At 61.1% G+C, this 56,305-nt stretch carries 57 protein-coding genes, 2 tRNA genes and 1 pseudogene (2 of these 60 only partly in view); 32 read left to right on the top strand and 28 right to left on the bottom strand.

Translation table 11 applies throughout. The features are described from left to right. The 4 genes from TK06_RS14755 to TK06_RS14770 form a co-directional block, all read right to left on the bottom strand. Positions 1-632, bottom strand: partial view of a collagen-like triple helix repeat-containing protein gene (locus tag TK06_RS14755; RefSeq protein ID WP_063322680.1) — the 5' portion only. The gene continues 127 nt to the left of window position 1, outside the view; the window shows 632 of its 759 coding nt (coding positions 1-632); it begins with the start codon at positions 630-632; the stop codon falls past the left edge of the window. Next, positions 625-897 (bottom strand): DUF1145 domain-containing protein, encoded by a 273-nt coding sequence (locus tag TK06_RS14760; protein WP_063322681.1) that lies wholly within the window; start codon positions 895-897, stop codon positions 625-627. Before TK06_RS14760 ends, TK06_RS14755 begins: the two co-directional genes overlap by 8 nt. A gap of 138 nt (positions 898-1,035) precedes the next feature. Continuing rightward, positions 1,036-1,761, bottom strand: coding sequence for an OmpA family protein (locus tag TK06_RS14765; RefSeq protein WP_063322682.1), 726 nt, complete (start codon positions 1,759-1,761; stop codon positions 1,036-1,038). A 90-nt stretch (positions 1,762-1,851) separates the two neighbouring features. Next, the gene (locus TK06_RS14770; RefSeq protein ID WP_063322683.1) at positions 1,852-2,547 is read right to left on the bottom strand and encodes an OmpA family protein; all 696 of its coding nucleotides are present in this window, start codon (positions 2,545-2,547) and stop codon (positions 1,852-1,854) included. Between the two features lie 191 nt (positions 2,548-2,738). Here TK06_RS14770 and TK06_RS14775 point away from each other — a divergent pair, with 191 nt between their 5' ends. From TK06_RS14775 to TK06_RS14790, 4 genes are all read left to right on the top strand, one after another. Then, positions 2,739-3,236 carry a DUF6231 family protein gene (locus TK06_RS14775; RefSeq protein WP_063322684.1) on the top strand — a complete coding sequence of 166 codons (498 nt, stop codon included), beginning with the start codon at positions 2,739-2,741 and terminating at the stop codon, positions 3,234-3,236. Positions 3,237-3,238: 2 nt separating this feature from the next. Further along, complete coding sequence (locus tag TK06_RS14780; protein WP_063325155.1) at positions 3,239-3,727, top strand: YchJ family protein; 489 nt, start codon at positions 3,239-3,241, stop codon at positions 3,725-3,727. A 70-nt stretch (positions 3,728-3,797) separates the two neighbouring features. Beyond that, a complete protein-coding gene (locus TK06_RS14785) occupies positions 3,798-4,283 on the top strand; it encodes an LEA type 2 family protein (protein ID WP_063322685.1) in 486 nt (161 codons plus the stop codon). Between the two features lie 5 nt (positions 4,284-4,288). Further along, positions 4,289-4,492, top strand: a complete 204-nt coding sequence (locus TK06_RS14790) for an SEC-C metal-binding domain-containing protein (protein ID WP_003198420.1) — start codon at positions 4,289-4,291, stop codon at positions 4,490-4,492. Positions 4,493-4,782: 290 nt separating this feature from the next. Here TK06_RS14790 and TK06_RS14795 read toward each other — a convergent pair whose 3' ends face one another. Beyond that, positions 4,783-5,340, bottom strand: a complete 558-nt coding sequence (locus TK06_RS14795) for a cysteine hydrolase family protein (RefSeq protein WP_063322686.1) — start codon at positions 5,338-5,340, stop codon at positions 4,783-4,785. Between the two features lie 205 nt (positions 5,341-5,545). On the opposite strand from TK06_RS14795, the gene TK06_RS14800 reads away from it, so the two are divergent. The 11 genes and pseudogenes from TK06_RS14800 (at position 5,546) to pdeM (ending at position 20,423) form a co-directional block, all read left to right on the top strand. After that, the gene (locus TK06_RS14800; RefSeq protein WP_063322687.1) at positions 5,546-7,996 is read left to right on the top strand and encodes a penicillin acylase family protein; all 2,451 of its coding nucleotides are present in this window, start codon (positions 5,546-5,548) and stop codon (positions 7,994-7,996) included. A gap of 320 nt (positions 7,997-8,316) precedes the next feature. Further along, on the top strand, positions 8,317-9,585 hold the full coding sequence (locus tag TK06_RS14805; RefSeq protein WP_063321205.1) for an IS110 family transposase: 1,269 nt from the start codon (positions 8,317-8,319) through the stop codon (positions 9,583-9,585). Between the two features lie 194 nt (positions 9,586-9,779). Further along, a pseudogene (locus TK06_RS14810) lies at positions 9,780-10,812 on the top strand (ligase-associated DNA damage response exonuclease). Next, positions 10,809-12,497, top strand: coding sequence for an ATP-dependent DNA ligase (locus TK06_RS14815; RefSeq protein ID WP_063322688.1), 1,689 nt, complete (start codon positions 10,809-10,811; stop codon positions 12,495-12,497). Before TK06_RS14810 ends, TK06_RS14815 begins: the two are co-directional and overlap by 4 nt. Before the next feature lie 362 nt (positions 12,498-12,859). Next, a complete protein-coding gene (locus TK06_RS14820; protein WP_063322689.1) occupies positions 12,860-13,642 on the top strand; it encodes a transporter substrate-binding domain-containing protein in 783 nt (260 codons plus the stop codon). A gap of 58 nt (positions 13,643-13,700) precedes the next feature. After that, complete coding sequence (locus TK06_RS14825; protein ID WP_063322690.1) at positions 13,701-14,429, top strand: ABC transporter permease; 729 nt, start codon at positions 13,701-13,703, stop codon at positions 14,427-14,429. After that, positions 14,426-15,136, top strand: coding sequence for an ABC transporter permease (locus TK06_RS14830; protein WP_063322691.1), 711 nt, complete (start codon positions 14,426-14,428; stop codon positions 15,134-15,136). The genes TK06_RS14825 and TK06_RS14830 overlap by 4 nt, the downstream gene beginning before the upstream one ends. A 27-nt stretch (positions 15,137-15,163) precedes the next feature. Then, a complete protein-coding gene (locus TK06_RS14835) occupies positions 15,164-16,282 on the top strand; it encodes a succinylglutamate desuccinylase/aspartoacylase family protein (protein ID WP_063322692.1) in 1,119 nt (372 codons plus the stop codon). A 13-nt stretch (positions 16,283-16,295) separates the two neighbouring features. After that, entirely contained in the window at positions 16,296-17,060 is a 765-nt protein-coding gene (locus tag TK06_RS14840; RefSeq protein WP_003198401.1) for an ABC transporter ATP-binding protein, read from the top strand. 220 nt (positions 17,061-17,280) lie between these two features. Further along, positions 17,281-19,767, top strand: a complete 2,487-nt coding sequence (locus TK06_RS14845; protein WP_063322693.1) for a ligase-associated DNA damage response DEXH box helicase — start codon at positions 17,281-17,283, stop codon at positions 19,765-19,767. Beyond that, on the top strand, positions 19,767-20,423 hold the full coding sequence (gene pdeM / locus TK06_RS14850; RefSeq protein ID WP_063322694.1) for a ligase-associated DNA damage response endonuclease PdeM: 657 nt from the start codon (positions 19,767-19,769) through the stop codon (positions 20,421-20,423). Before TK06_RS14845 ends, pdeM begins: the two co-directional genes overlap by 1 nt. 36 nt (positions 20,424-20,459) lie before the next feature. On the opposite strand, the gene TK06_RS14855 is transcribed toward pdeM, so the two are convergent. Together TK06_RS14855 and dcd are read right to left on the bottom strand one after the other, a co-directional pair. Beyond that, positions 20,460-20,666, bottom strand: a complete 207-nt coding sequence (locus TK06_RS14855) for a hypothetical protein (RefSeq protein ID WP_003184748.1) — start codon at positions 20,664-20,666, stop codon at positions 20,460-20,462. Between the two features lie 102 nt (positions 20,667-20,768). Continuing rightward, positions 20,769-21,335 carry a dCTP deaminase gene (gene dcd / locus TK06_RS14860; RefSeq protein ID WP_003184751.1) on the bottom strand — a complete coding sequence of 189 codons (567 nt, stop codon included), beginning with the start codon at positions 21,333-21,335 and terminating at the stop codon, positions 20,769-20,771. A 354-nt stretch (positions 21,336-21,689) separates the two neighbouring features. Between dcd and TK06_RS14865 the strand changes: the two genes are divergently transcribed. Then, a complete protein-coding gene (locus tag TK06_RS14865; protein WP_002554837.1) occupies positions 21,690-21,899 on the top strand; it encodes a cold-shock protein in 210 nt (69 codons plus the stop codon). Positions 21,900-22,094: 195 nt separating this feature from the next. On the opposite strand, the gene TK06_RS14870 is transcribed toward TK06_RS14865, so the two are convergent. Beyond that, on the bottom strand, positions 22,095-23,102 hold the full coding sequence (locus tag TK06_RS14870) for a DUF481 domain-containing protein (protein WP_063322695.1): 1,008 nt from the start codon (positions 23,100-23,102) through the stop codon (positions 22,095-22,097). A 157-nt stretch (positions 23,103-23,259) separates the two neighbouring features. On the opposite strand from TK06_RS14870, the gene TK06_RS14875 reads away from it, so the two are divergent. From TK06_RS14875 to TK06_RS14890, 4 genes are all read left to right on the top strand, one after another. Continuing rightward, positions 23,260-23,613 (top strand): MGMT family protein, encoded by a 354-nt coding sequence (locus TK06_RS14875; RefSeq protein ID WP_063322696.1) that lies wholly within the window; start codon positions 23,260-23,262, stop codon positions 23,611-23,613. A gap of 44 nt (positions 23,614-23,657) precedes the next feature. Further along, entirely contained in the window at positions 23,658-25,217 is a 1,560-nt protein-coding gene (locus TK06_RS14880; RefSeq protein WP_063322697.1) for an AmpG family muropeptide MFS transporter, read from the top strand. Between the two features lie 129 nt (positions 25,218-25,346). Next, complete coding sequence (locus tag TK06_RS14885; protein WP_063322698.1) at positions 25,347-27,062, top strand: proline--tRNA ligase; 1,716 nt, start codon at positions 25,347-25,349, stop codon at positions 27,060-27,062. A gap of 17 nt (positions 27,063-27,079) precedes the next feature. After that, positions 27,080-28,033 (top strand): hypothetical protein, encoded by a 954-nt coding sequence (locus TK06_RS14890; RefSeq protein WP_063322699.1) that lies wholly within the window; start codon positions 27,080-27,082, stop codon positions 28,031-28,033. Positions 28,034-28,247: 214 nt separating this feature from the next. On the opposite strand, the gene dinB is transcribed toward TK06_RS14890, so the two are convergent. Next, the gene (dinB, locus tag TK06_RS14895; RefSeq protein ID WP_063322700.1) at positions 28,248-29,309 is read right to left on the bottom strand and encodes a DNA polymerase IV; all 1,062 of its coding nucleotides are present in this window, start codon (positions 29,307-29,309) and stop codon (positions 28,248-28,250) included. 285 nt (positions 29,310-29,594) lie between these two features. Between dinB and TK06_RS14900 the strand changes: the two genes are divergently transcribed. From TK06_RS14900 to TK06_RS14915, 4 genes are all read left to right on the top strand, one after another. Beyond that, a tRNA-Met gene (locus TK06_RS14900) sits at positions 29,595-29,671 on the top strand. 220 nt (positions 29,672-29,891) lie between these two features. After that, positions 29,892-29,968, top strand: a tRNA-Met gene (locus tag TK06_RS14905). 153 nt (positions 29,969-30,121) lie between these two features. Then, positions 30,122-32,764: a bifunctional lysylphosphatidylglycerol flippase/synthetase MprF gene (gene mprF / locus TK06_RS14910; RefSeq protein WP_063322701.1), complete on the top strand. Its 2,643-nt coding sequence runs from the start codon at positions 30,122-30,124 to the stop codon at positions 32,762-32,764. Continuing rightward, positions 32,764-34,053 (top strand): virulence factor family protein, encoded by a 1,290-nt coding sequence (locus TK06_RS14915; RefSeq protein WP_063322702.1) that lies wholly within the window; start codon positions 32,764-32,766, stop codon positions 34,051-34,053. The genes mprF and TK06_RS14915 overlap by 1 nt, the downstream gene beginning before the upstream one ends. Before the next feature lie 360 nt (positions 34,054-34,413). Here the strand turns inward: TK06_RS14915 and TK06_RS14920 are convergent, their stop codons facing one another. Then, complete coding sequence (locus tag TK06_RS14920) at positions 34,414-36,255, bottom strand: potassium transporter Kup (protein WP_409077396.1); 1,842 nt, start codon at positions 36,253-36,255, stop codon at positions 34,414-34,416. A gap of 333 nt (positions 36,256-36,588) precedes the next feature. On the opposite strand from TK06_RS14920, the gene rimO reads away from it, so the two are divergent. From rimO to tsaA, 5 genes are all read left to right on the top strand, one after another. Then, positions 36,589-37,929: a 30S ribosomal protein S12 methylthiotransferase RimO gene (gene rimO, locus TK06_RS14925; protein ID WP_063322704.1), complete on the top strand. Its 1,341-nt coding sequence runs from the start codon at positions 36,589-36,591 to the stop codon at positions 37,927-37,929. A 263-nt stretch (positions 37,930-38,192) separates the two neighbouring features. Then, positions 38,193-38,666 (top strand): GNAT family N-acetyltransferase, encoded by a 474-nt coding sequence (locus TK06_RS14930; protein ID WP_063322705.1) that lies wholly within the window; start codon positions 38,193-38,195, stop codon positions 38,664-38,666. A gap of 83 nt (positions 38,667-38,749) precedes the next feature. Further along, positions 38,750-39,460: an rRNA pseudouridine synthase gene (locus TK06_RS14935; protein ID WP_063322706.1), complete on the top strand. Its 711-nt coding sequence runs from the start codon at positions 38,750-38,752 to the stop codon at positions 39,458-39,460. A 57-nt stretch (positions 39,461-39,517) separates the two neighbouring features. After that, positions 39,518-39,979, top strand: a complete 462-nt coding sequence (locus TK06_RS14940; protein ID WP_063322707.1) for a DUF1456 family protein — start codon at positions 39,518-39,520, stop codon at positions 39,977-39,979. Positions 39,980-40,184: 205 nt separating this feature from the next. Beyond that, a complete protein-coding gene (gene tsaA, locus TK06_RS14945) occupies positions 40,185-40,883 on the top strand; it encodes a tRNA (N6-threonylcarbamoyladenosine(37)-N6)-methyltransferase TrmO (RefSeq protein WP_063322708.1) in 699 nt (232 codons plus the stop codon). Between the two features lie 108 nt (positions 40,884-40,991). Here the strand turns inward: tsaA and fpr are convergent, their stop codons facing one another. Continuing rightward, positions 40,992-41,771, bottom strand: a complete 780-nt coding sequence (fpr, locus tag TK06_RS14950; RefSeq protein ID WP_003198368.1) for a ferredoxin-NADP reductase — start codon at positions 41,769-41,771, stop codon at positions 40,992-40,994. A 121-nt stretch (positions 41,772-41,892) separates the two neighbouring features. On the opposite strand from fpr, the gene TK06_RS14955 reads away from it, so the two are divergent. Then, a complete protein-coding gene (locus TK06_RS14955) occupies positions 41,893-42,819 on the top strand; it encodes a LysR family transcriptional regulator (RefSeq protein WP_063322709.1) in 927 nt (308 codons plus the stop codon). Between the two features lie 4 nt (positions 42,820-42,823). On the opposite strand, the gene TK06_RS14960 is transcribed toward TK06_RS14955, so the two are convergent. The 3 genes from TK06_RS14960 to TK06_RS14970 form a co-directional block, all read right to left on the bottom strand. Continuing rightward, entirely contained in the window at positions 42,824-43,186 is a 363-nt protein-coding gene (locus TK06_RS14960; protein WP_063322710.1) for a diacylglycerol kinase, read from the bottom strand. Positions 43,187-43,258: 72 nt separating this feature from the next. Further along, positions 43,259-43,912 (bottom strand): response regulator transcription factor ErdR, encoded by a 654-nt coding sequence (erdR, locus tag TK06_RS14965; RefSeq protein ID WP_003198362.1) that lies wholly within the window; start codon positions 43,910-43,912, stop codon positions 43,259-43,261. 213 nt (positions 43,913-44,125) lie between these two features. Next, on the bottom strand, positions 44,126-44,872 hold the full coding sequence (locus tag TK06_RS14970; protein ID WP_063325156.1) for a tRNA-uridine aminocarboxypropyltransferase: 747 nt from the start codon (positions 44,870-44,872) through the stop codon (positions 44,126-44,128). 184 nt (positions 44,873-45,056) lie between these two features. Between TK06_RS14970 and TK06_RS14975 the strand changes: the two genes are divergently transcribed. Then, positions 45,057-45,479 (top strand): quorum-sensing-regulated virulence factor family protein, encoded by a 423-nt coding sequence (locus tag TK06_RS14975; RefSeq protein ID WP_003198359.1) that lies wholly within the window; start codon positions 45,057-45,059, stop codon positions 45,477-45,479. Here the strand turns inward: TK06_RS14975 and TK06_RS14980 are convergent, their stop codons facing one another. Next, a complete protein-coding gene (locus TK06_RS14980; RefSeq protein ID WP_063322711.1) occupies positions 45,480-45,674 on the bottom strand; it encodes a hypothetical protein in 195 nt (64 codons plus the stop codon). Positions 45,675-46,140: 466 nt separating this feature from the next. On the opposite strand from TK06_RS14980, the gene TK06_RS14985 reads away from it, so the two are divergent. Further along, positions 46,141-47,259 carry a TIGR00730 family Rossman fold protein gene (locus tag TK06_RS14985; RefSeq protein WP_063322712.1) on the top strand — a complete coding sequence of 373 codons (1,119 nt, stop codon included), beginning with the start codon at positions 46,141-46,143 and terminating at the stop codon, positions 47,257-47,259. Between the two features lie 46 nt (positions 47,260-47,305). Here the strand turns inward: TK06_RS14985 and recX are convergent, their stop codons facing one another. From recX to TK06_RS15050, 13 genes are all read right to left on the bottom strand, one after another. Continuing rightward, on the bottom strand, positions 47,306-47,773 hold the full coding sequence (gene recX / locus TK06_RS14990; protein ID WP_003198353.1) for a recombination regulator RecX: 468 nt from the start codon (positions 47,771-47,773) through the stop codon (positions 47,306-47,308). Positions 47,774-47,781: 8 nt separating this feature from the next. Then, entirely contained in the window at positions 47,782-48,834 is a 1,053-nt protein-coding gene (gene recA / locus TK06_RS14995) for a recombinase RecA (RefSeq protein WP_003198351.1), read from the bottom strand. Positions 48,835-48,917: 83 nt separating this feature from the next. After that, positions 48,918-49,418 carry a CinA family protein gene (locus TK06_RS15000; RefSeq protein ID WP_063322713.1) on the bottom strand — a complete coding sequence of 167 codons (501 nt, stop codon included), beginning with the start codon at positions 49,416-49,418 and terminating at the stop codon, positions 48,918-48,920. A 71-nt stretch (positions 49,419-49,489) separates the two neighbouring features. After that, positions 49,490-50,026 (bottom strand): lysis system i-spanin subunit Rz, encoded by a 537-nt coding sequence (locus tag TK06_RS15005; protein WP_063322714.1) that lies wholly within the window; start codon positions 50,024-50,026, stop codon positions 49,490-49,492. Continuing rightward, complete coding sequence (locus tag TK06_RS15010; protein WP_063322715.1) at positions 50,008-50,571, bottom strand: glycoside hydrolase family 19 protein; 564 nt, start codon at positions 50,569-50,571, stop codon at positions 50,008-50,010. Before TK06_RS15010 ends, TK06_RS15005 begins: the two co-directional genes overlap by 19 nt. 253 nt (positions 50,572-50,824) lie before the next feature. Continuing rightward, positions 50,825-51,385: a tail fiber assembly protein gene (locus TK06_RS15015; protein WP_063322716.1), complete on the bottom strand. Its 561-nt coding sequence runs from the start codon at positions 51,383-51,385 to the stop codon at positions 50,825-50,827. A gap of 7 nt (positions 51,386-51,392) precedes the next feature. Beyond that, positions 51,393-52,487, bottom strand: a complete 1,095-nt coding sequence (locus tag TK06_RS15020; RefSeq protein ID WP_063322717.1) for a hypothetical protein — start codon at positions 52,485-52,487, stop codon at positions 51,393-51,395. A 28-nt stretch (positions 52,488-52,515) separates the two neighbouring features. Continuing rightward, on the bottom strand, positions 52,516-53,025 hold the full coding sequence (locus TK06_RS15025; RefSeq protein ID WP_063322718.1) for a hypothetical protein: 510 nt from the start codon (positions 53,023-53,025) through the stop codon (positions 52,516-52,518). Next, on the bottom strand, positions 53,022-54,185 hold the full coding sequence (locus tag TK06_RS15030; protein WP_063322719.1) for a hypothetical protein: 1,164 nt from the start codon (positions 54,183-54,185) through the stop codon (positions 53,022-53,024). Before TK06_RS15030 ends, TK06_RS15025 begins: the two co-directional genes overlap by 4 nt. A gap of 11 nt (positions 54,186-54,196) precedes the next feature. After that, positions 54,197-54,796 carry a YmfQ family protein gene (locus TK06_RS15035; RefSeq protein ID WP_063322720.1) on the bottom strand — a complete coding sequence of 200 codons (600 nt, stop codon included), beginning with the start codon at positions 54,794-54,796 and terminating at the stop codon, positions 54,197-54,199. After that, positions 54,784-55,824 (bottom strand): baseplate J/gp47 family protein, encoded by a 1,041-nt coding sequence (locus TK06_RS15040; RefSeq protein ID WP_063322721.1) that lies wholly within the window; start codon positions 55,822-55,824, stop codon positions 54,784-54,786. Before TK06_RS15040 ends, TK06_RS15035 begins: the two co-directional genes overlap by 13 nt. Next, on the bottom strand, positions 55,814-56,212 hold the full coding sequence (locus tag TK06_RS15045; protein ID WP_063322722.1) for a phage GP46 family protein: 399 nt from the start codon (positions 56,210-56,212) through the stop codon (positions 55,814-55,816). The genes TK06_RS15040 and TK06_RS15045 overlap by 11 nt, the downstream gene beginning before the upstream one ends. Next, a protein-coding gene (locus TK06_RS15050; protein WP_063322723.1) for a phage baseplate assembly protein V crosses the window boundary here: on the bottom strand, positions 56,212-56,305 show its 3' end. It continues 416 nt past the right edge of the window; the window shows 94 of its 510 coding nt (coding positions 417-510); the start codon falls outside the window, past its right edge; its stop codon occupies positions 56,212-56,214. The genes TK06_RS15045 and TK06_RS15050 overlap by 1 nt, the downstream gene beginning before the upstream one ends.

The following is a 56,305-nucleotide window of genomic DNA, read 5'->3' on the forward strand; positions in this document are numbered from 1 at the left end:
CCGGGTTTGCCGCCGTGTCCCGCCGCGCCACCGGCCCCGCCGTCCACCGTCACTTTGATCTGCTCGGCAGGATAGGCGCGAGGCAGCTCAAGGCGTACCTGCGCACCGGCCGCACCCGGCTGGCCATCGCTGCCATTGCTGCCGTCGGCCCCGCGACCGGCCGAACCCCAGGTGCAACCCGGCGCCTGGCCATTGGCACCGTCAAGACCGACGAAACCCGGCGCACCGGTACCACCGCGGGCATCCACCGACAACAGCGGCGCATTCAAGGCATTGAAACGCAGGTTGAGATCGCGCCCCGACCGCGCGGCCTTGGTGTAGGTACCCGGTGCGCCGCGTGAAGTGATCTGGCTGCCCTCGGCCAGCTCAGCCCGGGCCACTTTCATTTCCAATGCCTGCTGCGCCGGCACGATGGCGATCCGTGCTTCACGCCCCAGGTGCAATTGGTCGATGGTCAGTTCAGTGACATTGGAAGGCACCAGCAGCGTGCCGTAGTCGGCCACGTCCAGTCGCTCGAGGACCAGGGTGCTGGTGGTGTTTGGCAGGCGCATCAACGAATGGCTTTCTACCTGGACCACCTGGGCCGAAGCCCACGGGCATACGAGTGCGGCGAGCAGACACAATTTACGCATGGGAAGCCTCTGGCGCGGTCGGGAGGGTTTGCAAATGGAAGATACCGAACAGCAGCACTCTGAGGCGATCACGACCAGGCGCGGGGCGGCCACGGAAACTGGCCCGGAACAACAGCAGTTCCAGCAAATGGAGCACCAGCAAAAACGCGCCGGCGACATTGACCAGCAGATGCAGCGGATGGACGAACGGCACGACCAGATTGACCAGCACCACCAGCCAGAACAGCAGGGTCAGCAAGCGCCCCAGCCCCCAAAACACCTTCATACGCCCCCCTGATCGGGAATTATTCTTTGCGCGCACAGTAACGGCTTGCGCGCAGGATAAGCCAGAGGGCCAGGCAAATTTAATCTGACCCGAGCCCCGGATCGCCTTCCCGACGACCCGGCAGCCCTGGTCCGAGCTTCAACGCTGGATATGCAGCTCAACCCGACGGTTCTGTGCCCGCCCTTCGTCAGTCTCATTGTCAGCCACCGGCTCGCTTTCGCCCTTGCCTTCGCTGGTGAGTTTGTCGGGGGCCAGCCCCTGAGTCAGTAAATACTCCACGACGCTGCTGGCTCGACGTTCGGACAGCCCTTGGTTATAGGCATCAGTGCCGACACTGTCGGTGTGACCCACCACCCGGATGCTGGCGACATTGGCATGGCTGAGTTTGCCCATCAGCCCATCGAGTTGGCTTCGAGCGTCGGCCGTGAGGTCGGATTTGTCGAAATCGAACAGTACCTTGCCGGCGTCGTTGAGGGTGATGACCTCGCTCGCCGGCGCTTGCGGTTCGACCGGCGGGGCGCTGGCCGGGTATTGCGGCAGCGGGCAACCGTGATGCTCGACGGGGGTATTGGCCGGCGTATCGGGACAACGGTCGCGGCGGTCGAACACCCCGTCGTCGTCTTCATCGCCATCCTGGGCGTAGCAGATCAGACCACCGCCCAGCAATCCCAGTGCGGCGCCACCGGCGGCCCAGCCACTGCTTTCAATGGCCCCCAACCCGCCGCCAACCAAGCCGCCGATCAGGCTACAGATTGGCCAGGTGCGTTGATTGAGAGGTGCGCTGCCATCGCTGTGAGTGGCGCAACCGGACAACAGACTGCTCGCCAGCAGTACCGGCAAGGCGGCCCTGATTAGAACGTTCATGGTGAAGGCTCCTGTGTCACCGGCCCATACCGGTCACACAGGAGTAAAGACCCGCATCCGCAACTCTACAAGCCGCGAATCGCAAGGGTTTCAGCGGCTTATCTTGATTTCCGTGCGACGGTTCATCGCGCGGCCGTCGGCGGTCTTGTTATCGGCCACCGGCTGGCTCTCACCGGCGCCGGACACCGAGACGAAACTGGCACGCGGTACGCCGTTTTCGACCAGGTATTGCACCACCGAGTTGGCCCGTTTCTCCGACAACCGTTGGTTATAGGCATCGCTGCCGACACTGTCCGTATGGCCGGTGACCCGCAGTTGCGCGGTGGACGTTTCCTGTTTCAGTCGGGTGGCGACCGTGCTCAGCACATCCTTGTCGGCTGGGGTCAGCGTGGCTTTGTTGAACTCAAAGTGCACGTCGCGGATCACGATGGTTTCTTCCTTGACCACTGGAGGCTCTTCAGCCATTGGCGGTGGTGCAGGTGGTGGGCAACCGTCGGCATCGACCTGCACACCCTTCGGTGTGCCCGGGCACTTGTCGCGGCTGTCCGGCACGCCATCGCCATCTTCGTCGCCGTCGCCGTGCACCCAGCAATAAGCTGCCGCCATGCCGCCAACGTACAGCGCGCCGCCGCCAGCCCAGGAAGTGCTTTCTATGGCGCCTAATCCCGCACCGATCGCACCGCCGACGGCCGCACAGGTCGGCCAGTCGGTTTTCTGCAAACCTGCGCAACCAGTCAACACACTGGTTAGCAGAACCAGGGGTAACGCTGTCCGAACTATGCTCATCGGGTTTCTCCTTGAGGGATCGGCTTGTCGCCGATTCAGGGGAGTAAAGACCCGTCTTCGAATCTGCGCCAGCCTGAGCAATCGCGGGTTTTCGCCCCGTGTTTACGAAGATTCCGCACGTTCAGGGACAAACCGCTCTAGGCCACGATGTCCGGGCAGGCTATCGTGGTGGTTCTGACTGAGGAGCTTCGATGACTGTTGCCATTTCTGCGCGTACGCCCCAACAAGCCCTGGCGGCCGTGCTTGACCGCTATGCCCCGCAAAAACTGCTATTGATCGGTGCCAGCGGCTTTCCCGCGCTTGAAGCATTCCAGCAGGCCCATCCCGGCACCGAAGTGGTCCACGCCGGCCCCGGCGCGCTGCCGGCGGACGTGGCGGCGCGGCGTTTTGACCTGGCCCTGGCGCTCGATTGCCTGGAGCATTTGCCCAAGCGCGAAGGTCTGAACCTGTTGGGTGGCATCCGCAATCTCAATGCCAGTCGCATTGCCGTGCTGGCAGATCTCAACGCCTGCGGCTGGCAAGAGACGGACTTTTTTTCACTGGCCCTGCAAGCCAGCGAGCGATTCCAGCGCGAAGATCAGGTGCTGACCCTGTTTACCTACGATCTGCTTGAATACAAACAAGTCCCCGATTGGCTCAACTCGCGCTTTTGGGCCAACCCGGAAAATTTTGGAAAATATTGGTGGTAACCGTGAACACAAGCCCACACACGCCCATCTGCCCCTGCGGCAGTGGCAATCCACTGGACGCCTGCTGCGGCCATTACCACGACGGTCACCCGGCGCCCTGCGCCGAAGCCTTGATGCGCTCGCGCTATAGCGCCTATGTATTGGGCCTGGTGGATTATCTGGTCGCCACCACCCTGCCCGCCCAGCAGCCAGGCCTCGATCGCCAGTCGATCAGCGAGTGGAGCGCCAACAGCACCTGGTTGGGGCTGGAGGTGGAAAGCAGCGAAGTGCTAGGTGGTCAACCGGAACATGCCTTTGTCACGTTCACGGCACGCTGGCACGACGGCCAGGGCGAGCATAGCCACCGTGAGCAATCCTCGTTCGTGCAGAACGACGGGCGCTGGTATTTCATCGATCCGACCGTGCCGGTCAAGACAGGGCGCAACGACAGCTGTCCGTGTGGCAGCGGGCACAAATTCAAGAAGTGCTGCGCCGGCTACTTCAATCGCTGAATTTAGGAAACGTCCGACGCTCGTCCATCGGCCCATAGGGCTAGACTGGGGATAAACCAGAGGCACGGACATGACCCCTCCATCATTCTTGCTGCGCATCACCTGCCTGCTGCTGTTCGTTGGATTCGGCGGCTGTGCATCCTGGCGAGGTGAAGAAGCTCCGGAACCACAGGTACATCTGGTCAAGGTAGAGGTGGTGCGGGCCCGGCTGGTGGAACAGAGGTTCACGCTGCACTTTCGCGTCGACAACCCCGGCGACAGCGACCTCACCGTTCGCGGCCTGACCTACCGCATCCACCTGGGCGACCTGTTGCTGACCGAAGGCGAGCATGAGCACTGGTTCACCGTGCGTCCCAAGCACAGCGCCTACTTCAAGGTGCCGGTGCGCACCAACCTTTGGCCACAGGTGCGGGAAGTGGTGAAGCTGCTGGAGAAACCCCGGGAACAGATCCCCTATCGTCTGGAAGGTGAGCTGGAAACCGGATTATTCATCGCTCACTACGTGCACCTGGAACGTAATGGCGTGATAATCGCCGCCGATTTTATTGCGGAGTAACCCCGATGACCCAACAACCCCACGTCCATGGCCCTGATTGCAACCACGATCACGACCATCATCACGATCATGACCACGGCCATGTCCACGGTCCGAACTGCGGCCACGCCCACCAGGAACCGGTGCGCAACGCCCTGAAGGATGTCGGCCGCAACGACCCTTGCCCGTGCGGCAATGGCAAGAAATTCAAGAAGTGCCACGGGGCTTGAGGGTCCGGGCGAAAAACTTTTTCGCCTGTTAGAGCGTCATCGCGAGCAAGCTCGCTCCCACAGAGTTGCCATTAACCAATCCAGGGTGTGATGGCTTGGAAGCTTTTTGTGGCGAGGGAGCTTGCTCCCGCTTGAGTGCGAAGCGCTCATCGCTTTTTTGGGGCCGCTGCGCGCCCCAGCGGGAGCAAGCTCCCTCGCCACGGGACCGTGCCGCTTTCAACCCCCTGTGGGAGCGAGCTTGCTCCGGGCGGCGATCCAACGATGAGGCCGGCACTGTCAACACCGATCTATCAGCCCGCCTGCAGAATCCGCTTCACACCGACCACCGTCGCATACTCACCATGCAAATTGCCCAAGGACATGGCATGCACCTCGGCAGCCGTACGGGCGTTGCCGAAGTAATCGCTCTTGTCGAAGGTAAAGCAGGCATCTTCGACCACCCACGTGTCGAATCCCAGGTTGCCGGCCGTACGCGCCGTGGACTCCACCGAGTTGTGCGTTGCCACACCGACGATCACCAATTGCCTGATTCCGGCGTTGCGCAGGTCTTGCTCCAGGTGGGTGCCACTGAACGCATCCGGCACCTGCTTTTGCACCAACCGTTCCCCTGCCTGCGGCTCGAACCGTGGCTGGACTTCCACCCCCGACTGCCCCGGCCAGAACACCGAGTCCGGCGAGCGGGAGAGATGGTGGACGTGAATCACCGGACGCGCCGTCCGTCGCCATAAAGCCAGTAGCTCCAGCATGCGCAGCTCTGCCTCGGGGTTGTTACGAGGGCCGAGCCTGGGGTGAAGGATGCCTTTTTGTTGATCGATGAGAATCAGCGCCGCGTCGTTCTGTAGCTCCATGCCGGTTTCTCTTGCTTGGTCTTTGAATGTTCCACACTTGATCATCACCTTTTCCTACAGGCAAGCCTTTGAGCAAAGCGATGACCCGGCCCCGGAGTTTTATCGCCAAACCAACAAATAACCCTCGCCCCCGCTTGCGCGGCCCCCTCCTGCTCACTAACGTAGCGCCTTTATTGGTGCCACCCCCTCCCGCAGGAGCTTTGCCATGGCCTCGCCAGCCTCTATTTCCCTTATCCCCCGGCTCGGCGTTGCCGCCGCAATGGCCAGTGTGCTCGGTTTGAGCGGATGCCAGACCTGGAACGCCCAGGACACTGTCCCGCCGACTTCCGGTGTGCAACCGCTCAAGGGGCTGGCGCAGAACGTCTCGGTCCGGCGCAATGCCACCGGCATGCCGCTGATCGAAAGCAACAGCTTCCATGACGCCCTGTTCACCCTCGGCTACGTCCACGCCAGCGATCGCATCACCCAAATGGTCACCCTGCGCCTGCTGGCCCAAGGACGATTGGCAGAAATGTCCGGCGCCGAACGGCTGGACGTCGACCGCTACATGCGCGCCGTCAACCTGAAGAAAAACGCCGACGAGCTGTACAAGGCGTCTTCGCCAAGGCTCAAGCGTTTCTTCGAAGTCTATGCCCGCGGCGTCAACGCCTACCTGTTCCGCTACCGCGACAAGTTGCCGTCGGACCTGGCCGCCACTGGTTACAAACCCGAGTACTGGAAACCGGAAGACTCGGCGCTGATGTTCTGCCTGCTGAATTTCAGCCAGTCAGCCAACCTCCCGGAAGAAATCGCCAGCCTGGTGCTGGCCCAGACCGTCACCAACGACAAGCTCGCCTGGCTGAGCCCGTCCTATCCGGACGAGCAACTGCCCGTGGCCGAGGCCGACAAGCTCCAGGGCCTGCGCCTCAATGGCCAGATCCCGGGCCTGAGCGAAATCAGCAAGGCCACCCAGCAATTGGCCGGGTTGAACCTGTTGGGTGCTGCGTCTTCAAGCAACTGGGCCATCGCGCCACAACGCAGCCGCAGCGGCAAGAGCCTGCTGGCCAGCGACAGCCACGGGCCGCTGGGCATGCCGGGGCTGTGGAGCCCGGTACAGATCCGTGCGCCCAAGTACCAGGCGGCCGGGGTTTCCGTGGCAGGGATCCCGATGATCCTGGCCGGGTTCAATGGCAAAGTGGCCTGGAGCATGACCAGCGTACTGGGGGACAACCAGGACCTGTTCCTGGAGAAAATCCGCCGCCAGGGCAACGGCCTGTCCTACGAGGTCAACGGCAAATGGCAACCGGCGATCGTGCGCAACGAAACCTATTTCATCAAAGGCCAGCGGCCGATTCGTGAAGCGGTGTTCGAAACCCGTCACGGCCCGTTGCTCAACAGCGCCCAGGGCCCGGCCATGGCCAACGGCTTTGGCCTGGCCTTGCAGACGCCGAGCTTCAGTGACGACAAGACCCTGGATGCCTTCTTCGACCTGTCCCGGGCGCAGAACGTCGAGAAAGCCTCCGACGCCAGCCGGGAAATCCGCGCCATGGCCATGAACCTGGTCTTTGCCGACGCCAGCCATGTCGGCTGGCAAGTCACCGGTCGCTACCCGAACCGCCGTGAAGGCGAGGGCCTGTTGCCGTCGCCGGGCTGGGACGGTCGCTACGATTGGGACGGTTACGCCGACCCGATGCTGCACCCCTACGATCAGGACCCGCCCCAGGGCTGGCTTGGCACGGCCAACCAACGGGTCATCCCCCACGGCTACGGCATGCAACTGTCCAACTCGTGGGCCGCACCGGAGCGTGGCGAACGCATGGCCGAACTGGCCGGCGCGGGCAAGCACGACACCCGCAGCCTGACCGCCATGCAATACGACCAGGGCACAACGTTCGCCGCCAAGCTCAAGCAAGTCTTCGAAGCACCGGGCATGGCCCAGCCGCTCAAACAGGCGATCGAAGCCCTGCCGGTGGCTGACCGGGCCAAGGCCCGCGAGGCCTACACTCGCTTGATGGCATTCGATGGCCGGCTCAACCCAACCTCCGCCGACGCGGCGATCTATGAGCTGTTCCTGCAGGAAAGCATGAAGCAGATTTTCCTCGACGAACTGGGCCCGGACAGCAGCCCGGCGTGGAAGGCGCTGGTCGCCAACGGCCAATTGTCCTACTCGGCCCAGGCCGATCATCTGCTGGGACGTGAAGACAGCCCGTTCTGGGACGATGTACGCACCCCTCAGAAAGAAGACAAGGCCGTCATCCTCGCCCGCAGCCTGGTCGCCACCATCAACGCCGGTGACAGCCAGTTGGGCGGTGACCACAAGGCTTGGCAGTGGGGCCAGTTGCATCGCTACGCGTGGAAAAACAGCAACGGCCAGATCGTACGCGGCCCGCTACCGGCCGGTGGCGACGCCAGCACGCTCAACTCGGCGGCGTTCGCCTGGGGCCAGGATTTCACCACCACCCTGGCGCCGGCCATGCGCTTTATCGTTGACTTCGGCCAGCCTGAACCGTTGATGATCCAGGACGGCGCCGGCCAGTCTGGCAACCCGGTCAGCCCGAACTATGCCAATGGCATCGATCCGTGGATCAAGGGGCAGTACCAGAGCCTGCCGCTGCAGTCACAGAACTTCGATCGGGCGTATGGCAAGACGCGGTTGACCCTGGTGCCTGGCAAATAACTGCAGCCCGGGACTGGAGATAGTATTTGTGGCGAGGGAGCTTGCTCCCGCTGGGCTGCGATATAGGTAGTCCGTTCCTTGCTCCCCCATACTGATACTCGCTGAAGTCCGGTTGTCGCGAGGAAGGAACATGCACCTGCGAGCTACGAATAGGGCTGCAACGCATTTCGATGATTACTGCTTCACCTTCGAGCCCAGCAGGTGCGCTTGCGCCCTCTAACGAACACTCAGGGAAAGCCGGGCACGGCTCTCTATATCGCCTTCGCTGGACGCAAGCATGCATGTTCCTGCATGTACTTTAGCGTCTGTGGAGGTGTGCAATGCAAACGCTCTTGTCTCAGAAATTCACTGCTTATATCGGAATTGATTGGGCCGATACCAAACATGACGTCTGCTTGCAGGTTGCTGGGCAAGCCCAGCGGTGCTTCTCGGTCATCCGACACAACCCCGAAGCTATTGATCAATGGGCTCATGCGCTGTATCAGCGTTATGGCGGTCCTATCGCCATTGCCGTGGAGTTAGACAAAGGACCGTTGATAGCGGCCCTGCAAAAATATGATTTTTTTTGTTTGTTCCCAATCAACCCCGCCACCTTAGCCAAGCAGCGTAAGGCCTTTGTTCCCAGCGGTGCGAAGGACGATCCGAGCGATGCCCAGTGGGCACTTGAGCTATTGCTCAAGCATCCCGACAGATTTCCCCTGCAGGAGAAACAAAGTCCTGCCATACGCTCTCTGGCTAGCTTGACTGAACATCGGAGAACCTTGGTTGATGAGCGGGTAAGAACCAGTAATCGGTTGGTTTGCATGCTCAAGCAGTACTATCCGTTGGCGCTGGAGTTGTTCCACGACCATGACACACAGGTGTTTTGTGATTTCCTGGAGCGCTGGTCGACGTTGGAAACACTTAAACGTGCTCGGCCTACAAGCGTTTTGAAGTTTCTTAACGCGCACAATGTTCGCCATGCAGAACTCAATCAGCAGCGCCTGGCCTTGATCCTCAAGGCCACGCCGCTGACAGAGGATCCGGGGATTGTTACCCCTTCAGCGCTGTATGTGCGGACCCTGGCATCGCAACTGAGTGGGATGCTGGTGGCGATCAAGCAGTTTGATGCGGCGATCGAAGAAACGGCCAATACCCTGGCCGATTACAGCCTCTTCAAATCCTTGCCTGGAGCCGGGCAACAGCTTGCACCACGGCTAATGGTAGCTTTTGGTGAGCAACGTGATCGCTTCAAGGATGCTGGTGCTATGCAGCGATATGCCGGGATCGCTCCGGTTACCGAGCGCAGTGGCAAGAAGAAAATCGTTCGCTGGCGCTATCAATGTTCAACCTTTTTGCGCCAGACATTTGTCGAGTGGGCTGCCCACAGCATCAATCAATCGGTATGGGCAGGGGCGTACTATCGCCAGCAGAAGGCCAAAGGCTGCTCTCATCAAGCAGCCCTGAGGGCACTGGCTTTTAAATGGATCAGGATCGTTTATCGGTGCTGGAATGCTGGATCCCAGTATGACGAGAGCGTCTATTTACAAGCCTTGGCCCGCCACGACTCGCCTTTGATAAGAGCACCGGAGGCAACGAAAGCATGTTGACGGAAGAGCTCAGGGCGTGAAGCAGTCCCCTGCATGTCTACAGGCAGACCGCATCAGCCGGTTTACGACTGCTGCGCAGCCGAGCGGGAGCAAGCTCCCTCGCCACGGGTCCAGTCCATCCCCCACTAAACCCGATAGAACTTCCCCCCCTCGCCTGCGCCTCTACCTGACAAGCCCATCGCTCCGGTGACCGCATGGATCTTGTCATTGCCCGCCCCGAAGGCTTGTACTGCCCGCCCGGGGGATTTCTACATCGACCCGTGGCGGGCGGTGGAACGCTCGGTCATCACCCACGCCCACGGCGACCATGCCCGCAGTGGCAACCAACGCTACCTGGCAGCGACACCCGGCGAAGGCATCCTGCGATCACGCCTGGGCCAGGACATCAACCTGCAAACGCTGCCCTACGGCGAACGCCTGTCGCACCACGGCGTGACCTTGAGCTTTCACCCCGCCGGCCATGTGCTGGGCTCGGCCCAAGTACGGCTGGAGTATCAAGGCGAGGTCTGGGTGGCGTCGGGGGATTACAAAGTCGAGCCTGACGGCACCTGCACCCCATTCGAGCCGGTGAAATGCCATACCTTCATCACGGAATCCACCTTCGGCCTGCCGATCTACCGTTGGCAGCCCCAGGCGCAGATTTTCGACGAGATCAACCAGTGGTGGCACGGGAACATCGCCGCCGGCCGGGCCAGCGTGTTGTTCTGCTATGCCTTCGGCAAGGCCCAGCGGATTCTCCACGGCATCGATGAAAGCCTCGGCCCGATCCTGGCCCATGGGGCGGTGGAACCGCTGAACCGGGTCTACCGCGAGGCCGGAGTTCATCTCCCGCCAACGATCTACGCCGGCGATATCAAGAAGAACGACCCGATCATGGGCCAGGCGCTGGTCATCGCCCCGCCCTCTGCCGGAGGCAGCAGCTGGATGCGCCGCTTTGGCGACTACAGCGACGCCTTCGCCAGCGGCTGGATGCGCCTGCGCGGTACGCGTCGGCGGCGTGGCGTGGACCGGGGTTTTGTGCTGTCCGACCACGCCGACTGGCCTGGCCTGCTCTGGGCCATCGAACAGACCGGCGCCGAACGGGTGATGGTCACGCACGGTTCGGTAAGCGTGCTGGTGCGCCATCTCTGCGAGCAAGGCCTCGACGCCCAAGCGTTCAGCACCGAATACGGTGACGATGAAGAAGACCTCGCCATGGCCACCAACAGCGCAGAGGAGGCGCCATGAAAGCCTTCGCCGAGTTGTACGCCGAACTGGACGCCACCACCTCCAGCAATGCCAAGCTCGCCGCCATGCAGGACTATTTCAGCAAAGCCCCACCCCAGGACGCGGCGTGGGCCGTGTATTTCCTTTCCGGCGGGCGCCCACGGCAACTGGTGCCGGTAAAAATCCTGCGGGAGTTGGCGGTCCAGGTATCCGGGTTGTCGCTCTGGCTATTCGAAGAAAGTTATCAGGCCGTGGGCGACCTGGCCGAAACCATTTCGCTGGTATTACCCGAATCGCCCCACAGCTCCGATGAAGGCCTGGCGCTGTGGATAGAAGAGAAGCTGCTGCCGTTGCGCGGTGAGTCGCCCGGCGTCCTGGCAGAACGGCTTCCGGCGCTCTGGGCGCAGCTCGACCGACCGAGCCTGATGCTGTGCATCAAACTCATCACCGGCAGTTTCCGCGTCGGCGTGTCCAAACTGCTGGTAACCCGGGCCCTGGCCGGAATGGTCAACCTGGACAGCAAACGGGTGGCCCAGCGCCTGGTGGGCTACACCGACCTGTCCCATCGGCCGACGGCGGCCAGTTACCTCAAGCTGATCGCGGCCGAATCCGACGATGAACATGCCCAGCGCGGCGGCCAGCCTTATCCGTTTTTCCTGGCCCATGCGCTGTCTGCACCCGTGGAGCAATTCGACACGCTGCTGGGGCCCGCCAGCGACTGGCAGGTGGAATGGAAATGGGATGGGATCCGCGCCCAGGTGATCAAGCGCGACGGCCATTTGTGGGTCTGGTCGCGAGGCGAGGACTTGGTCACTGAGCGATTTCCGGAACTGCATTCACTGGCCCAGGCGCTGCCCGACGGCACGGTGATCGACGGTGAAATTGTGGTCTGGAAAGCCCCCCAGTCGGTTACCGAAGACGCCTTCGACCCGGACGCACCGTTGCAGCCTGCGGTGCAACCCTTCGTTCTGCTGCAACAGCGCATCGGTCGCAAGACCCTTGGCAAGAAAATCCTCGACGATGCCCCGGTGGTGGTGATGGCCTACGACCTGCTGGAATGGCAAGGCGAGGACTGGCGCAGCCGTCCCCAGGCCGAGCGCCGCGAACAGGTGGAGGCGCTGATCGCCCGTGTTCGCAGTCCGGTGTTGTTGCCGTCGCCAACGGTCACCGGCCAGGACTGGTTCGACCTCGCCCGGCAACGCGAAGGGTCTCGCCGCCTCGGTGTCGAAGGCATGATGCTCAAGGCCCGCAACGCGCTGTACGGCGTCGGTCGCACCAAGGACATGGGCGTGTGGTGGAAATGGAAGGTCGACCCCTTCAGCGTCGACGCGGTGCTGATCTATGCCCAACGCGGCCATGGCCGGCGCGCCAGCCTGTACAGCGACTACACCTTCGCCGTATGGGATAACCCGCCGGACAGTCGCGAGCGCACACTGGTGCCATTTGCCAAGGCTTATTCAGGGCTGACCGATGCAGAAATGCGCCAGGTCGACAACATCGTGCGCAAGACCACCGTGGAGAAGTTCGGCCCGGTGAGCAGCGTCACGCCCACCCTGGTGTTCGAACTGGGTTTCGAAGGCATCGCCCTGTCCAATCGCCACAAGAGTGGGATCGCGGTGCGCTTTCCACGGATGTTGCGTTGGCGCCAGGATAAAACCGTCGAAGAGGCAGATACCTTGGCAACGCTTCAGGACCTGCTGAAATAGCCCCCTCTGCATGTCCGGGGTCGTCAAGTTTGCACAAGCACATGTGGCGAGGGAGCTTGCTCCCGCTGGGCTGCGAAGCGGCCCCCCTGGTTCTGACTGACACACCGCAGGGGGCCGCTTCGCGCCCCAGCGGGAGCAAGCTCCCTCGCCACCGAAGAGCGCTCCATCCCGGTGCACTTTTTGATGTACGCTCATCCCCGCGCACCATCGCATTCCATCACCTGTCGCCGAAGCTTTTTAAAACACTTGTTCGGCACTCTGGTTCGGAAATTGCTACCTTTATGCCGTCATACCGTTCTCGCCTTCACCGGTAACAATACTTACGCGCCACAAGCGCTCATATTGGTTTTAGGGATTGAATAATGAAAAAAGCACTGCTGACCCTTTCTGCACTGGCGTTGTGCATGGCTGCTGGCGTCGCCACGGCCAAGGAATACAAGGAACTGCGTTTTGGTGTCGACCCTTCCTACGCCCCGTTTGAGTCCAAAGCCGCCGACGGCAGCCTGGTTGGTTTCGACATCGATCTGGGCAACGCGATCTGCGCAGAGCTGAAGGTCAAATGCAAATGGGTCGAAAGCGATTTCGACGGCATGATCCCGGGCCTCAAGGCTAATAAATTCGATGGCGTGATCTCCTCCATGACCGTTACCCCGGCCCGCGAAAAAGCCATCGACTTTTCCAGCGAGCTGTTCTCCGGCCCAACGGCCTATGTCTTCAAGAAAGGCTCGGGCCTGAGCGAAGACGTTGCCTCGCTCAAAGGCAAGACCGTCGGCTACGAGCAAGGCACCATCCAGGAAGCCTACGCCAAGGCCGTGCTGGACAAGGCCGGCGTCAAGACCCAGGCCTACCAGAACCAGGACCAGGTCTACGCCGACCTGACCTCGGGTCGCCTCGACGCGGCGATCCAGGACATGCTCCAGGCCGAGCTGGGCTTCCTGAAGTCGCCAAAAGGCGAAGGTTATGAAGTCAGCAAGCCAGTGGATAGCGAATTGCTGCCCTCCAAGACCGCGATTGGTATCAGGAAAGGTAACAGTGAGCTGAAGGCACTTTTGAATAAAGGTATCAAAGCGTTACACGATGACGGCAAATACGCCGAGATCCAGAAAAAACACTTTGGCGATCTGAATCTGTACAGCGGCAAATAATGCGCTGCGCCCATCCGGTCTCGGATGGGCGCTTTTCTCCTGCCAAAGGCTTTCTTCCATGTTCGAACAACTCCTACAAAATCTGGGGCTCTCCGCCTTCAGCCTGCAGGGCTTTGGCCCGCTGCTGATGCAAGGCACCTGGATGACCATCAAGCTATCGGCCCTATCTTTGTTGTTGAGCGTCTTGCTCGGCCTGCTGGGCGCCAGTGCCAAGCTGTCCAGCGTCAAACTGCTGCGAATTCCTGCCCAGCTCTACACCACGCTGATCCGCGGCGTGCCGGACCTGGTGCTGATGCTGCTGATCTTCTACAGCCTGCAAACCTGGCTGACCTCGCTTACCGACTTCATGGAATGGGAATACATCGAGATCGACCCATTCGGCGCCGGGGTGATCACCCTGGGCTTCATCTATGGCGCGTACTTCACCGAAACCTTTCGCGGTGCGATCCTCTCGGTCCCCCGAGGCCAGGTCGAAGCCGCCACCGCGTATGGCCTCAAGCGTGGCCAGCGCTTTCGCTTCGTGGTGTTTCCACAAATGATGCGCTTTGCCCTGCCGGGTATCGGCAACAACTGGATGGTGATGCTCAAGGCCACCGCGCTGGTGTCGATCATCGGCCTGGCCGACCTGGTCAAGGCGGCCCAGGATGCAGGCAAGAGCACCTACCAGCTGTTTTACTTCCTGGTACTGGCGGCACTGATCTACCTGCTGATCACCAGCGCGTCCAACTTCATCCTGCGCTGGCTTGAACGCCGCTACGCCGCTGGAGCCCGGGAGGCGGTGCGATGATCGAACTTCTGCAAGAATACTGGCGGCCATTCCTTTACAGCGATGGTGTCAACGTCACGGGCCTGGCCATGACCCTGTGGCTGCTCAGCGCCTCGCTGCTGATCGGTTTCCTGGTGTCGATCCCGCTGTCCATCGCCCGGGTTTCACCCAAGTTCTACGTCCGCTGGCCGGTGCAGTTCTACACCTACCTGTTCCGTGGCACACCGCTCTATATCCAACTGCTGATCTGCTATACCGGCATCTACAGCATCGCGGCGGTGCGCGCCCAGCCGCTGCTCGACAGTTTCTTTCGCGATGCGATGAACTGCACGATCCTGGCCTTCGCCTTGAACACCTGCGCCTACACCACGGAAATTTTCGCCGGGGCGATTCGCAGCATGAACCATGGCGAAGTGGAAGCGGCCAAGGCCTACGGCCTGACCGGTTGGAGGCTGTACACCTACGTGATCATGCCGTCGGCGCTGCGCCGCTCGCTACCGTACTACAGCAACGAAGTCATCTTGATGCTGCACTCGACGACCGTGGCGTTCACCGCTACCGTTCCAGACGTGCTGAAAGTCGCCCGGGATGCCAACTCGGCGACGTTCCTGACGTTCCAGTCGTTCGGGATCGCCGCGTTGATCTACCTGACCGTAACCTTTGCGCTGGTGGGCCTCTTCCGCCTCGCCGAACGCCGCTGGCTGGCCTTCCTCGGGCCGACCCACTAGGGCTTTTGTTCCAGGACACACACGCACATGCGCCACCAGATCCATGACCTGCTGGCCCCGGTACCGGGGACCGCACGCAAGATCCACAGCTTCCACTTCGGCCCGGAAAAAGCCGTCGGCAAAATCTATATCCAGTCGTCCCTGCACGCCGATGAACTGCCAGGCATGCTGGTCGCCTGGCACCTCAAGCAGCGCCTGGCCGAACTCGAAGCATCGGGCCACCTGCGCCACGAGATCGTGCTGGTGCCGGTCGCCAACCCCATCGGCCTCGAACAAGTGCTGATGGACGTGCCCCTGGGCCGCTACGAAACCGAGAGCGGGCAGAACTTCAACCGCCGCTTCGTCGACCTGAGCGAAGAGATCGGCAACGAAATCCAGGACCTGCTCACCGACGATCCGCAGCACAACCTGATGCTGATCCGCACCCGACTGCGCGACGCCCTCGCCCGGCAGACCCCAGGCACGCAATTGCAATCCCTGCGCCTGGCCCTGCAACGGCTGGCCTGCGACGCCGACATGGTGCTGGACCTGCATTGCGACTTCGAAGCCGTGGCCCACCTCTACACCACACCCGAAGCCTGGCCACAGGTCGAACCGCTGGCCCGCTACATCGGCGCCGAAGCCTGCCTGCTGGCGACCGATTCGGGCGGCCAGTCGTTCGATGAATGCTTCACCCTGCTCTGGTGGCAACTCAAGGAACGCTTCGGCGAACGCTTCGAGATTCCCCTGGGCAGTTTTTCGGTCACCGTGGAGTTGCGTGGCCAGGGTGACGTCAACCACGGGCTGGCGAGCCTGGACTGCCAGGCCTTGATCGAATACCTGATCCGTTTCGGCGCCATCGACGGCGAACCGATGCCCATGCCCGAGTTGCCCTACCCGGCCACGCCGCTGGCCGCTGTCGAGCCGGTGGCAACGCCCGTGGGTGGGTTGCTGGTCTACAGCGCCCTGCCCGGCGAATACCTGGAGGCGGGGCAGTTGATCGCGGAAGTCATCGATCCGGTCAACGACACCGTCACCCCCGTTCATTGCCGTAACGCCGGGCTGCTGTACGCCCGTTCGCTGCGCCGCATGGCCACGGCTGGCATGGTGATCGCCCATGTCGCCGGCACCGAAGCCTATCGCAGCGGCTACCTACTTTCGCCTTGAGGATGCATGCTCCATGTACAAACTGACCATCGAAGGCCTGCATAAAAGCTATGGCGAACATGAAGTGCTCAAGGGCGTTTCGCTCAAGGCCAAGACCGGCGACGTCATCAGCCTCATTGGCGCCAGCGGCTCAGGCAAAAGTACCTTTTTGCGCTGCATCAACTTCCTGGAACAACCCAACGACGGCGCCATGAGCCTGGACGGCCAGCCGATCCAGATGATCAAGGACCGCCACGGCATGCACGTGGCCGACGCCGACGAACTGCAACGTATCCGCACGCGCCTGGCCATGGTGTTCCAACACTTCAACCTGTGGAGCCACATGACCGTGCTGGAAAACATCACCATGGCGCCGCGCCGGGTGTTGGGCGTGAGCAAGCAGGAAGCCGACGACCGTGCGCGTCGTTATCTCGACAAGGTCGGCCTGCCGGCGCGGGTTGCCGAGCAGTACCCGGCTTTCCTCTCCGGCGGCCAGCAACAGCGCGTGGCCATTGCCCGTGCCCTGGCGATGGAACCGGAGGTGATGCTGTTCGACGAACCCACTTCGGCCCTGGACCCGGAGCTGGTGGGTGAAGTGCTGAAGGTGATCCAGGGCCTGGCCGAAGAGGGCCGGACCATGATCATGGTGACCCACGAAATGAGCTTCGCCCGCAAGGTCTCGAACCAGGTGCTGTTCCTGCACCAGGGCCTGGTGGAAGAAGAAGGCAGGCCGGAAGACGTACTGGGCAATCCCACCAGCGAACGGCTCAAGCAGTTTCTCAGTGGCAACCTGAAATAAACTCCCTGGCAAGCCCCGTGGCGAGGGAGCTTGCTCCCGCTGGGGCGCGAAGCGGCCCCCTGCGGTGTGTCAGCCAGAACCAGAGGGCCGCTTCGCAGCCCAGCGGGAGCAAGCTCCCTCGCCACAAGAGCCTTCCGGCCAGACGATCCCCTTGGGCATAAAACCTTTCACCTCCCACCGTGGTCACTGAAGAAGGACTTTCAGGGCGCACGCGGCAGGCATGGCGACATCCAACAATTTCGCGAAACAGTGGTTCGATGCCCGCGGCTGGAAGCCGTTCGTCTTTCAGAAGCAGGTCTGGGCCGCGGTCAAGCGGGGGGAGTCCGGGCTGCTGCATGCCAGTACCGGTGCCGGCAAAACCTATGCCGTGTGGTTAGCCGCCCTCAACCGTTTCGCTCGACCGGCACCGCCGCTGGATAAACCGCGCAAACGCAAACCGCCGGCCGAACCGCTGACCGTCCTGTGGATCACGCCGATGCGCGCATTGGCGGCCGACACCGGCAAAGCCCTTGAAGCGCCCCTGGCAGACCTGCACCTGCCCTGGAGTGTCGGCCTGCGCACCGGCGATACCAGCGCCAACGAACGCGCCCGCCAGGGCCGGCGCCTGCCCACCGCGCTGATCACCACCCCCGAAAGCCTGACCCTGATCCTCGCCCGGGCCGATGCGCATACCGCCGTCTCGACCCTGCGCATGGTCGTGGTGGATGAATGGCACGAGTTGCTCGGCAACAAACGTGGCGTGCAATTGCAACTGGCCCTGGCGCGCTTGCGGCACTGGCATCCCGAACTCATCGTCTGGGGCGTGTCCGCGACCCTGGGCAACCAGGCCCACGCCGGACAGGTATTGATCCCGCAAGGCAACGGAATCAGCGTGCAGGGAGCCGATGGCAAGGCGCTGCGGGTCGACACACTGCTACCCCCGACCCTCGAACGTTTCCCCTGGGCCGGGCACATCGGCCTGAAGATGCTGCCCCGGGTCGTGGCCGAAATCGACGCCAGCCGCAGCTGCCTGGTCTTCACCAACACCCGGGCACAGTCGGAAATCTGGTATCAGGCGCTGCTTGAGACGCGGCCCGATTGGGCCGGGTTGATCGCCCTGCACCATAGCTCGCTGTCGCGTGACACCCGGGATTGGGTGGAACAGGCATTGAAGGACGGCCAGCTCAAAGCGGTGGTCTGCACGTCCAGCCTGGACCTGGGGGTGGACTTCCTGCCAGTGGAACGGGTGCTGCAGATTGGCTCGGCCAAGGGCGTAGCTCGGCTGATGCAACGGGCCGGGCGCTCCGGCCACGCACCGGGCCGGACCTCGCGGGTGACGCTGGTGCCGACCCACAGCCTGGAATTGATCGAGGCCGCCGCCGCGCAGGACGCCGTGGCCCAACGGCGCATCGAACCGCGCGAATCGCCCCGCAAGCCGCTAGATGTCCTGGTGCAGCATTTGGTGAGCATGGCCCTGGGTGGTGGCTTCGTTTCCGACGAATTGTTCGAGGAAGTGCGAGGTGCCTGGGCCTACCGCGACCTCAACCCGGCCGAATGGGCCTGGGCCCTGGCGTTTGTGCGCCATGGCGGCCTGTCATTGACCGCCTACCCCGATTATCGACGCGTCGAACCGGACGAACACGGGGTCTGGCGCGTGCCCGACGCCCGTCTGGCCCGGCGTCACCGCATGAGCATCGGCACCATCGTCAGCGATGCCAGCCTGCAATTGAAGTTCTGGAGCAAAGGCGGGGGCGGCAAGACCCTGGGCAGCGTAGAGGAAGGCTTCATCGCCCGCCTGCGCCCCGGTGACGGTTTCCTGTTCGCCGGGCGCTTGCTGGAATTGGTCCGGGTCGAGGACATGACCGCCTATGTGCGACGCAGCCAGGCCAAGAAGGCCGCCGTGCCGCGCTGGAACGGCGGGCGCATGCCACTTTCCAGCGAACTGGCGGCCGCTGTCGTGGCCCGGTTGAGCGAAGCCGCCGCGGGCCGCTTCGAGGGCCCGGAGATGCACGCCGTGCAGCCCCTGCTCTTGACTCAACAACGCTGGTCCGGTTTGCCCACGCAGAGCACATTGCTGGCCGAAGCCCTCAAGTCCCGGGAGGGCTGGCACCTGTTCCTCTACCCGTTTGCCGGTCGCCAGGTTCATCTGGGCCTGGCCAGCCTGCTGGCCTGGCGTGTCAGCCAGCAACAGCCGCTGACGTTTTCCATTGCGGTCAACGATTACGGCCTGGAACTGCTCAGCGCCACGGCAGTGGATTGGTCGCAATACCTGACCCCGGGCCTGCTGAGCGTCGATCATCTGCTGACCGACGTACTTGCGAGCCTGAACGCCGGGGAACTGGCCCTGAGGCGCTTTCGCGAAATCGCCCGGATCGCCGGACTGGTCTTTGCCGGCTATCCCGGCGCGCCGAAAAGCACCCGGCAAGTCCAGGCGTCCAGCGGATTGTTCTTCCAGGTGTTCAAGCAATACGACGCCGACAATCTCTTGCTGGCCCAGGCCGGGGAGGAAGTCTTGCGCGAAGAATTGGATATCCGTCGACTGGAGCAGACCTTGCAACGCCTCAATACCTTGAAGCTGGACCTGCACGTGATCAAGCGCCCCACCCCGCTCGGGTTTCCGCTGCTGGTGGAGCGATTCCGGGAAAGCATGAGTTCGGAAAAGCTCGCCGACCGCATCCGGCGGATGGTCAGCGAACTGGAAAAGACTGCCGATCGCGGTGACACCTGATGCCAGCGCCTTATCCCGTCAGCCTGGCCGGCGAAGAACTCTGGTTGCTCCCGGAAAAAGCCGTGTACTGGCCCGCCCAGGAAACCCTGATGGTGGCCGATGTTCATTTCGGCAAGGCCGCCGCCTATCGCAGCCTCGGGCAACCGGTGCCCCACGGCACCACCGCCAGCAACATCGCCGTGCTGGATGCGTTGCTGGCCAGCCTGCCATGCCGACAGTTGATTTTTCTCGGGGATTTTCTCCACGGTCCTGGCTCTCATGCGCCCGGCACCTTGAAGGCACTCTCCGATTGGCGTGTGCGACATCCGCACCTGGCCATGACGCTGATTCGTGGCAACCACGACAAACGCGCCGGTGACCCACCGCCAGCGCTGAACATTCGCGTCGTACCGGAGCCGTTGCTTCTGGGCCCTTTCGCCGTGCAACACGAGCCTGCCCCACATCCCAGCCGCCATGTGCTGGCCGGTCACGTGCACCCGGTCTACCACCTGAGCGGCAAGGGCCGGCAACGCCTTCGCCTGGCCTGCTTTCGGCTGGGCAGCGAGATCAGCCTGCTGCCGGCCTTCGGTGCGTTCACGGGCGGTTACCGGGTCGAGCAGGGCAGCGATTGCAGGATTTTTGTCATCGGCGATAACGAAATATGGCCCGTCAGCTGAAGCACTCTGTGCTATCGCAGGCGGGCCATCGTCTCATCAGGCAACAGGCGCAGGAGGTGGCTCATCCGGCAGCGTAGGCTCGCCGGGTTCGGTGGGTTGTTCGTTGGGGGTGTCGGGATCAGGCTGGCCGGGGATGCCGCCCGCCGCTTCGACAGGATGGGCCAGCAATGACCAGGCCATGACGCCGATCTGATTGGGCTCAAGCCTTGCCAGTTCGGCACTGATTCGCGGATCGATCTTCATAGAGCAACTCCTGAGCGAAGGCCCGCTGCGCTGACACGCAATAACGGGCAGTACACGCAATAGAGTGTCTGCCCGCCCAGGAATTCCAACAGCTCGTCAGATTCAGGTACGCGGCAGGGTCACACCGCGCTGGCCCTGGTATTTGCCGCCACGATCCTTGTAGGACACTTCGCACTCTTCATCGGATTCCAGGAACAGCATCTGCGCCACACCTTCGTTGGCGTAGATTTTCGCCGGCAAGGTCGTGGTGTTGGAGAACTCCAGGGTCACGTGACCTTCCCACTCGGGTTCCAGCGGCGTGACGTTGACGATGATGCCGCAACGGGCGTAGGTGCTCTTGCCCAGGCAGATGGTCAGCACATTGCGCGGGATGCGGAAGTACTCGACGGTACGGGCCAGGGCGAAGGAGTTCGGCGGGATGATGCAAACATCGCTTTTAACGTCGACGAAGCTCTTTTCGTCGAAGTTCTTCGGGTCGACGGTGGCCGAGTTGATATTGGTGAACACCTTGAATTCGTCGGCGCAGCGCACGTCGTAGCCGTAGCTGGAGACACCGAAGGAGATCAGCCGGTCTGCGCCTTCGCCACGCATCTGGCGTTCGACGAAGGGCTCGATCATGCCGTGCTCTTGCGCCATGCGGCGAATCCACTTGTCCGATTTGATGCTCATGGCGGTTTCCTGAAATAGCGAGGTGGAAAAAATACGTCCGGCATCTTACTGGGGCACGGGTCCGAGTTCAAAGCGCGGCACGCAAATCTCGCCGATCCGCCTTGATTTCCGGGTCCTGCCGGCCATCGCCCGCGCCGTCAGTCACCAAATAAGAGAAACCTTCGCAAAGACCATTGGCACATTCTGGAAAAAGGGTTAAGGTGGCGCCACTGTGCTGCTTGTGTCACTGAGAATCTCTACACGATATGTTGAATTTCGATCCAACCATCTACAAGAATTTTTCCTGCTCTTTGCACTCAGTCTCGGCCAGGGTTCTTCCTGAGTCGCAGTTATCTTTGTTCAAGGAGTTACACCATGTCTAATCGCCAAACCGGTACCGTTAAGTGGTTCAACGATGAAAAAGGCTTCGGCTTCATCACCCCACAATCCGGTGACGATCTGTTCGTTCACTTCAAAGCTATCCAATCCGACGGCTTCAAAAGCCTGAAAGAAGGCCAACAGGTTTCTTTCATCGCTACCCGCGGTCAGAAAGGCATGCAAGCTGAAGAAGTTCAAGTTATCTAACTTGTCCTTGCTTTAGTAAAAGGCCCCGCCCTCAAAAGCGGGGCTTTTTTGTGCCTGGGTGTTTTTCCCAGGGCACAAAAAAACTGTGGGAGCGAGCTTGCTCGCGATAGCGGTGGATCAGCAACATCAACGTTGGCTGACAGACCGCTATCGCGAGCAAGCTCGCTCCCACAGGTGTGTGTGGGTTGGCCCGAATTACCAGGTCACGCCAAACCCGGCCGTGTACCGCGTCTTGCTCAAGTCGCTGTCTTCGGTACCCTCGATGACATCCTTCTCGGCCTTGAGGTTGAGCGACGCCCAATCAGTGACCTTGTAGCGCAGCCCCATCTCAGCGTCATAGGCGTACTCCGCCACGCCGGACAGCGGCTTGCCCACTTCGCCATTGGTGAAGAACTCGACGCGCTTGCCAATCAGGTAGCGGTTGTAGTCCCACTTCATGGCAACGGAATAGAAGTTGTCCTTACCGCCGTCGCGGTATTCATAGTCGGTGCGGTTCAACAGCGAACCCAGCGAGAACGCGCCCAGCTCGTCATCCCAGAACTGATAACCCGGACCGGTACCCACCACGCGCTGGCGCGCCAGGTCTTCGACTTTGTCACGCTTGTAGTTCAGGCGGCCTTGCCAGAACCATTTGTCCGTCAGGAACCGGTCGAGGGAATATTCCAGGCGCCAGTTATCGGCGGAAACCACATCGTCCTGGAACTCACGGTTGTATTCACCCTCGGCGGTATGCCGCCATCTGCCGTGGCGAGCCGAGGTCTTGAAGTCGATGTCGTAATCGTCGGTATCGTTTTCCGCACGCTGGTAATCCAGCGCGGCATCGATGTTGCCTTTCCACACCAGGTCCTCGACCACCGGCTTGGGCTTGAGGATCTGCTGGATACTGGCCAGATCAACGGTCTTGGGCGCATCACCGTTGGCCAGGGTCACCTTGCCATCCTCGGCCGCATGCAGCGCCTTGGCTTTCTCGCCGGTATAAGCATCCTGCTTGACCAAGAGTTGCTGATCACTCTCTAGAGTCTTGACCTGTTTCCAGTCGACAGGAATCGCGCCGGCGTAATCGGTCTGGATCAGCAACTTGCCGCCATCAAAAACGGTAATCTTGCCACTGAGTTTGTCCCCATTCTTCAACCAGACTGTGTCGGCAAGCAAGGGCATGGAGGCGCTGGCAACAGCCAGGCAAAGCAGGGTTCTAGACAACATAAGCGATAATGGGCTCAAGTTTTCGGTGAAAAGGCGGCATTATCCCCCAGGATGACACCTCAGCAACGACTGACCCGCGTATCGATGATGAGTTCATTTCTCAATCAGCCTTGTAGGAATTAATCTACGGACGGACACCCCTTCAGGAACCCTTTACGTGACTGACACCCCAACGGACACCGAGAACGCTGCCCAGATCCGCCGCACGACCCTTTACCTGACCCTGGCACAAGTGCCGGCCGGCAAGGTGGTCACCTACGGCCAACTCGCCGAAATGGCCGGCCTGGGCCGCGCGGCGCGCTGGGTCGGGCGGACCCTCAGCCAGTTGCCGAACGACACGAAGCTGCCCTGGCATCGGGTATTGGGTGCCGGCGGTCGGATCAGTCTACCGGCGGGCAGCGCCTCAGGGGATGAACAGCGCGCACGCCTGCGCATGGAAGGGATCAGTGTCCTGAACAATCGTGTTGATATTCAGCGCCATGGCTGGCGCCCGGTAGAGCACAGCGGTTAGAGTGCGCGCTTTGTTTTCGCAATTTTTGAGGCAGACTCCAGCCCATGCCCCGTAAAACCTGGCGCGCCGCCCTCGCCGCCTATGCCAGTCCCTCGACGCTCGTGCTGTTGCTGCTTGGCTTCGCCGCCGGCTTGCCGTACATGCTAGTGTTTTCCACACTTTCGGTCTGGTTGCGCGAAGCCGGTGTGGCCCGCGAAACCATCGGCTACGCGAGCCTGATCGGCCTGGCGTATGCCTTTAAATGGGTCTGGTCGCCGCTGCTCGACCAATGGCGCCTGCCGCTGCTGGGTAAACTCGGGCGTCGGCGTTCATGGCTGGTGCTCTCCCAAGGCCTGGTAATCCTCGGCCTGGTCGGCATGGGATTCTGCGACCCACAGAAACACCTGTCATGGTTGATCGCCATCGCCGTCATCGTGGCCTTCGCCTCTGCAACGCAGGACATCGCCGTCGACGCCTATCGCCTGGAGATTGCCGACGACACCCGCCAGGCCGCCCTCGCCGCCAGCTACATGTCCGGCTACCGCATCGCGGCACTGCTGGCCACTGCTGGCGCGCTGTTTTTCGCCGAAGGGTTTGGCTCCACTGGCTTCAGCTACAAACACTCGGCCTGGGCCGGCACTTACCTGCTGTTCGGCGTATTGATGGTCCCGGCGTTGCTTACCTCGCTGTTCATGCGCGAACCGCCGGTGCCTCTGCGCACCCAACTGCAGGCCGGACGCTACTCGTTCGCCCATCAACTGGCGTCGGTGTTCGTACTGATCGTGCTGCTGGTGTCTGTCCCGGCGATGTTCACCCAGCTCTACAACACCGACTTCGCCAGCGTGCTGTTCGAGGGCGTCAGCCTGCTTGACCTACTGCTCGAAGACCGCGCGTTCCTGCGGGCCATCCTCTATATCATCCTGACCGCCCTGTGCCTGTCGGCCGTGGGCCGCCGCGGATTAGCGCCGGTGCTGACGCCGGTAAACGATTTCATCCTGCGTTACCGCTGGCAGGCGCTGCTGCTGCTCGGACTGATCGCAACCTATCGCATGTCTGACACCGTCATGGGTGTCATGGCCAACGTGTTCTACATCGATCAAGGGTTCACCAAGGACCAGATCGCCAGCGTCAGCAAGATCTTCGGATTGATCATGACCCTCGTCGGTGCCGGCATGGGCGGCTTGCTGATCGTACGTTTCGGCATCCTGCCCATCCTGTTCATCGGCGGTGTCGCCTCGGCGGGCACCAACATCCTCTTCCTGATGCTCACCGACATGGGCGCCAACCTGAAGATGTTGATTGTCACCATCTCCCTGGACAACTTCAGCTCCGGCCTGGCCACTTCGGCGTTCGTCGCCTACCTGTCGAGCCTGACCAACCTGAAATTCTCCGCCACCCAATACGCCCTGCTCAGCTCGATCATGCTGTTGCTGCCGCGCCTGATCGGTGGTTATTCAGGGGTGATGGTGGAGAAGTTCGGCTATCACAATTTCTTCCTGATCACCGCGTTGCTGGGCGTTCCGACCCTGCTGCTGATCGCCTTGCACTGGTTCCAGGAGAACCGTCGCCAGGGCTCGACGCCCACCGCCGAACCGACGCCCGCCCGACCGGCGGAAGAGTCGTAGGAAACGTCAGAAAACGCCGGGGAAACCGGCGTTCGCATCGGGCGACCGGCCACGCGCCTGTACGCCAGGGCATCTCGCCCGTACAATGCCCCGTCACTTCTCGTCATCAGCAACCGACAACGGCCAACCATGCGCACCAGTCAATATTTGCTCGCCACACAGAAAGAAACGCCTTCCGACGCCGTCGTGATCAGCCATCAGTTGATGCTGCGTGCCGGCATGATCCGCAAACTCGCCTCGGGCCTCTACACCTGGCTGCCAATGGGCCTGCGGGTCATGCGCAAGGTTGAAGCCATCGTTCGCGAAGAGATGGACGCTGCCGGCTCCCTGGAAGTGTTGATGCCGAGCACCCAACCGGCCGAGCTGTGGCAGGAATCGGGGCGCTGGGAAGAATACGGCCCTGAGCTGCTGCGCATCAAAGACCGTCACGGGCGCGACTTCTGTGCAGGCCCGACTCACGAAGAAGTGATCACCGACCTGATGCGCAACGAGTTGAGCAGCTACAAGCAGCTGCCGATCAACCTGTATCAGATCCAGACCAAATTCCGTGACGAAATCCGTCCACGCTTCGGCCTGATGCGCGGTCGCGAATTCATCATGAAGGACGCCTACTCGTTCCACACCGACCTGGCCTCGCTGCAAGTCACCTACGACCGCATGCACCAGGCATATTGCAACGTGTTCACCCGCCTGGGCCTGAAGTTCCGTCCGGTTGAAGCCGACAACGGCTCCATCGGCGGTGCCGGCTCCCACGAGTTCCACGTACTGGCCGAGTCTGGCGAAGACGACATCGTCTTCAGCAATGGCTCCGACTACGCCGCCAACATCGAGAAAGCCGAAGCCGTGCCACGGGAAACCTCCCGCGCCGCGCCGACCGAAGAGTTGCGCCTGGTGGACACGCCGAACGCCAAGACCATTGCCCAACTGGTGGAAGGCTACAACCTGCCAATCGAACGCACCATCAAGACATTGATCGTGCGGGCCGAAGAAGCCGGCAAGCTGATCGCCCTGATCATCCGTGGCGATCACGAGCTGAACGAAATCAAGGCCGCCAACCAGCCAGGCGTCGCCAGCCCGCTGGTCATGGCTACCGAAGCCGAACTGCGCGACGCCATCGGCGCCGGTGCCGGTTCCCTCGGCCCGCTGAACCTGCCGCTGCCGATCATCATCGACCGCTCGGTGGAGTTGATGAGCGACTTCGCCATCGGCGCCAACATCGACGACAAACACTACTTCGGCGTGAACTGGGAACGCGACCTGCCGGTCCCAACCGTCGCGGACCTGCGCAACGTCGTGGCCGGCGACCCGAGCCCGGACGGCAAGGGCACCCTGGAAATCAAGCGCGGCATCGAAGTCGGGCACATCTTCCAGCTGGGCAACAAGTACAGCAAGGCGATGAAGTGCGAAGTACTGGGCGAGAACGGCAAGCCGGTCACCCTGGAAATGGGCTGCTACGGCATCGGTGTTTCTCGCGTGGTAGCTGCCGCCATCGAGCAGAACAACGACGAGAAAGGCATCATCTGGAGCGACACGCTGGCGCCTTTCCAGATTGCCCTGGTGCCGCTGCGCTATGAAACCGACCTGGTGCGTGAAGCCACCGACAAGCTCTACGCCGAACTGACGGCCGCCGGCTTTGAAGTGCTGCTGGACGACCGCGACAAGAAAACCAGCCCCGGCATCAAGTTCGCGGACATGGAACTGATCGGCATCCCGCATCGGATCGTCGTCAGTGACCGTGGCCTGGCCGAAGGCAACCTGGAATACAAGAGCCGCACCGAAGCCGAGCCGCAAGCGCTGCCGGTCGCCGACGTGCTGTCGTTCCTCCAGGCCCGTATCCGCCGCTGACACCAGATAGAGACGTCATGTTCAAGCGAAACACCTTAGGCCTCGGTGGCGCCGCCCTGTGCGGCGCCCTGCTGGTCAGCGGCTGTGCCAACCAAATGTCGCAACGCAGCGAGCACGAAGAGCGGGTCGAGCGCAAATTGCTCGACCACAGCCTGCAAATCGACGTGGGCGAACCCAAGGTGCTCGACCTGCCGCAGCGTCGGGTGCGCATCAATGAGCAGAAGACCTTCGAAGTCACCGAGTTCGAGGTCACTCGTCATTACGATCGCTACACGCCGTACCAACCCTGGCGGGAGATCTACGAGATTCCCCTGGGCGCGGTGGCCGTGGTGGCCGGCGTCGGTGCGAACGTGGTCAATGTGTTCGCCCTTGGCAACCTGCCGGACTCGGCGACCCGTGACTGGATCAGCTATGGCTTCGCCGGGCTCAACCCGTTCATGAACGTCCCCTCCCATGGCCGCGCCCAGCAGAACCTGGCGGGCATCGACGAAGTCCAGCGCGACAAGCGTACGGAACACTCGAGCCTGCCTTGGAGCGAACGCCCGGTGGAGGTCAAGGTCGCCCGGCAAACCTTCGAGCTGAGCACCGACCGTAACGGCGTGCTGCGCCTGAACCTGCTGGAAAGCCCGTTCGCCGAGCAGAACCTGAGCCAATTCGGCAAATTGCAGATCAGCGTGACGGATGCCCAGGACGAAGTGCACACCGACTCATCCCTGAGCATCAGCAGCACCCTGCGCAGCAAGCTGCTGGAAGCTCACGCGTTGATCTATGACGATCTGGAAGATGACGAGGTGAGCCAATGGGTGCATCGAGTCAAGCGCCTGTCGGAGCTGGGGCTTGAAGAAGAGGCCAGCGAACTGGAACAAAGCCTGATCGAACTGACCCGCAATGATCCGGAGTTGCAGACCGAGTTTTTGAAAGCACTGACCAAGGATGGTGGACGGTTGGTGGCGGATCCTGGCGCCAACTGAGTCCAGCTTGGATTGGTCAACCTCTCTTGTGGCGAGGGAGCTTGCTCCCGCTGGGCTGCGCAGCAGCCCTGAAACCAAGCCACCTCGATATATCAGATAAGTTGAGTAGCAGTTTTGGGTCCGCTACGCGGCCCAGCGGGAGCAAGCTCCCTCGCCACAAGAGCAAGGCAAGAGCAAGGCAAGGCAAGACAAGGCATTCAGCCAACCGACAGCCTCACCGCTCAAACAACTCCAACTGCTCAAACCCACCGCGCAAATCCTCCAGCCGCACCCCGATCCCCAATAACCGCACCGGCTTGCCGCCCCGGTTGAACGCCTGGGTCAACAGCAACTGGTAGCTGCCCAGGTCCCGCCCTGCCCCGGCCTGTTCCAGTGTGGTCTGGGTGAAGTCGTGGAATTTCACTTTGACGAACGGCTTGCCCGGTCGATAACTGCTGTCGATCCGCGCCATGCGTCCGCTGAGGGTTTCCATCAGTTCCGGCAGTTTGTCGAGGCAACTCACCAGGTCAGGCAGGTCGACATCGTAAGTGTTTTCCACACTGATGGACTGCCGTCGGCTGTCGTTGTGCACCAGCCGCTCATCGATCCCACGAGCCAGGCTCCAGAGCCGCTCACCGAAACTGCCGAATTCGCGCACCAGCGCCAACTTGTCCCATTGGCGCAACTGCAGGCAATCGACGATGCCAAGCCGGTTCAGCTTATCGGCGGTGACCTTTCCAACACCGTGAAGCTTGCTGACCGGCAGGGCCGAGACAAAATCCTCGACTTGGTCGGGGGTGATGACGAACAACCCGTTGGGCTTCTTCCAGTCGCTGGCGATCTTGGCCAGGAACTTGTTCGGCGCGACGCCTGCCGACACCGTGATGTGCAACTGGTTGGAAACCCGCCGGCGAATGTCCTGGGCGATGCGCGTGGCGCTGCCACCGAAATGGGCGCTGGCGGAGACGTCCAGGTAGGCCTCGTCCAGCGACAGCGGCTCGATCAGGTCAGTGTAATCGCTGAAAATCGTATGAATTTCCTTCGACGCTTCCCGATAGGCATCCATTCGTGGCTTGACGATGGTGAGGTCCGGGCAAAGCTTCAAGGCGTGGCCGGAGGACATGGCCGAGCGCACCCCATAGGCCCGCGCTTCGTAGTTACAGGTGGCAATCACGCCCCGCCGATCCGCCGAGCCTCCCACCGCCAAGGGCTTGCCGGCCAGCCGCGGGTCATCGCGCATTTCGATAGCGGCATAGAAACAGTCACAGTCGACATGAATGATCTTACGTTGCGTCATAAATAAAGAAGCAGAGTATGCGACGAATCGGGCCACCAGTATCGCACCGACACCTGTATATAGCACCAGTAGTTTGAAAGATCCTTCGTTGAGAGCCGAAAGTGCCCACACAAATTTACTTCATCAATCGCAACCAAGCCTCCAATAGAGCTCAGCCCTTGCCAGGCCTGCGTCACAGCGCTGTCACAATGCCTTTCTCCAAGGCTAACCGCTTGAAGCGGAACAGTTTTTTGTGAGGCCAGGGTTGACAGCAGCGCGATCCTCTGTAGAATGCCGCCACACAGACGCGGGATGGAGCAGTCTGGTAGCTCGTCGGGCTCATAACCCGAAGGTCGTCGGTTCAAATCCGGCTCCCGCAACCAAACATCAAGAAAGGCTACTCGAAAGAGTGGCCTTTTTTGTGCGTGTCCATTTTTGACTGCCTGGTCAGAGAGTCGCCGCCTGCATGCAACAGTTGTAGGACAATTTCCTTTAAATTCCGAGCATTTAGGAAGACAAGGGACGGATCGAGCGTTTATTTGAGCCCATTACCTTTTAACGGTTGACACTCGGGCGTTCGCCTGTAGAATGCCGCCACACAGACGCGGGATGGAGCAGTCTGGTAGCTCGTCGGGCTCATAACCCGAAGGTCGTCGGTTCAAATCCGGCTCCCGCAACCAAATATCAAGAAAGGCTGCTCGAAAGAGTGGCCTTTTTTGTGCCTGGCAGAAAAAGCTCTACATTACAAATATTTTGTAATTATTTTCCTTCGCGGGGATTGGTAACTTGGCTGGATACCCCCATCCTGTCGCGCATAGCTCAAGAGGTGATTGATGCGCGCCCACTCGTCTGACCCGCAAGACCCTGTTACTGCGACACAACCGATCAAAGCCGAACGATTGCGCTGGCTGGATCGGATCAGTCAATACCGCCAGCCTATTGGTCTCGCGGTCACGTTGCTACTGTTTGCGATCGCCTTGATTGCCTGTCGCCACTTGCTGAGCGAGCTCGATCTTTACGCCCTGCACGATTCAATTCTGGAAGTGCCACGACCGGCCCTGCTGGGCGCGATCGCCGCCACGGTAGCCGGCTTCATCATTCTTTTGGGCTACGAATGGTCCGCCAGCCGTTATGCCGGGGTGACACTGCCGCCACAAACCATGGTCCTGGGTGGGTTCACCGCGTTCGCCATCGGCAACGCCATTGGCCTGTCACTGCTGTCGGGCGGCTCTGTTCGCTACCGTCTGTATGCGCGTCATGGCCTGGGGGCCTCGGATGTCGCCCACATGACGCTGTTCGCCAGCCTGTCCCTGGGCTGCGCGTTGCCGCCGTTGGCGGCCCTGGCGACGCTCAGCAACCTGCCCGCCGCGTCCGCCGCGCTGCACCTGCCTGCGACTTTGCTGGGGGCCATTTCCGTGGCGGTGCTGCTGCTCACCAGCGTGTTGGCCATCGGCATTTACCGCAGACGCCTGCCGGAACAGCCTCATCGTGACAGCCTGCTGGTAAAAGCCGGACGCCGCACACTGCGCCTGCCGGGCCGACGCCTGACCTTTCTGCAACTGGTGATCACCGCGCTGGATGTCGCCGCAGCCGCCACCGTGTTGTATCTGTTGCTGCCCGAAGCGCCGCCGTTTGGCGCCTTCCTGCTGGTGTACCTGCTGGCGTTGGCTGCTGGGGTGCTCAGCCATGTACCGGGCGGTGTCGGCGTGTTCGAAGCGATCCTGCTGGCCGCGTTCGCCGACAAACTCGGGGCCGCGCCACTGGCCGCCGCGCTGTTGCTGTATCGCTTGATCTATGTGCTGTTGCCGATGCTGGTGGCCTGCGTACTGTTGCTGATCAATGAAGCGCAACGGCTGTTCCAGACGCGCCAGAGCCTGCGGGCGGCATCGGGTTTCGCTGCGCCGATCCTGGCGGTGCTGGTGTTTCTTTCGGGCGTGGTGCTGCTGTTTTCCGGGGTGACACCGGAAATCGACACCCGCCTTGAGCACATCGGCTTCCTGATCCCTCATCGGCTGGTCGACGCTTCGCACTTCGGCGCCAGCCTGGTGGGCGTGTTGTGCCTGTTGCTCGCCCAAGGCTTGCGCCGTCGCCTGTCAGCCGCCTGGATGCTGACCACGGTCTTGCTCCTGGTGGGCGCCCTGCTCTCTCTGCTCAAGGGCTTCGACTGGGAAGAAGCCACGTTACTGACCCTGACGGCCGCCCTGCTGGCGGTGTTCCGGCGTTCCTTTTATCGTCCCAGCCGCCTGACTGAACTGCCCTTTTCCCCACTGTTCCTGATCGCCAGTATCTGCGTGCTGGGCGCGTCGATCTGGCTGCTGCTGTTTGCTTACCAGGACGTGCCCTACAGCCATCAACTCTGGTGGCAGTTCACCCTCGATGCCGACGCCCCGCGCGGCCTGCGCTCGCTGCTGGGCGCCGCGGTCCTGCTGGTGATGGTATCCCTGACCTGGCTGTTGCGTACCGCGCGGCCGGTGATCCACGTGCCAACGGCTGAAGAGCTGGAGCGGGCCAAAACGATCCTCATGGCATCGTCGCAACCCGACGGCGGCCTGGCCCTGACCGGTGACAAAGCGTTGCTGTTTCACCCCAACGACGAAGCGTTCCTGATGTACGCCCGCCGTGGTCGCAGCCTGGTGGCGCTGTACGATCCGATCGGTCCTACCCAGCAACGGGCTGAAATGATCTGGCAGTTCCGCGACCTGTGTGACATCCACCATGCCCGCCCCGTGTTCTATCAGGTACGTGCCGAGAACCTGCCGTACTACATGGACATCGGCCTGACAGCCATCAAGCTGGGCGAGGAAGCACGGGTCGACCTCAAGCGTTTCGATCTCGAAGCCAAGGGCAAAGAGATGAAGGATTTGCGCTACACCTGGAACCGCGGCACCCGTGACGGCCTGTCGCTGGAGATCCACGAACCGGGCCAGGCGCCGATGGATGAGCTCAAGGTCATTTCCGATGCCTGGCTGACCGGCAAGAACGTGCGTGAGAAAGGTTTCTCCCTGGGCCGTTTCAGTGATGACTACCTCAAGCATTTCCGCATCGCCGTGATTCGTTTCGAGGGCCGGCCGGTGGCGTTCGCCAACCTGCTGGAAACCCACAGCCACGAACTGGCCAGCCTCGACCTGATGCGCGCCCACCCCGAGGCCCCGAAACTGACCATGGAGTTCATGATGGTCGGTCTCATCCAGCATTATAAAAATCATGACTACGCCCGCTTCAGCCTCGGCATGGTCCCGCTGTCAGGCCTGCAACCGCGTCGCGGCGCACCATTGACCCAACGCCTGGGTTCGATGGTGTTCCGCCGTGGCGAGCAGCTCTATAACTTCCAGGGGCTGCGCCGCTTCAAAGACAAATTCCAGCCTGACTGGGAACCTCGCTACATGGCCGTGCCCGCCGGACTCGATCCGCTGGTGGCGCTGGCTGATACCGCCGCCCTGATTGCAGGCGGCCTGACTGGATTGGTGAAACGCTGATGATGCAACGCTCCTGGCGATACGTAGTGGCCGCCCTGCTGGTGCTGGCGGTGATTCTCGGTGGTGGTTACTGGTACTGGAACCGCCCGGCCCCGCAACCGACCCTGGAACAACTGGCGCCCACCGATGGCGTAGCGATGACTCGGGTCATCCCCGGCACCAAGCCGCGCGCCCAGGTACTGGTGGCGGTCAATGAAGACCAGAAGCTCAGCGACACGCAGTTGACGACCCTCAGCCGCAGCGGCTCGGCACAGATCGTTCAGGTGATCCTGCCCAAGGACTGCCTGTTGCAAGGTCGCGCCCTGCAGACGGGTCTGCGGCAGCTCCAAGGGCCAGCCACGCTGGTCAGCGGCATCGGCCCTGGCGCTGTGCTGGCCTGGCGCTGGCTGGCCGAGCAGAAGGATGACAAGGCCAAGGCCGTGTCGGTGGACCTGGCCCTGGAAAAACCCGGCTGCACACACTTGCTGCCCAAAAGCGCAGCCCACGGCCACTGGCTGGTGGCCTGGAACGATAACCCCGACGACACCAGCGCCGGCTTCGTACGCGATCAGTCGAATGCCGAGACCAGCATCAGCGACTACGACATCAATCTGCCACAAGTCCTGAACAACGAGCTGCGCAAGATCCTGGTCGGCACCGACAAGGCCAAGGGCGGCCTGAGCATCCCGGTGGTGGAAGTCCCAGCCAGCCAGACGCGGGATACCGTGACCCTGTTTCTCTCCGGAGACGGCGGCTGGCGTGACCTGGACCGCGACGTGGCCGATGAAATGGCCAAGATTGGCTACCCAGTGGTCGGCATCGACACCCTGCGCTACTACTGGCAGCACAAGAGCCCGGAACAAAGCGCGGCGGATCTGACCGAACTGATGCAGCACTACCGTCAGGTCTGGGGCACCAAGCGCTTCATCCTGACCGGCTACTCCTTCGGTGCCGACGTGTTGCCAGCCATCTACAATCGTCTGCCAGCCACCGAACAACAGCGGGTCGATGCGATCATCCTGCTGGCTTTCGCCCGCACCGGCAGCTTCGAGATCGAAGTCGAAGGCTGGCTCGGCAACGCCGGCACCGAAGCCGCCACCGGCCCGGAAATGGCCAAGCTGCCAGCCGAGAAAGTGGTGTGCATCTACGGCGGTGAAGAAGCCGACGAAAGCGGCTGCACCGACAAGACTGCCGTGGGTGAAGCCATCAAATTGCCTGGCGGCCACCACTTCGACGAAAACTACCCGGCCCTGGCCAAGCGCCTGATCGATGAGATCAACAAGCGACAGAACAAGACAGCCGAACAGTAAGTCGATATACGCCTGACAAAAGCCCCGGCAGCCTCAAGGTTGCCGGGGCTTTTTTGTGCTCGACTGCCCCACCTCTATGGGAGCTATTACCGTTCATTCAAGAAAAATGATGGACCCGTGGCGAGGGAGCTTGCTCCCGCTCGACTGCGAAGCAGTCGCAAACCGGCGGGTGCGGTGTGCCTGACTCCCCCGCATTTGGCAGGTTTTGGGGCCGCTTCGCGGCCCAGCGGGAGCAAGCTCCCTCGCCACGGGCTTGTCGATTGCCTTAAGTGGACAGCATTACCTTGGCATCAGCTTTTGTGTCGCCTACAAAAAAGCCCCCGCCGCCGCAAGGCAACGAGGGCTTTTGTTTTCCTGATGCTACATCTCCACCTGCGTCCCCAGTTCAATCACCCGGTTCAACGGCAGATTGAAGAAACGAAGGTTGCCGTTGGCATTTTTCAGCATGAAAGCGAACAGTATCTCGCGCCAGCGGGCCATGCCCTCAAGCTTGGAGGCGATGACGGTCTCGCGACTGAGGAAGTAGGTGGTGCGCATCGGGCTGAAGTCCAGGTCATCGAGATGACAGAGCTTGAGCGCCAGCGGGACGTCCGGCTCGTCGGTAAAACCAAAGTGCAGGATCACCCGGAAGAACCCTTCGCCATAGGCATCGACCTCGAAACGCCGTTGCGGCGGTACCCGGGGAATGTCTTCGTACACCACCGTCAGCAGCACCACTTGCTCATGCAGCACCTGGTTGTGCAATAGATTGTGCAACAGGGCGTGAGGCACAGCGTCCGAACGCGCGGTCAGGAACACGGCGGTGCCCTGGACACGGTGCGGCGGCTGCACGCGGATGCTGCTGATGAAGATCGGCAGAGGCAACGCACCTTCATCCAGGCGCTCCACCAGCAATTGTTTGCCGCGCTTCCACGTGGTCATCAGCACGAACAAGACAATACCGGCGATGACCGGGAACGCACCGCCCTGGATGATTTTCGGCACGTTGGCGGCGAAGTACAGGCCGTCCACCAAAAGGAAACCGAGGAGCAACGGAACAGCCAGCAGCGGCGGCCACTTCCACAACAGCAGTATCACGGCGGACACCAGGATCGTGGTCATCAGCATCGTACCCGTCACGGCCACGCCGTAGGCCGACGCCAGCGCGCCGGAAGATTCGAAACCCAGCACCAACAGCACCACACCGACCATCAGCGACCAGTTCACCGCACCGATATAGATCTGGCCCTGCTCGGCGCTGGAGGTGTGCTGGATGTACATGCGCGGGATGTAACCGAGCTGGATCGCCTGGCGCGTCAGGGAGAACGCACCGGAAATCACCGCTTGCGAGGCAATCACCGTGGCCAGGGTCGACAGGCCCACCAACGGGAGCAGCGCCCAGCTCGGCGCCAGCAGATAAAACGGGTTGCGCGCCGCTTCCGGGTCGCCCAGCAACAACGCGCCCTGGCCGAAGTAATTAAGCACCAGCGCCGGCAACACCAGGATGAACCAGGCACGGGCAATCGGTTTGCGGCCGAAGTGCCCCATGTCGGCGTACAGCGCTTCGGCGCCGGTCAGCGCCAGCACCACGGCACCGAGGATCGCCACGCCCATGCCCGGATGGACGATAAAAAAACGTACGGCCCAGACCGGGTTCACCGCCTGCAACACTTCCGGATGTTGAGCGATGCCGTACACGCCCAGGGCGCCTAGCACCAGGAACCAGGTCACCATGATCGGGCCAAACAGGGTGCCGATCCGTGCAGTGCCGTGGCGCTGGATCAGGAACAGCCCCACCAGCACCACCAGCGACAAGGGCACCACCCAGTGATCGATGCCTTCGAACGCCAGGCCAAGGCCTTCAATGGCCGAGAGCACGGAGATCGCTGGCGTGATCATACTGTCGCCGTAGAACAGCGCCGCGCCGATCAGGCCGCAGACCACCAGCAATTTGCGCAACCTCGCCCGTCCCGCCGCTGCCCGCCGCGCCAGGGCGGTGAGCGCCATGATCCCGCCCTCGCCCTGGTTGTCGGCACGCAGGACGAACATCATGTACTTGATCGACACGACCCAGATCAGCGACCAGAAAATCAGCGAGAGAATCCCCAGTACACCATCATGATTGACAGGTACGCCGTAGGCACCGGAAAACACTTCCTTGAGGGTGTACAACGGGCTCGTGCCGATGTCGCCATAAACCACTCCGACCGCCGCGACCAGCATGCTCAGCGGTTTCGCTGCCGAATGCTCGGCACTTGCCGCCTGACTACTTGCATGACCCATCCAACACTCCTGATTCCAGACCTGGCTTCTTGAACGAAGCACTATGCTTTGTTGAGGCAGCATGCGTTGTTTTACGTATTGTTACAGACGTTTTGTTGACTGTAGCAATCGTCAGAACGCAAAGGCGCGAAGCATAGCGCAGCACTCGTCGTATTTCCCGGTATAAAGCTGGTCAAGTGCGTCGACCCTGGATAGAATTGCGCACTTTTTGATCAGAGGCGCGCCAGGCGCCCTGTCTCGGCAAGAGACGATCCCCCTACACCGAGGTTAGACATGTCCACCACTACCGCGCCCGCCAATCCGAAGGTTGGCTTCGTATCCCTGGGTTGCCCGAAGGCTCTGGTCGACTCCGAGCGCATCCTGACCCAGTTGCGCATGGAAGGCTATGACGTTGTGTCCACCTATCAGGACGCCGACGTGGTGGTGGTCAACACCTGCGGCTTCATCGACTCGGCCAAGGCCGAGTCCCTGGAAGTGATCGGCGAAGCCATCAAGGAAAACGGCAAGGTGATCGTCACCGGCTGCATGGGCGTGGAAGAAGGCAACATCCGCAACGTGCACCCGAGCGTGTTGTCCGTGACCGGTCCGCAGCAGTACGAGCAGGTGGTCAACGCCGTGCACGACGTCGTGCCGCCACGCCAGGACCATAACCCGCTGATCGACCTGGTGCCGCCGCAAGGCATCAAGCTGACCCCGCGCCACTACGCCTACCTGAAGATTTCCGAAGGCTGCAACCACAGCTGCAGCTTCTGCATCATCCCGTCGATGCGCGGCAAGCTGGTGAGCCGCCCGGTGGGCGATGTGCTTGACGAGGCCCAGCGCCTGGTCAAGGCCGGCGTCAAGGAACTGCTGGTGATCTCCCAGGACACCAGTGCCTACGGCGTCGACGTGAAATACCGCACCGGCTTCTGGAACGGCGCGCCGGTGAAAACCCGCATGACCGAACTGTGCGAAGCCCTCAGCACCCTCGGCGTCTGGGTTCGCCTGCATTACGTCTATCCATACCCGCACGTCGACGAACTGATCCCGCTGATGGCCGCCGGCAAGATCCTGCCGTACCTGGACATCCCGTTCCAGCACGCCAGCCCGAAAGTCCTCAAGGCCATGAAGCGCCCGGCGTTCGAAGACAAGACCCTGGCCCGCATCAAGAACTGGCGCGAAATCTGCCCGGACCTGATCATCCGCTCGACCTTCATCGTCGGCTTCCCCGGTGAAACCGAAGAAGACTTCCAGTACCTGCTGGATTGGCTGACCGAAGCCCAGCTCGACCGCGTCGGCTGCTTCCAGTATTCCCCCGTCGAAGGCGCACCGGCCAATGACCTGGACCTGGACGTGGTGCCGGACGACGTCAAGCAGGACCGTTGGGAACGCTTCATGGCGCACCAGCAGGCCATCAGCTCGGCGCGCCTGCAAATGCGCATCGGCCGTGAAATCAAAGTGCTGGTGGATGAAGTGGACGAACAAGGCGCCGTGGGCCGCTGCTTCTTCGACGCCCCGGAAATCGATGGCAACGTCTTCATCGACAATGGCAGCAACCTCAAGCCGGGCGACAAAGTCTGGTGCAAGGTGACTGATGCCGACGAGTACGATTTGTGGGCTGAGCAGATCGGTTGATCCAGGCTTCTTGGGCTCAAGCCGAGCCGGCTTTTGTGGCGAGGGAGCTTGCTCCCGCTCGATTGCGCAGCAATCGCAAAAAACCGGGGGCCGCTGCGCTGCCCAGCGGGAGCAAGCTCCCTCGCCACAGGTTCTGTGCCTCCAGCCATTGCTCGGCCACCTCGAAAAAACTGAAAAGCCCTGCCCTTGCGACAAGATGCGGGGCTTTTTTACGGCTATCGTATGGAGAAACACCGAACATCCAGCACAAGGAACAGGCGGGCATGCGTCAGCATTCGGTCATCCACACACCGAAACCGAGCGACTACCAGGAACTGACCCAGGTGTGGGAGGCATCGGTACGAGCCACCCACGACTTCCTGCCGGACAGCTACATCGAGCTGCTGAAAAACCTGGTGCTCACCCGTTACCTGGATGCGGTGATGCTCATTTGCACCCGGGACTCGCGCCAGCGGATCACCGGTTTCGCCGGCGTCGCGGCCGGCAAGATCGAGATGCTCTTCATCGACCCGCAGCACCGTGGCCAGGGCCTGGGCAAGCAACTGCTGCACTACGCCATGGAACAGCTGAACGCCGATCAACTGGACGTCAACGAGCAGAACCCGCAAGCCCTGGGCTTTTACCTCAAGCAAGGCTTCGAAGTGGTCGGGCGCTCGGCGAAAGATGGCATGAACCAACCCTACCCGCTGTTGCACATGCGCTACAAGCAGCCCGACCTGAAGGCTGGACGCGGCTAAAAACGGTATGAGGCAAATGGACCCGCGATTAACCGGCGCCAGGCAGGTACAATGCCCACCCTCTTTTTGTTACGGCCCCCGTCATGACTGACCCGATTCGTCTCTCCAAACGCCTCATCGAACTCGTCGGCTGTTCCCGTCGGGAGGCTGAGTTGTTCATCGAGGGCGGCTGGGTCACCGTGGATGGCGAAGTGATCGATGAACCGCAGTTCAAGGTCACCACCCAGAAGGTCGAACTCGACCCCGAGGCCAAGGCCACCGCGCCCGAGCCGGTGACACTCCTGCTGAACGTCCCGGCGGGCATGGATGTAGACACCGCGATGGCCTCCCTTGGACCGCAGACCCTGAGCGAAGAACATCGCTTCGGCAAACGCCCGCTCAAGGGCCATTTCCTGCGCCTGAGCGCCAGCGCCGACCTGCAGGCCAACGCCAGCGGGCTGCTGGTGTTCACCCAGGACTGGAAGATCTTGCGCAAACTCACCGCCGACGCCGCCAAGATCGAGCAGGAATACGTGGTGGAAGTCGAAGGCGAAATGGTCGCCCATGGCCTCAATCGCCTGAACCATGGCTTGACCTACAAGGGCAAGGAGCTGCCGGCGGTCAAGGCCAGCTGGCAGAACGAGAACCGCCTGCGCTTTGCCATGAAAAACCCGCAGCCCGGCGTGATCGCCCTGTTTTGCCAGGCGGTCGGGCTCAAGGTCGTCGCCATTCGCCGCATTCGCATCGGCGGCGTGTCCATTGGCAAGGTGCCGCTGGGCCAGTGGCGCTACCTGTCTGCCAAAGAGAAATTCTAATTTTCCGGCGCCGCACCGAACCGGGGCGCCCACTGCCGATTGATCAGGACTGCACACATGATTCACAACGACGTACTGCGCAGCGTGCGCTACATGCTCGACATCAGCGACAAGAAAGTCATCGAGATCATCAAGCTGGGCGGCCTGGAAGTCTCCCTGGCCGACCTGGCGGGCTACCTCAAGAAAGACGAGGAAGAAGGCTTCGTGTTCTGCCCTGACGAGGTCATGGCGCATTTTCTCGATGGCCTGGTGATCTTCAAGCGTGGCAAGGACGAAAGCCGCCCGCCGCAGCCGATCGAAGTGCCGGTGACCAACAACATCATTCTCAAGAAACTGCGAGTGGCGTTCGAGCTGAAGGAGGACGACATGCACGCCATCCTCAAGGCCGCCGAGTTCCCGGTGTCCAAGCCGGAACTGAGCGCGCTGTTTCGCAAGTTCGGCCACACCAACTATCGCCCGTGTGGCGACCAGTTGCTGCGCAATTTCCTCAAGGGCCTGACGCTGCGCGTGCGCGGCTGACGTTGAAGGACAGCTGAATCCTGGGGGCTTTTGTGGCGAGGGAGCTTGCTCCCGCTGGACGCGCAGCGGCCCCTCGCGGTGTGTCAGACAGCACCAGGGGGCCGCTTCGCAGCCCAGCGGGAGCAAGCTCCCTCGCCACAGAGGACCGTGTCGATTTCAGCTCTCGCGTTATCATGCCCTCTCCATCTCGCCTCGATTTCAACCCATGACCTACAGCGTCTCCCCCATCGGCTTCGTCCGCTCCTGTTTCAAGGAGAAGTTCGCCATTCCCCGCCAACCGCAACTGGCCCCCGCCGCGCGCGGAGTGCTGGAGCTGGTGGCGCCGTTCGATCAGGGCGAAGCGGTGCAGGGGTTGGAGCAGGTCAGCCATGTCTGGCTGCTGTTCCTGTTCCACCAGGCCCTGGAAGACAAGCCGCGGTTGAAAGTAAGGCCGCCGCGCCTGGGTGGTAACAAGTCCATGGGCGTGTTCGCCACCCGCGCCACCCACCGTCCCAATGGCATCGGCCAATCGGTGGTGAAGCTGGAGCGGGTCGAAGCCGGGCGCCTGTGGATCTCGGGTATCGACTTGCTGGACGGCACGCCGGTGTTGGACATCAAGCCCTACGTGCCTTACGCCGACATCATAGGCGCGGCGTCCAACAACATCGCCAGTGCAGCACCTGAGCTCATCCCCGTGCAATGGGCGGACACAGCCCTGCTACAAGCCCAGGATCACGCCACGCGCCTGGCAGAGCCCTTGGTGGCGCTGATCGAACAATGTCTGACCCAAGACCCACGCCCGGCATACCAGGTTCCTACAGCGGAACGGGAATATGGTGCGCAGTTCTGGGATGTGGACGTTCGCTGGCATTACCCGCAGCCGGGGTTGATCCGGGTGTTGGAAGTGATTCCAGCTAAGCAGTGATCGCCAGGAACGAAAAAGCCCGCGCGGCCTTATTCAGGCGGCGCGGGCTTTTTTTGTGGACAACTGTTGGACCGGGTCACGGTCATCAGCCACTCCACAGACTGCAGCTTACTTCTCTACAAACGCCCGCTCGATCAGGTAATCACCCGGCTCGCGCATACGCGGCGAAACGGTCAGGCCGAAGCTGTTGAGCACTTCGCTGGTCTCGTCGAGCATGCTCGGGCTGCCGCACAACATGGCGCGGTCGTCCTGCGGGTTGATCGGTGGCAGGCCGATGTCGCGGAACAGCTTGCCGCTGCGCATCAGGTCGGTCAGGCGGCCTTCGTTCTCGAACGGCTCACGCGTCACGGTCGGGTAGTAGATCAGCTTTTCACGCAGCGCTTCGCCGAAGAACTCGTTCTGCGGCAAGTGTTCGGTGATGAATTCGCGGTAAGCGACTTCATTGACGTAACGCACGCCGTGGCACAGGATCACTTTTTCGAAACGCTCATAGGTTTCCGGGTCCTGGATGACGCTCATGAACGGCGCCAGGCCAGTACCGGTGCTGAGCAGGTACAAATGCTTGCCAGGCTTGAGATCGTCCAGCACGAGGGTGCCGGTGGGTTTCTTGCTGATGATGATCTCGTCGCCTTCCTTCAGGTGCTGCAACTGGGAGGTCAGCGGACCATCAGGCACCTTGATGCTGAAGAATTCGAGATGCTCTTCCCAGTTCGGGCTGGCAATCGAGTAAGCGCGCATAAGCGGGCGGCCATTGGGCTGTTGCAGGCCGATCATCACGAACTGACCGTTCTCGAAGCGCAGGCCCGGATCGCGGGTGCACTTGAAGCTGAACAGAGTGTCGTTCCAGTGATGAACACTGAGGACACGCTCGTGGTTCATGTTGCTCATGTACGGGGACTCCTGGGAATAATGCCTGCGCCGATAATCTGCGCAATTGCATCGCATTCTAATGGCGGCGACAATATCTGTTAAATGGATTATTAAGATAAGGGTTATCGGTTATATCGATATGCGATTTACTCTCCGTCAACTTCAAGTCTTCGTCGCCGTGGCCCAGCAGGAAAGCGTGTCTCGCGCTGCGGGCCAACTCAATCTGTCGCAGTCGGCGGCCAGCACCTCCATCACCGAACTGGAGCGGCAATCGAGCTGCCAATTGTTCGACCGTGCCGGCAAGCGCCTGAGCCTCAATGCCCTGGGCAAACAACTGCTGCCCCAGGCAGTGGCACTGCTGGACCAGGCCAAGGAAATCGAAGACCTGCTCAACGGCAAGTCCGGTTTCGGCTCACTGGCGGTCGGCGCGACACTGACCATCGGCAATTACCTGGCGACCTTGTTGATCGGCGGTTTCATGCAGCGCCATCCAGAAAGCCAGGTGAAGCTGCACGTGCAAAACACTGCCAATATCGTGCACCAGGTTGCTCACTATGAAATTGATCTGGGTCTAATCGAAGGTGACTGCAGCCATCCGGACATCGAGGTGCAGAGCTGGGTCGAGGACGAACTGGTGGTGTTCTGCGCCCCTCAACACCCGCTGGCCAAGCGCGGCCAGGCGACGATGGAGGAACTGACCCATGAGGCGTGGATTCTACGGGAACAGGGTTCCGGCACACGCCTGACCTTCGACCAGGCCATGCGTCATCACCGTAGCGCGCTGAATATCCGCCTGGAGCTGGAACACACCGAAGCAATCAAACGCGCCGTTGAATCCGGCCTGGGCATTGGCTGCATCTCACGCCTGGCCCTGCGCGACGCCTTCCGCCGAGGCAGCCTTGTCGCAGTGGAAACCCCGGACATGGACCTGGCGCGGCAGTTTTATTTCATCTGGCATAAACAGAAGTACCAGACCTCGGCCATGCGCGAATTCCTCGAGCTGTGCCGGGCTTTCACCGCCGGGGCCCAGCGCAGCGACGAAATCGTGCTGCCGACCATTGCCTGAGCCGTTACAACAGCACCACGCCCCACACCAACGCGATCATCGTCAGAGCGACTAACTGGGCCGCGCTGCCCATGTCCTTGGCATTTTTTGACAATGGGTGCAGCTCCAGGGAGATGCGGTCGATGGCCGCCTCCACCGCCGAGTTGAGCAATTCCACAATCAATGCCAACAGGCACACGGCAATCAGTAGCGCCTGCTCGACACGACTGACGTTCAGGAAGAATGACAACGGAATCAACACGACATTGAGCAACACCAACTGACGGAAAGCCGCTTCGCCGACAAAAGCTGCACGCAGCCCGTCCAAGGAATAGCCGGAGGCGTTGAGGATGCGTTTCAGGCCGGTCTGGCCTTTAAAAGGTGACATAGAGTGGGCAACTGATCGAAAAGGAGTGGAGAAGCTAATTCAAACCCGGTCAAAAAAGCGTGAACCGGAACACTAAGCCTGCGGTGAAATTGACTCAAGTTGTTGCAGCAGCAAGGCCGCCTGGGTCCGGGTGCGCACGTTCAGTTTACGAAAGATCGCCGTGACGTGAGCCTTGATGGTGGCCTCCGAAACGTTCAGTTCGTAGGCAATCTGTTTGTTCAGTAAGCCTTCGCAGACCATGGTCAACACCCGGAACTGCTGCGGCGTGAGACTGGCCAGCCCCTCGCTGGCGGCCTTGGCTTCCTCGGACACGCTCACCGCCTCGAACGCCTGGGGCGGCCAACAGACATCGCCGTCCAGGACCGCCTTCACGGCCTTCTGAATCATCTCAAGGGAACTGGACTTGGGTATGAATCCGCTGGCGCCGAACTCCCTGGCCTTGACCATCACCGAGGCTTCTTCCTGGGCAGAGACCATGACCACAGGGATCTGCGGGTATTGGCCGCGCAACAGCACCAGCCCTGAAAAACCATAGGCACCGGGCATGTTCAGGTCCAGCAGCACCAGGTCCCAATCGGCCTTCGCCGTCAACTGGACCTCCAGTTCCGCGATACTGGCCACCTCCGTCAACCGGACAGCCGGGCCGAGGCCCAGGGTCACAGCCTGATGCAATGCGCTGCGAAAGAGCGGATGGTCATCGGCAATCAGGATTTCGTATGTGGCCATTTTTCAAATGATCCTGTTTTTAATGGCAGGCCCGATGCATTCGCGCCTCGCCAAGACAACTCAAGACACCGCCATGCAGCGGCATCCACAGGGGCACATTCAACGCCAAACACGGCGTTTCAAACATTGGCGGCGCCCCGGTCGGCGCCAAGCATGCCCAGCGAAGCCGGGGTGGTCAAGCAGCACGGCCATCACAGTGTCAAGTATGCGCCACTATTGGTCCAATACTGCTTGCGGCGCACGGATAAAGGGTTGCAACTCGGCGTGGGCCGGGGTCGAGACGTTCACCTCCTGCTGGCCCTTGGCGCCCAGGTAATGCTGGCTGAACACATCGAAATAGGCGTCCAGGGCCGAAGCGGCAGCGCTGTCCCCCGCCAGCTCCAGACACAACGCCGCCACTTCGGCGGTGCACAGGTGCTCGCTGCGGGTCGAACGGCGCAGGCGGTAACGCGACAGTCTGTCAGGCAGCAGGCTCAGGATCGGCAGTCGGTCGAAATACGGGCTTTTACGAAAAATCTTCCGCGCCTCGGTCCAGGTCGCATCCAGCAGAATGAACAGCGGGCGCTTGGAATGATCAAGATCAACCGCATGGGTCACCCGTGACGGCTCGACGTATTCGCCCGGAAACACCAGGTACGGTTGCCATTGCGGATCGTTCAGCAGCGCCAGCAGTTGCTCGTCGACGTCGGTGCGCGACCAGATGAACGCGTGATTGTCGCGCACGACGTCGGCAATCAGCCAACCGGTGTTGCTCGGTTTGAACACTTCCTTGTTGGTCATGATCAGGCAGACCCCGGAGCGGGTCTCGACACTCGGACGCCAGGCGCACAGGCAATGGCTCTCGATCACTCGGCAGGCGCTGCAACGGGGCGCGCGCCAGCCACGGGCCTGGATCGGCCTGATTCCTTCATCGATGCGCTGGTCGCGCAGGCGGGCTACGGCGTTAGGGGCGTGATTCATCATGGGCAACGCCGGCAGAAAGGAAAACTCGACACGAACAACACTCGGCAGGGCAATAAAGGCCGGCAGTCTACCAGAGCGCACGAGCCTGTACCGTCCACCCTGGTGCCCCTATAATTCCCGGCCACTGAACGCACAGTCATGTGATCGGTCGAACCACCAGTCACTGAACCAGGAGAGTTTCATGCTGCGCCTTATCGTCCCTACCGTTGCCGTTCTGCTGGCGACGTCCTTCAGCGCTCAGGCTGCTTCGCTGAAAGAACTCGAACTGAACAAGATGCTGCAGAACGTCGCCAAGGAAAGTAGCGTCGGAACGCCGCGGGCAATCAACGAAGACATTCTCGACCAGGGTTATACCGTCGAAGGCACCGAGCTGATCAACCATCTCAGTGTGCAAAGCAGTCACGCCCAGAAAATGCGCGCAGACCCCAAGGCTGTGTATTTCCAGTTGGGCTCTACGGTGTGCACCAATCCAGGTTTCCGCAAGTTGATGGCCAAGGGCGCAACCATGCGCTACGAGTTCACCGAGGTTAAGACCAACCGCCCGGTCGCGACCGAGCGCTTCCAGGAATCGGATTGCCCGAAACCGGCCAAGACGAAGAAGTAATCAACCTGAACTTGCGCGCCGCTGCTCATCGTCGGCGCGCAACTCCGCCACCAGCGCCTGCAAGTAACGCGAGCGCCATGCTCGCCCTCCCAGCCGACGACAGCATTCGTCCTCAAGACTCACCCGATTGGCCTGTGCCGACTCCAACAACATCAAGTACAACTGCCTGTCGAGCTCCAGAGTGACCCTGGTCATTTCTCCCGCCTCCCTGCCCCGATTCGCTGCAATCCATCACGTGGCACCCAACCCTGGGCGTCAAATTGCATTGGCACGCTTGTTATCAGTAAATCAGAGCGACACGCACCCGGCCGGCAATCTGACGAGCGGTGCAATCGTTCACGGCATGTATCAGCGGTTGCCAACGGTCACTTTTGCGCGCCATGATCAGGGCAGCAAAGATCGGCATGAGGGTCTAGATTCAAAGTATCCATAGTATTTTCATCGGGCAGAAAGAGGCTGCCTGGCCAACACCTTGGTGTGTGATTGTTTTTTATCAAAGGGAAAAGCAGAACCCGCTGGATGGCTTGGTCGCCTTGCTGCAGACCGCGTCAAGCCAGGTCACCCTCCAGGCCGATGCTTGGGCTGACAACGACACACGGAGTGTCGTGGCCTCGATGAATCTCTCGTCCGGGCCGGGGTCCTGTTAAGAAGGAGAAGCTGAATGCCTTACAAACCGAATGACCTGCTCAGTCGTCATTTTGAGAACCATGGCCACGACCTCACCCGCAAGGTCGAAGAGCAACTCAACCTGGTCTCCCCCAACAGCCCCAACCTCCCCATTTACCGAGACATGATCCTGACCGTGCTGCGCATGGCCCAGGAAGATCACAACCGCTGGAATGCCAAGATCACACTACAAGCCCTGAGGGAACTGGAACACGCCTTCCGTACCCTCGAGCAGTTCAAGGGCCGACGCAAGGTCACGGTCTTCGGCTCGGCCCGAACACCCATCGAACATCCGCTGTATGGCCTGGCCCGAGAGCTGGGGGCGGCGCTGGCCCGCTCGGACATGATGGTCATCACCGGCGCCGGCGGTGGCATCATGGCCGCCGCCCATGAAGGCGCAGGGCGCGACCACAGCCTGGGATTCAACATCACCCTGCCTTTCGAGCAACACGCAAACCCGACCGTCGAGGGCACGCCGAACCTGCTGCCGTTCCACTTCTTCTTCACCCGTAAACTGTTTTTTGTCAAAGAGGCCGACGCACTGGTGCTCTGCCCCGGCGGTTTCGGCACGCTTGATGAAGCGCTGGAAGTCCTGACGCTGGTACAGACAGGCAAGAGCCCTTTGGTACCGGTGGTCCTGCTGGATGTGCCAGGGGGCAAGTTCTGGCAAGGAGCCCTGAACTTTATCCGCGAGCAACTGGAGGAAAACCGCTACATCCTGCCCACCGACATGAAGCTGATGCGCCTGGTGTACAACGCCGAAGAGGCCGTGGAAGAAATCAACCAGTTCTACCGCAACTTTCACTCCAGCCGCTGGCTCAAGCATCAGTTCGTGATCCGCATGAATCACAAGCTAAACGAACAGGCGTTGCAGCAGATGCAGGGAGAATTCGCCGATTTGTGCCTCAACGACTGTTTTCATCAACATGACTACAGCGGTGAAGAGCACGACGAAGCCCAGTTCAGTCATCTGACCCGACTGGCGTTTGCCTTCAACGCCCGGGATCACGGTCGCTTGAGGGAACTGGTGGATTACATCAACCTGCCGCAAAACTGGGCCCAGCCCGCCTCAAAACCCCACCCCCTCACATGGGAGCCGATCAAGGTAACCTGAGCCCATAAAAAAACGGCCTGCTATCGAAATAGCAGGCCGTTTTTGTTTAGTCATCCATACCGCGACCGCTGAACAAGCGGTTGATCATTTCCATGGAGTAACCTCGATACGCCAGGAAACGCCCTTGTTTGGCTCGTTCCCGTGCATCGATGGGTAAATGTCCTGAGAACTTGCGGCGCCAGGTGTCCGTCAGTTGCTCCTGCCAATCGATACCGCTTTCGCGCAAGGCAAGTTCGATATCCGGGCGTTGCAAACCACGCTGGCCCAGTTCCTCACGAATTCGCAAAGGACCATAACCGGAGCGAGCGCGATAAGAGACAAAGCTTTCCAGGTAACGGGACTCCGACAGCAAGCCCTCTTCGGTCAAACGGTCGAGGGCTGTGTCGATCAACTCATCGGGAGCGCCGCGCTGACGCAGCTTACGCGTCAGCTCGACTCGACCATGCTCGCGCCTGGCGAGCAGGTCCATCGCGGTTCGTCGCACCGCGACGAGGGTATCGAGGACGACGGTCATCGATTCGATCAGATGTCAGCGTCAGCCAGGTCGTCAGCGGTCTCGCGATTAGCCACGGACTTGACGTCTGCCACCGGGCTCAACAGCTTGTCACGCAGTTGCTTCTCAAGGGCAGCGGCGACTTCCGGGTTATCCGCCAGGAACTTGGCCGAGTTGGCCTTGCCCTGACCGATCTTGGTGCCGTTGTAGGCATACCAGGCGCCCGACTTCTCGACGAAACCGTGCAGCACACCCAGGTCGATCATCTCGCCATTAAGGTAGATGCCCTTGCCGTAAAGAATCTGGAACTCGGCCTGACGGAACGGCGAAGCCACCTTGTTCTTCACGACCTTGACGCGGGTTTCGCTGCCGACCACCTCGTCACCTTCCTTCACCGCGCCAGTACGGCGGATATCGAGGCGAACCGAGGCGTAGAACTTCAGCGCGTTACCACCGGTGGTGGTTTCCGGACTGCCGAACATCACGCCGATCTTCATACGGATCTGGTTGATGAAGATCACTAGGCAGTTGGCGTTCTTGATGTTACCGGTGATCTTGCGCAGGGCCTGGGACATCAGGCGAGCCTGGAGGCCCACGTGCATGTCGCCCATTTCACCTTCGATTTCAGCTTTTGGTACCAGTGCCGCCACGGAGTCGACGATGATCACGTCAACCGCGTTGGAACGCACCAGCATGTCGGTGATTTCCAGAGCCTGTTCGCCGGTATCCGGCTGGGAAACCAGCAGGTCGTCGACGTTGACACCCAGTTTGCCGGCGTATTCCGGGTCCAGGGCGTGTTCGGCGTCGACGAAGGCGCAGGTCGCGCCGGCTTTCTGGGCCTGGGCGATCACGGACAGCGTCAGGGTGGTTTTACCGGACGACTCAGGACCGTAGATTTCAACGATTCGGCCTTTTGGCAGGCCGCCGATGCCAAGCGCAATGTCCAGGCCCAGGGAGCCGGTGGAGATGGAAGGAATAGCCTGACGGTCCTGATCGCCCATACGCATTACGGCACCCTTGCCGAATTGACGTTCGATCTGACCCAAGGCCGCAGCCAAGGCTTTCTTCTTGTTGTCGTCCATTAAAGTCCTCACGTAATCAATAAGGCCTGACGGCCAACACCTGTATAAGTAGCCAGTATTATTCCACAGCGATTGAGGATCGCCTACCCCTGATTTGAGATTTCTACAGCGGCATGTTGCAGCAGCCCCTCTAGCGCGGCCTTCACCGTTTGTCGGCGGACCTCGTCGCGGTTGCCTGCAAAGAATCGCTGCTCGCTGATCACCGCTTCGCCAACGCCCCAGGCCAGCCACACCGTGCCCACCGGCTTGTTCGGCGAACCACCATCCGGCCCTGCTACACCGCTGACCGCCACGGCAAAACGCGCCAGGCTTTTATGCTGGGCGCCTCGCACCATGGCCTCGACCACCTCGCGGCTGACCGCCCCTACCGTGCCGAACAACTCGGCCGGTACGTCCAACTGCTGGGTCTTCTGGCGATTGGAATAGGTGACGTAACCCGCCTCGAACCAGGCCGAACTCCCGGGAATCCGGGTAATCGCCTCGGCAATCCCGCCGCCCGTGCAGGACTCAGCCGTGGTGACGTGGGCATTGAGCAACTGCAGGCGCCTGCCCAGCTCAGCGGCCAGTTCGGTGATGTCGTCCATGGTGCTCTCCTGATTCCACACAATTGAGGCCTACCGTACACGAGCAATGGAAGCTTGCAAGGCTTGGCGGATTACCGATCCAGCGCTCTGATATAGGCCTGACAGGCCTGCAAGGCAATCAATCCGCGATCACCGGCGTCGGTGATGGCGATAATTCGTTGAGCATGCGCCGGGTCAAGTCGGGCGCGTGGGGCGCCATGATCCAGGCCGCCGGCGCCGGTGGCGGCAGGCACTGCACAACCGGCGGCAACATCGTTGGCGTCGAGGAGGACTGACAGCCGGACATCGGCAGTAGCAAGGCGATCGCGCAGGCGATCCTGGTTACGTTGGGCATCGCTCAAGGCTCGGTAATGGGTTTGTTCGCTGGCGGACAGCTGCTGCTCAAGGGCCAGACGTTTGTCTTGCTCGGTCTTTTGCTGCGTCGCGGCCGCTTGGGTCATTTGATTAAGCGTCTCGGCCTGGGACTGTGCGAGTCGGGCCAACTGCTGTCCGTAACGCCAGTCCTGGCACCGCCACGCGAGCATCGCCGAGCCACCGGCCAGCAGCGCGAGCAACACAACAATGCCCAGGGCGCGAGACGAAAAAGGCATCAGGTCGAAGGTTGGCATAACACCTCCCTCGCCCGCGCCCACAATTGCAGGCGGTCTTCCAGGCCGTTCAAACCGCCATTAATGCGCCGGGTGATGGTGTTGAACTGATCACGATCGGCCAGCTCGTTCAAGCCGCTCTGCTCCCAGAACCAAGCGGCGGATTCGGATGCCCATTGCGGCTGCTCAAGAAGCTCAGGCAGCGCCAGCAGCCGTTCATCACCGAACAAGCCAAGACTACAGCGACGATAATTGTCATGGCCGGTAATCTGGATCAGTCCTCGGCCGCGATACTTCTGGCCGTCGCCGTCAGCCTGGGGCGAGTTGCCCAGGCGAACGGCCAGGGTTCCGGTATCGTATTTGCTCAGGTATTGCTCGCTGCCCAGCTCGCGCACATAACGCAATTGTCCCGACTCATGACCGACCTGGGCCAGGAACGCGGCCATGCGTTTGGGTGTGTCGATACGATAGCGGGCCATCGCGGTGTTCAGCGCGGAAATAAAAACGCCCGCTTGGGCGCGGGCGTTGGGCATGATGTTGATAAGTTGCTGCTGCGTAAGGTCCATATTCAGGTCATCGCAAGTGCGTGATCAAAGATGTCCGGCCAGCCAGGACGGCGCAACCGGGCGATATTTAGTGGCTGGAAAGTTCTCATCCTGCGGCCAATCCCTCAGAGCTCGGCGATAAGCCTAGAGCTGTGTGTATTGTGCTTGGTCCAATGTCGTACCGCCGCCGTCGTCCCCGTTGCAACGGCCCTGCTGTTATCGAATAGCGGCGACCCGCTGCCACGTGGAGTTCTGACGTTTCGCCGTGGGTTACTTAAGCGGCAGACTCAGGCATGACAGGCCAGTTGATATCGGTAGGAAAACCGATCTGATGCTGGATACGATTCAATTCAACGCTATAGAGTTTCCACTCCATCAGCGCCAGTTGTTCTTGGTCGCTGGCGTCGCCGATGTCTTCGGCGTATTGCAGGGGCGCTATACGCAGAACTGCATCGCGAAGAAGAGCATCCCGTTCGGCGAAAACCTGGACCTTGACGTCGTTCAATTGTGACTCAGCGTCGAACTGCCAGGTAGGGTCTCTCCAGATATGGTAATTGCCCGGCCAGGGTTCCCTAGTGAATACATCCGGCAACTCTCCAAGTTCGCCCCAGATCTGCTGGCCGCCATCCTCCTTGCGATAAACCAAACCGCGATGATCAACCACCTCTCGAGGAACATTATTCACCAGCGCCCACGTACGACCCTTTTCAGGAGGGGGGAGCTCAAACGAAATTCCAACAGCATTACTGGGGATCTGAACGCCAATACCCGGCGTTACGGAGAACTCCACGGGCCCGGACAATGCGCCGGCGTTATCGAATAGATAATAAAACACAGGCACCTCAGATTAGTTTTATACGCGCAGGATAGGCGATGTTGCGCGGGCGGGATTTGAAGGAGTAGAGCAGCGTATTGGCCGTATCCATCTGGTAAGTGGTCCCGACAGGAAATATCGGACCACCGTTTACCAAGTCTCCAACAATTTTGATTTCTTCGCGGGTATTGACACCGAATCCGGTAAGGCTATCGGACCATCTTGATCCCATCGCACCGGCGCCTTGTGCCCCAAACGCATGGGAATGCGTAGTGCCGGCTTGAAAGGTCCCAATCGCCCGTCCGGGATCCACAGAGCGCCCTTCGTCCAGGATTCGCAGGAACTCCCCCCGCCCTTCTGGCGCACGAAACGTGAGTACGCCATCACCGGAACTCCATTTGCCCTCATTGCCTTCCCGAGTGGCCTCGATACCGAGCATTCCGGACTGTTGGGCGTGATCCCAGAGCCATGGCCATTCAGCACGTTTCATGACTGTGCCATTTAGTGCACCGTAACCTCCTGGGCTCAGTTGGATGGTCGTTTCAAAAAACGGGCGTCCCAAGGGCGTATTGTCAAAGCGTCCCATGGGCCACCAGTTCCCGGCACCGTCACTGCGCAAATGCCACCAGTCACCACTGCCCATTAATACGATAAATGAATAACCGGTAGCCGAAAGGTGGGTGTGGAACTTGATTCGGTCCGCACCGGCGGCCTGAACCACAAGACGACTACCGCTATTGTCCAGGCGTCGAATGATGACATCTCGAACACCCAGTCCGACGTTGGACGAGGGCAACCCGATCGTGGTGGCGCCAGCATTGGCGTCAATCAATACGAGACCCAGTTCACTTGCCGTCAGGACTTTCGACAGGGCCAGACGCGTAATCACCGAACGCGTAGGAGTGGTCGTACCGATGATTTTCTGAACGGCTTTGAAAAGCTGCTGGGTGTCTGCTTCGGATGGAGTCATATCGGCGCCCGAAATCACCGCCAGAATCTCCTGTGTGACGCTGTTGCCCCATACGGCGGGGATCAGGGATCCCGGCGAACCTTCGACCGGGTTTTCATCCACGAACCGACCGTTCACCAGCCCGACGCTGGGAACACTTTTTGGATAATCCATGTTCTATTTTCTCTCTATGAGACAGGGCTCAAGCGTGAAGAGGTAGCGCTCGGAGGGTCGCGAGCACGTCATCAGCGGCCTGAGCCGCAAGATCCACCTTGCCTTTGGCCATGTGCGCGCGAATCTGTGTCTTGGCCTTGAGGCGCAGCTCGCGAAGCGCCAGCAGGTTCGCTTCAAACTCGGCAGCCTTGGCGAGAATCTGATCCGCCGCCTGCCTGGCTGTGCGCCCTTTCACGACCCACGAAGAAACGGCCAATGGGACGGTTTTTTTCGGATAGCCCTGATCCTTGAAGGCCTGCGCTTCCAGGGCGGCTTGTTGGTATTCCAAGGCCCGCAATGGATCTCCGGCCAACCTGCGACGGGCGCTATCGGCAGCGGCATCGACCTTGATGCACAGGCGTTCGGCTTCCTGGCGTAACAGCTCGGCAGCATTCTCTTCAGTCAGTACCCAGGCGCCGTCCTCCCAGGTATGGGCGGAAGAAGGTGAAGGCGGGCGAAGTCCATCCTCGTACTGGTGCAGTTCTTGAATGACTTTCATCGGATCAGCTCCCAGGACAGGTGAACATTGATCGCATTGGTAAAGTTGACGGCAATACCCACGCTGTAATCGGTTAATGCCTGGTGCCCCTTGATTCCCATGCTCAGCAACAGCTCGTCGCTATCAGCAGTGGTGGCACCCAATGTGTGCTCCGCCTGAAAGCACTGCCAAAGCGAACGAGATTGAGAGTGATCAAAACTGGCTGTGACAGTAGAAACCGTAACGTCGTTGACAACGTTATTGGAGAACAGCACACACATATACGGGTTTGCGGGGGTGCTCCAGCCCACCGCATTGTTGCTGATACTTTGCAAAGCAGGTGACAAATAGCTGTAGTTGCCCCCAACCCACCCGGCCTGAACAAACGCCAGTGAAGTCACGGCACTCGGAGAGGGTGTCGGATTCCCCGCCACAAGCCGCGCCGCACGCGCATGGGGATCAAGCGGCAGATACACCACCCCGGTACCATTTACCGTTTGCGTCCAGGTCAATTGAGCACGGTTGTAGATCGTGCGAATCGTCGGCAAGGAGCCCGGCGCCCCGGTCATCACCCAGGCCAGGCACATGTCCAGGGGGGTGGACGCAAAGCCGCCGCCGGACGCTCCGTTGACAGTCCCCTTCAAGGATTCCGGCGAAGGGTCATACAGGCTTCCACGCTGCATATAGAACGTCAGCGCGCCGCCTATGACCTGCGCTCTAAGAAAATAGCTAGCGCTGGGCAACAAGTCGGCGCTGCTCCAGGCCGCCGTCACGTAAGTACGGGATCGACCCAACCGCCCACTTACCACCTCTTGTCCAATGCTGATGTACACACCCGCCGGAATCGAGACACGGCCGCCGCTGGTGGACAGCGCCATTGGCGTTATCGCCAAGCGGGCGTCCGCTGTTGCAATCGTTGGCAGCGGTAAGGCGGTGATCGGAAGCGCGAGGTCCTGGTTCCAGCCCTTGGCGGTGACTGACTGAATCGCCTCGAGCAATTGATCGTTTTGGGTTTCATCTGGCGTCAGATCCCCCGCCTTGATGACATTCACGATTTCCTGCGTCACACCGTTACCCCAAGCCGCCGGAATCAACGACCCGGGCGTTCCGGTCAAGGGGTTTTCATCCACGAACTTCCCATTCACCAATCCGGCGCTGGGCACACTCTTCGGATAATCCATCCGTCTACTCCCTAGTCATAATTGATGTGAACCTTGGTATGCGCCGGTGCGCTGCGGTGGATCAGGCATTCCAGCGCCGAACCGGGATTGACGCCAAAACGCTCCCCCCAATAGCTCGCACCAAAACGCCGCCCCAGCAGCAGGCGGCCGCCGGTATTGAGGGTCCACATGAACTGCGCCTGCCAGGTACCGAAATGCGCTTCGCCGAACCGTGCGCGCCCCATGCGCGGTGCCTTGAGTTCGGTGATGGTGGCGTTGGGGTAGCCCTGGCTCTTGGCGATTTCCACGTAATACGCAATGGCCTGGCTGCCCACCGCCAACAACCGTCGGCGTACCGCCAAGCGACGATCGTCATACAGCGGCGTGGCGCCCAGGCACGGATCAGGCAGGTTCATCACCCGCTCCCAGTCCGGCACCAACTCACTTACGCCCGCCGGGTCCATCTCGTTGAGCAAGTCGGCGGCACGGGCGTCGAGGCGGGCCAGCTCCTGGGCGATGCCTTGCAGCACGTCGTCCAGTTCCGGCACACGCTCCGGATCCCACGCCGGACCGCTGGGCAGCAGGCTGCGCAGTTGGGCCTGGTACTGTTCGGCGGCTCTTATTCCAGCCATGTGCAGCCTCCGAACGTCAGCAACTGGTTGCTGGCGGCGACGACATCGGCGACTGGTGCGCTGAGTTGGTGGTCGGTTTCGCCGGTGGCGCTGCTGATGGCTTCAGCGATATGGCTCAGCAACAGCGTTTCGCCGAGGCCGGCTTCGCGGTTGTGCAGGTCGCGCAGCTGCGCCTCGACGGCCGCGCGCACGGCGCTGGTGTCCGGGGTGATGCGCAGCCTGTAACTCACCGGCACCTGCGTTGGCGCCAGCACGTGCAACTCGGCGGTCACCGGACGCAAGGGCTCGATGTAGGCCCGGACCTCTTCCAGTTGCTCCGCGTTGGGGATCGGTTGCGGATCGTCGTCCCGCATCACGAAAAGTCCGACAGTGCCCGGTCCCAGGTAGCTGCCACGGCACCACGCGCGGGTAATGCCAGGGCACTCCAGGGCCCACGTTTCATAGTCCTGGGCCGAACCGCCGTGAGGAATGACGCGATAGGAACGGATCACCCGCGCCCGCAGGGATTCGAGGCTTTCCCGGGCAACACCGCCGGTCAGCCCCGGCGCCAACACGGTGAAGCTACTGCCAATGCCGAGAATCGGTTGGACTGGCGTCAGCACCAGGCCGGCGTCGGCGTTGCCCAGGCTGCCAGCGTCCAGTGCGGCGATGGTGGAGCTGTTCAGGCCATTGCTGGTAGTGCGGGCGGTGGTCACTTTGAATGTGCGGCCATCGGTGGATTGCAACAGCGTGTCGACATCCAGTACCGCGCCAGCGGTGGCGGTGAAACTGACACTGCCGCTGGCCACCTGGGCCGCTTTGCGCGCCTGGTTCAGGCGCAGGGCAGCGATGCGCTCAAGGGTGGATTCATCGGCCTTGTCCGGCAGGATCTGCTCGGCGATCCAGTCCAGGTAGCCATACAAGCCATAGGCGGCGCCACCCAGGGTGCGGGCCAGCACTTGGGCATCGGACTGGCGCAGCGAATCGCTGGCCAGGTCGCTTTGGGCGCGCTTGATCAGCACCGGCAGCGAAGGGGTTTCAAACGGCATAGGTCACCTGCCAACTATTATCGGGGTTGATGTCCAGGCGCTCGCCGTCAGCCAGGGTCAGGACCGTGCGCAGGTTCAGGCGTTGGGCGTCGAGGCGTTCGCTGATGATGTCGATGGCCTTGCAATGGCCGTCGTCGATCAGCCATTGCAAGGCTTCGCGGGCATAGAATTCGGCATCGATCTGGGTTTGGCGGGTCAGCTTGACCCGTCGCAACAGCCACAGCCGCGAGCCGATGCGGTCGTCGGCAACGGTGGGAAAGGTGTCGCCCCACCAGCCGAAACGTTCGTCATCGTCGACGGCATCGTCGTCAGCGGCGCGACGCCAGGTGAACAGGCTGATCAGCACCGAGCGGGTCAGCGCCGCGTGCAGGTTCTGGCTGATGAACATCATGGCCCTCCCGCCGGCGCACCGGTCTGGCCGTTGCCGGCCTGTACACCGACATGCACGTGTTTGATCTGGCTGATACCGCCGGCGATCTGG

Origin of the sequence: Pseudomonas fluorescens, assembly GCF_001623525.1 — a bacterium.
Taxonomy (GTDB): Bacteria; Pseudomonadota; Gammaproteobacteria; order Pseudomonadales; family Pseudomonadaceae; genus Aquipseudomonas; species Aquipseudomonas fluorescens_Q.

Coding starts and splice junctions, on each gene's coding strand:
- TK06_RS15025 (WP_063322718.1), bottom strand. CDS start 53,025: ATGAAAGTCATTCAAGAACTGCACCAGTACGAGGATGGACTTCGCCCG.
- TK06_RS14800 (WP_063322687.1), top strand. CDS start 5,546: ATGGCCTCGCCAGCCTCTATTTCCCTTATCCCCCGGCTCGGCGTTGCC.
- TK06_RS14820 (WP_063322689.1), top strand. CDS start 12,860: ATGAAAAAAGCACTGCTGACCCTTTCTGCACTGGCGTTGTGCATGGCT.
- fpr (WP_003198368.1), bottom strand. CDS start 41,771: ATGAGCAACATGAACCACGAGCGTGTCCTCAGTGTTCATCACTGGAAC.
- TK06_RS14785 (WP_063322685.1), top strand. CDS start 3,798: ATGACCCCTCCATCATTCTTGCTGCGCATCACCTGCCTGCTGCTGTTC.
- TK06_RS14955 (WP_063322709.1), top strand. CDS start 41,893: ATGCGATTTACTCTCCGTCAACTTCAAGTCTTCGTCGCCGTGGCCCAG.
- TK06_RS14770 (WP_063322683.1), bottom strand. CDS start 2,547: ATGAGCATAGTTCGGACAGCGTTACCCCTGGTTCTGCTAACCAGTGTG.
- TK06_RS14890 (WP_063322699.1), top strand. CDS start 27,080: ATGTTCAAGCGAAACACCTTAGGCCTCGGTGGCGCCGCCCTGTGCGGC.
- TK06_RS15005 (WP_063322714.1), bottom strand. CDS start 50,026: ATGCCAACCTTCGACCTGATGCCTTTTTCGTCTCGCGCCCTGGGCATT.
- TK06_RS14790 (WP_003198420.1), top strand. CDS start 4,289: ATGACCCAACAACCCCACGTCCATGGCCCTGATTGCAACCACGATCAC.
- TK06_RS14815 (WP_063322688.1), top strand. CDS start 10,809: ATGAAAGCCTTCGCCGAGTTGTACGCCGAACTGGACGCCACCACCTCC.
- TK06_RS14985 (WP_063322712.1), top strand. CDS start 46,141: ATGCCTTACAAACCGAATGACCTGCTCAGTCGTCATTTTGAGAACCAT.
- TK06_RS14930 (WP_063322705.1), top strand. CDS start 38,193: ATGCGTCAGCATTCGGTCATCCACACACCGAAACCGAGCGACTACCAG.
- TK06_RS15010 (WP_063322715.1), bottom strand. CDS start 50,571: ATGGACCTTACGCAGCAGCAACTTATCAACATCATGCCCAACGCCCGC.
- TK06_RS14940 (WP_063322707.1), top strand. CDS start 39,518: ATGATTCACAACGACGTACTGCGCAGCGTGCGCTACATGCTCGACATC.
- TK06_RS14760 (WP_063322681.1), bottom strand. CDS start 897: ATGAAGGTGTTTTGGGGGCTGGGGCGCTTGCTGACCCTGCTGTTCTGG.
- tsaA (WP_063322708.1), top strand. CDS start 40,185: ATGACCTACAGCGTCTCCCCCATCGGCTTCGTCCGCTCCTGTTTCAAG.
- mprF (WP_063322701.1), top strand. CDS start 30,122: ATGCGCGCCCACTCGTCTGACCCGCAAGACCCTGTTACTGCGACACAA.
- TK06_RS14840 (WP_003198401.1), top strand. CDS start 16,296: ATGTACAAACTGACCATCGAAGGCCTGCATAAAAGCTATGGCGAACAT.
- TK06_RS14935 (WP_063322706.1), top strand. CDS start 38,750: ATGACTGACCCGATTCGTCTCTCCAAACGCCTCATCGAACTCGTCGGC.
- dcd (WP_003184751.1), bottom strand. CDS start 21,335: ATGAGCATCAAATCGGACAAGTGGATTCGCCGCATGGCGCAAGAGCAC.
- TK06_RS14830 (WP_063322691.1), top strand. CDS start 14,426: ATGATCGAACTTCTGCAAGAATACTGGCGGCCATTCCTTTACAGCGAT.
- TK06_RS14795 (WP_063322686.1), bottom strand. CDS start 5,340: ATGGAGCTACAGAACGACGCGGCGCTGATTCTCATCGATCAACAAAAA.
- TK06_RS14805 (WP_063321205.1), top strand. CDS start 8,317: ATGCAAACGCTCTTGTCTCAGAAATTCACTGCTTATATCGGAATTGAT.
- TK06_RS14855 (WP_003184748.1), bottom strand. CDS start 20,666: ATGAAGATCGATCCGCGAATCAGTGCCGAACTGGCAAGGCTTGAGCCC.
- TK06_RS14885 (WP_063322698.1), top strand. CDS start 25,347: ATGCGCACCAGTCAATATTTGCTCGCCACACAGAAAGAAACGCCTTCC.
- recA (WP_003198351.1), bottom strand. CDS start 48,834: ATGGACGACAACAAGAAGAAAGCCTTGGCTGCGGCCTTGGGTCAGATC.
- rimO (WP_063322704.1), top strand. CDS start 36,589: ATGTCCACCACTACCGCGCCCGCCAATCCGAAGGTTGGCTTCGTATCC.
- TK06_RS14915 (WP_063322702.1), top strand. CDS start 32,764: ATGATGCAACGCTCCTGGCGATACGTAGTGGCCGCCCTGCTGGTGCTG.
- TK06_RS14970 (WP_063325156.1), bottom strand. CDS start 44,872: ATGAATCACGCCCCTAACGCCGTAGCCCGCCTGCGCGACCAGCGCATC.
- TK06_RS15020 (WP_063322717.1), bottom strand. CDS start 52,487: ATGGATTATCCAAAAAGTGTTCCCAGCGTCGGGCTGGTGAACGGTCGG.
- TK06_RS14980 (WP_063322711.1), bottom strand. CDS start 45,674: ATGACCAGGGTCACTCTGGAGCTCGACAGGCAGTTGTACTTGATGTTG.
- TK06_RS15000 (WP_063322713.1), bottom strand. CDS start 49,418: ATGGACGACATCACCGAACTGGCCGCTGAGCTGGGCAGGCGCCTGCAG.
- dinB (WP_063322700.1), bottom strand. CDS start 29,309: ATGACGCAACGTAAGATCATTCATGTCGACTGTGACTGTTTCTATGCC.
- TK06_RS14865 (WP_002554837.1), top strand. CDS start 21,690: ATGTCTAATCGCCAAACCGGTACCGTTAAGTGGTTCAACGATGAAAAA.
- erdR (WP_003198362.1), bottom strand. CDS start 43,912: ATGGCCACATACGAAATCCTGATTGCCGATGACCATCCGCTCTTTCGC.
- pdeM (WP_063322694.1), top strand. CDS start 19,767: ATGCCAGCGCCTTATCCCGTCAGCCTGGCCGGCGAAGAACTCTGGTTG.
- TK06_RS14825 (WP_063322690.1), top strand. CDS start 13,701: ATGTTCGAACAACTCCTACAAAATCTGGGGCTCTCCGCCTTCAGCCTG.
- TK06_RS14775 (WP_063322684.1), top strand. CDS start 2,739: ATGACTGTTGCCATTTCTGCGCGTACGCCCCAACAAGCCCTGGCGGCC.
- TK06_RS15040 (WP_063322721.1), bottom strand. CDS start 55,824: ATGCCGTTTGAAACCCCTTCGCTGCCGGTGCTGATCAAGCGCGCCCAA.
- TK06_RS14960 (WP_063322710.1), bottom strand. CDS start 43,186: ATGTCACCTTTTAAAGGCCAGACCGGCCTGAAACGCATCCTCAACGCC.
- TK06_RS14870 (WP_063322695.1), bottom strand. CDS start 23,102: ATGTTGTCTAGAACCCTGCTTTGCCTGGCTGTTGCCAGCGCCTCCATG.
- TK06_RS15035 (WP_063322720.1), bottom strand. CDS start 54,796: ATGGCTGGAATAAGAGCCGCCGAACAGTACCAGGCCCAACTGCGCAGC.
- TK06_RS14845 (WP_063322693.1), top strand. CDS start 17,281: ATGGCGACATCCAACAATTTCGCGAAACAGTGGTTCGATGCCCGCGGC.
- TK06_RS14920 (WP_409077396.1), bottom strand. CDS start 36,255: ATGCTGGTCGCGGCGGTCGGAGTGGTTTATGGCGACATCGGCACGAGC.
- TK06_RS15030 (WP_063322719.1), bottom strand. CDS start 54,185: ATGGATTATCCGAAGAGTGTGCCCAGCGCCGGATTGGTGAATGGGAAG.
- TK06_RS14975 (WP_003198359.1), top strand. CDS start 45,057: ATGCTGCGCCTTATCGTCCCTACCGTTGCCGTTCTGCTGGCGACGTCC.
- recX (WP_003198353.1), bottom strand. CDS start 47,773: ATGACCGTCGTCCTCGATACCCTCGTCGCGGTGCGACGAACCGCGATG.
- TK06_RS14880 (WP_063322697.1), top strand. CDS start 23,658: ATGCCCCGTAAAACCTGGCGCGCCGCCCTCGCCGCCTATGCCAGTCCC.
- TK06_RS14835 (WP_063322692.1), top strand. CDS start 15,164: ATGCGCCACCAGATCCATGACCTGCTGGCCCCGGTACCGGGGACCGCA.
- TK06_RS14765 (WP_063322682.1), bottom strand. CDS start 1,761: ATGAACGTTCTAATCAGGGCCGCCTTGCCGGTACTGCTGGCGAGCAGT.
- TK06_RS15045 (WP_063322722.1), bottom strand. CDS start 56,212: ATGTTCATCAGCCAGAACCTGCACGCGGCGCTGACCCGCTCGGTGCTG.